This is a genomic window from Streptomyces sp. NPDC031340 (assembly GCF_055569945.1).
In genome coordinates, this window is record NZ_JBVIIE010000063.1 from 1 (window position 1) to 52,402 (window position 52,402).

Sequence of the window (52,402 nt, forward strand, 5' to 3'; positions counted from 1 at the left end):
GGCGGAGGGAGGGGGGCGGGAGAGGCAGGACAGTGGTGGTGGCTGGTTGTTTTGCGGGGGGGGCGGGGGGGGGGGGGGGGTGGGGTGGGGGGGGGGGGGTCGCCCCCCCCCCCCCCCCCCCACCTGTTCTGCCGCCGGTTCAGACGGTCAGACCGGTTCCGGTGTCACCGGAACCACCGCTCAGTTGACGTCGGTGTGGCAGAACCAGATGGTGCTGCTCTGCCCGATGGCGCCGTCGAGCTCCTCCGAGTCGGGCTGGGGGGTGAGGATCTGGAGGTCGAGGATCGGGTTCATGGAATTCTCCTTGTGATGTGAGCGAACAGGTGACTGAAGCCGTCCGGGACAGCCCGGCACCTCGGGGCTATGGCCACTTGCCCGGTGCCGGTGCGGCGCGTTTTCGGCGGTCCGTCTCGCCGGTGTTCCGCAGCGGGGTGTCCGCGGTCATGGTCGGTCCTCTCGTTCTCAGGGGCAGGGAATCAGGGGCAGGACGGGCAGGCGGCCGGCGACGGTGTGCAGAGCGTGGAGGACGCCCGCCGTACCGGTGGCCAGGTCCATGGAAAGGCGCATGTTCTGGGCGCCGAAGGTGGCGATGCCGCCTTCGTGGGGCAGCGCATGCCAGGCGAGGTCGCGGATGTGGCCGGTGAGAGCGGCCGCCAGCCCGGGATCACGCTCGACGGCGCGGTTGTGGGCGAGGGCGGCGGCGAGGCCGGCCCGTCCGGCGAGGAGACCGCTGTAGACGGTGAAGTGCAGGTCCAGGGCGGTGTGCAGAGTCTTCAGGGTGTCGGCGAGTGCTTCCTCGGGACGGTGTCGCAGGTAAGCGGCCAGGGCGACGGCGATGCCCGCGCTGCCGGCCCCCAGGGTGGGCAGCGGTCGTGGTCCGTCGCTCGGCGTGGGCGTCGTGGCGGTGCCGTGGAGGCGGTCCAGGTCGAGGTGGACCGCCCGGCGCGCCAGGTCCAGGTACCGGCTCTCGCCGGTGTCCTCGTGGAGGCCGAGGAGCAGCAGGGCCGGTCCGCTCCACCCGCGCATGAGTCCGGTGCGGCCGGCCGGGGCGTTCCTGGCCCCGCCCAGTCGTGCGGCGAGGCGCTCGCCGGCCTCCAGGGCGTGCGTGTGCAGGCCGGGCATGTCGAGGGCCCGTGCGAGGTGGCGGAGGCTCAGTCCGATGCCCGCCAGCCCGTCGTACAGCCCGGACGGTGTCGCGTCGGTGGTGAGGCCGACGGCCCGGTTCACCATGTCGAGAGCCTGGTCGGGGCGGCCCAGCAGGCTCAGGGTGTGGGCGGCGCCGTGCAGGCCGTCGTACAGGCCCGGACGGGGCTCCGCGGCACGGTGGGCGGCCTGCCACAGCCACTCGTGGTGTTCGGGGTCGGTCTCGTGTCCGGTGGCGGTCAGGGCGTACAGGACACCCGCGGCTCCGTGGGCGAGGGTGTGGCCGCCGTCGTGCAGGGCGGTGGGCTCGCCGGGGAAGAGCCGGTCGGTGCGTTCGGGGGTGGCACTTGCCCGGATCGCGGCGACCAGGGCCTGCTCCAGCTCGCGGGCGGACGGCGAGCCGGGGTCGTCCGCGGCGGCGGCGAACAGGTCGGCCGCCGTCCGGTCGGTGCGGGCCGTGACACCGGGAGGGGTCAGTGCGCGACGCACGCGGTCGGTCCACCCGGCCGGAAGCGGGAAGAGCGACGCCGCCGCATCGGCGAGCCGGCCGGCCCGGGCCGGGTCGAGGTCGAGCGTCGTGGTCAGCGGCAGGAACAGCGCCAGCCGCAGGCTGTCCAGCGCGTAGCGATCGCGGTCGAACCCGGTGGCGTGTGCGGCGACGAAGCCGGGGGTGGCGATGCTGGGGTCCGGGTCCTCGGTGCCGGGCCGATAGGCGATCTCGAAGTCGATGAGCGCGACGCGCCCGTCGGGACGGATCATCACGTTGCTGGGGCTCAGGTCGCCGAAGACGGTTCCGGTGGCGTGGACGTCCTCCAGAATGCGCTCGAGCTGGTCGAGGATGTCCAGCACGGTGTCCGTGTACTCCTGGCGCCGCCGTGCGTCGTGGCCCGGCACGGTCAGCGGGTTGGCGGCGGCCGTGAACTGCTGGAGGGTGCGGCCCTCGATGTACTCCTGCACCAGGAAGTGGTGCTCCCAGGCGGTGAACGTCCCCAGCAGCGCGGGGACGCCGTCCAGATGGGCGAGGCGGCGCAGCGTCGCGGCCTCCCGGTGCAGCCGGGTCACCGCGTCGTCGCCCGCGCCGTCCAGGCCCGCCAGGGGACGGGCCTCCCGCAGTACCACCCGGTGTCCCGTGGCGTTGTCGGTGGCGAGGTAGATGCCGCCCCCGTTGGAGTAGTGCAAGGCCTTCTCCATGGTGTAGGGGAAGGCGGGTTCGTCCCCGGTCGCACGGCCGGCGGCGATCTGCTCGGCGATGAAGCCGGGTACCGGCGCCCAGTCGGGAATCCGGAAGACCGGGGTGCGCTCGTCGGGGACGAGCACCCCGTCGGGGCGGGCGACGGCCGCCGTCCGCTCGCCGCTCGCGGACAGGCACTCGCGGCGGGCGAAGCCCCCGTAGCGCAGGTGGAGCGGCCCCTGCCGCCACCTCAGGTCGCTGAGGATGTACGGGCCGCGGTACGCGCCGAGGACGGGATCCAGCTCGTCGAGGACGCCCTTGAGGGCGGCGTCGTCGACCGGGTAGAGCGTGATCAGCTTGCCGCTGCTGCCGCGGGGCGCGTACTTGCCGTTCGTGGACTGGTGGGCCCGCGAGTGCGGCAGGAACTTGAAGGTCAGGGAACGGGAAATGCAGTAGTCCCACACCGTGTCGATGATCTCGGCCGCGTCGGTGGCGGTGGCCGACACGTGGATCTTCCAGCCCTGGTCGGGGAGCCGGGCGTCCTCGGGGCTGAGGTACACCCAGTTGGCGTTCTCGACGCGGCGCCAGCCGGCCGGCACGGGACGCTCGGCGGCCGGGAACGGCGTGCCGGCCCGGGAGCTGCGCGGGTGGTCGTAGAACGGCACGCCCGCTCGGCAATAGGCGAGATGGTTGGCCTTCTCCACGCTTTCCTCTCCTTCACGGGCGTGCGGACGATGTGAATCGGATCACCCCGCTTCGGGGGTCGGCCCTGCGGGCACAGGAGCCGCCACGGCCGCCGTTCCGGACGACGCCGGGCATCCGCGGGGGCCGGCCTCTTGTGGGGGCGGAACAAGTTGATCAGTCGGGCGTCATGCGGCACCAGGCAGTTCTTCCAGCAGGATTACGGCCCGTCATACTTCTGCCGGAAGATCGCCTCCGTGCCCGGACCAGGCTGAACAGGAGGCGTGCGAGAGGGGCCCGGGCCGGGCTGAGCGGCGTGCAGGCGCCATGGACCCGGGCCGGGCTGAACAAGGGGAATACGACATGGGCCCGGACCAGGCCGAGCAGGGGGAACACCACATGGGCGGGGAAGCCGCCGTACCGGTCGCCGAGGGGTTCGGGCCGCTGCTGGTGGCCCTGCGCATGCGTGCCGGAATGAGCCAGGAGCGGCTGTCCCACGCCGCGGGGGTGAGCGTGCGCGCCCTGGCGGATCTGGAGCGCGGCCGCTCCCGGGGACCGCAGCGGCGTACCGTGCAGGCCCTCGCCGCGGGACTGGGCCTGGACGAGGACACCGCCGCCGAGCTGGAACGGGCGGCCCGCCTGGGGCGGCCCCGCCCGCGGTCGGCTGCCGGGCCGCGGACCCACAACGTCCTCGCCCTGCCGCGTGACATCAACGACTTCGTCGCTCGTGGGCCGGCCCTGGCCCGGTTACTCACCCTGGTGGAGGGCGCCGCTCCCGCCTCTTCCCCGGTCAGCGTGGTGTCGGGTCAGCCGGGCCTGGGAAAGACCACTTTCGCCGTGCACGCCGCGCACCGCCTCGCGTCGCACTTCCCGGACGGGCAGCTGGCTGTCGACCTGCATGGGATGGACCCGGAACCGACCACCCCGCGCGACGCCCTCGGCTCCCTGCTGCGGGCGGTCGGCGTCAACGAGCGCGCGATCCCGGCCTCCACGGAGGACCGGTCGGGACTCCTGCGGTCCGTGGTCCGCGACCGGCGGTTGCTGCTGGTGCTGGACAACGCGGCGAGCGAGGACCAGGTCCGCCCCCTGCTGCCCGGCGCCGGGCGCTGCCTGACCGTCGTCACCAGCCGTCACGCCCTGGCCGGTCTCGAAGCGGTCCACCGGATCGACCTCGCACTGCTGCGGCAGGAGGAGGCAGTCGAGTTGCTGAGCCGCATCGTCGGCCCGGAGCGGGTGAGGCAGGAGGGCCGGGCGGCCCGCGATCTGGTGGAACTGTGCGGCTTCCTGCCGCTGGCCGTACGGATCGCCGGGCAGCGTCTGGCCAGCCGGCCGCACGAGCGCATCAGCAAGCTGGCCGCCCAACTGGCCCGGGAGGAACGGCGTCTGGACACCCTCCAGGTCGGGGATCTCCAGGTGCGGGCGGCTTTCGCCCTGTCCTACCGGCAGCTGTCACCGGGCGCCAGGACGGTCCTGCGCCGGGCCTCCCTGGCCGCCGGAGGCGAGTTCGGCCCCGAGACCGCCGCCCTGCTGGCCGACCTGCCGGTCGGCTCAGTGGCCCAGTACGCCGAAGAGCTGGTCGACGCCGGCCTGCTCCAGCCCGACGCCACGGCCGAGCGTTACCGCTTCCACGACCTCGTCAAGCTCTTCGCCGCCGAACAGCTGGCCGCCGAGGACGGCGCCGTGGCGTCCCGGGCCGCACTGGACCGCACGGCTCTGTGGATGCTGCGCCGGGCTGCCGCCGCCGCGCTGCGCTTCGATGCCGACCGCCACCAGGACGCCCTGGACGACGATCCCGATCCCGCCGGTGCGCCCGCCGACCGTGACGAGGCCCGCGCATGGCTGGAGGCCGAGCGGGCCCAGTGGCTCGCGGCCCTGCACCAGGCGCAGGCCTCGGGGCACCACCGGCAGGTGATCGACACGGCCGGAGCGATGCACTGGTTCTCCGACCTGAACCAGCACTGGGAGCTGTGGGTCGAGGTGTTCCGGTGCGGGGTCCGCGCGGCTCGCGCGCTGCGCAGCCGGCAGGACGAGGCCGTCCAGCTCAACTTCCTGGCGTGGGCGTACGGCAACTGCGTCCACGATCCCCATGCCTCGCTCGCCGCCGCCGACGCCGCCCTGGCGGCGGCGCGTGAGACCGGGGACCGGCTGCAGACGGGGTGGGCGCTGGGCTACGGGGCATCGGCGCTGCGTCGCACCGGCCGAGTCGAGGAAGCGATAGCCAGGCTGCGCGAATCGGCCGCCTGCCTCGCCGACGAGACCTCCGCACAGGGGCGTCTGGCCGAGCTCTCCACCCTGAACATGCTGGGCACTCACCTGCGGCAGTCGGGCGGTGCCGAGGAGGCCCTGAACATCCACCGGCTCAGCGAGGCGATCTGTCAGGCAGAGGTGACCGGGGCGCCTGCCGAGCTGATCACCGCCTACCTCGCGGCGGCCCGTCATCACCTCGGCAACGACCTCGCGGCGCTGGGACGCTGGGCGGAGGCCGAACTGCCGCTCCGCCAGGCGCTGGCGACGTTCGAGGCCGTCGACATGGCCGCCTGGGCCGAACCCACCCGCCTCGACCTCGGCATCGTCCTGCGCCGGCTGGGCCGCCACGACGAGGCCCGTCGGACCCTGCTCGCGGCCCACGACGCGCTCCGCGAACTGAACAGCCCCCGCCAGGCGGAAGCCGCGGCCGAACTCCGCGAACTCCGGACGTAGGCACGGTAGGAGAGCGGCCGACGGCGTACATCACACCGCGGATCCCGTGACGGCGTTCACGGACAGGTCTCAGGGCGGCCCGGGAGATCCGACGGCCGGTGGCGGCACCGACGAGGACATCACCGTTCTCCGCACCCGACGGGTGCCTGCCGCCACTCCGACCGGAGACCCGGTTGTGCGCACCGGCATCGGCCCCGGTCAGCTCCGAGACGCCAGGGACTCGGGCGGATTGCGCAGACCCTCGGCCGCGTCCGCGACCCGCTGGATGAGCTCGAAGAAGACGCCCTGCTCGGCGGCGGACAGCGGCGCCAGGAAGACCTGGTTCATCCGGGCGGTGCGCACGGTCAGCTTGCGGTGGGTGCGCAGCCCCTCGTCCGTGAGACGCAGCAGGTAGCGGCGGCCGTCCTGCGGGTCACGCTCCTTGTCGAGCAGTCCGCGGCGGCCGAGCCGGCTGATCACCTCGGCGATCGTGGACCGGTCGAGCCCCACGCGCTCCCCCACCGTCCGCTGGTCGAGGCCCGGCTCGGCGACGAGCGCGTTGAGGACCGCGAACTGCGGGGAGGTGATCTCCTCCGAGACCATCGTGTTCCACAGCAGGTAGTGGGCCTGCTGCAGCCGCCGGGCCAGGTGCCCGGGATGGGTGGTGAGGTCCACCGCCGCCATGCGCGCTCCCGTGGTCGATGCGTCGATGCACGCTCGAATTCGTTGGTGCACTGAACGATACCCGGTGCGGCGCGGACTGTCCGCCCCGACCCCCGCACCGCTGACCGCACTGTTTCCGGGGTCTTGACGTCGCCGCCGGAGCGATGGCAGCGTGAAAGGAACCTTCACGGAATTACTCAGTGCCCTGATTATTTTATGACCGGGCACGTCGTCGTCGCCCGCCCCGCCGCCGTCGCCCGCAACGCCAAGGAAGCCGCTGATCCCATGACACTGACCCAGCACGACATCGACCTGGAGATCGCCGCCGAGCACGACGCGTACGAGAAGCGCGTGGCCGGCGGCGCCCCCGTGGAGCACCACCCGCGCCGCGACTACGCCCCGTACCGCTCCTCCGTGCTGCGCCACCCCAAGCAGCCGCCGATCGCCATCGACGTCTCCAAGGACCCGGAGCTGGTGGAGCTGTCCTCGCCCGCCTTCGGCGAGCGCGACCTCACCGGCATCGACAACGACCTCACCCGCCAGCACACCGGCGAGCCGGTCGGCGAGCGCATCACCGTCTCCGGCCGGCTGCTGGACCGCGCCGGCCGCCCGGTGCGCGGCCAGCTCATCGAGATCTGGCAGGCCAACTCGGCGGGCCGCTACGCCCACCAGCGCGAGCAGCACGACGCCCCGCTGGACCCGAACTTCAGCGGGGTCGGCCGCACGCTCACCGACGACGACGGCTTCTACCGTTTCACCACGATCCAGCCCGGGCCCTACCCCTGGCGCAACCACGTCAACGCCTGGCGGCCGGCCCACATCCACTTCTCGCTGTTCGGCTCGGCGTTCACGCAGCGGCTCGTGACGCAGATGTACTTCCCGAACGACCCGCTCTTCCGCTACGACCCGATCCTGCAGTCGGTCACCGACGACGCCGCGCGGCAGCGGCTGATCGCGACGTACGACCACAGCCTGTCCGTCCCCGAGTTCTCGCTCGGCTACCACTGGGACATCGTGCTGGACGGCCCGAACGCCACCTGGATCGAAGAAGGACGCTGACCCGAGATGACGAAGATCGACACCAGCAGCCCGGAGAACGTGCTGCCCACCCCCTCGCACACGGTCGGCCCCTTCTACGGGTTCGCGCTGCCCTTCCGCGGCGGCGAGGACATCGCGCCCCAGGGGCACCCGGACACCGTCACCGTGCACGGCTACGTGTACGACGGCGAGGGCAGGGGACTGCCGGACGCCCTGGTGGAGCTGTGGGGCCCCGACACCCGGGGCAACCTGCCGACGGCCGACGGCTCGATGCGGCGGGACCCGGCCACCGGCGAACATCTGGGCCGCAACGGCGTGGAGTTCACCGGGTTCGGACGCATCCAGACCGATGCCGACGGCCACTGGTACGCGCGGACGCTGCGGCCCGGGGCGCGCGGGGACAACGCCCCGTACGTGAGCGTGTGCGTGTTCGCGCGGGGCCTGCTCGTGCACCTGTTCACGCGGATCTACCTGCCGGGCGACGAGGCGGCGCTGGCGGCCGACCCGCTGCTGTCCCGGCTGGACACCGGCCGCCGCGACACGCTGATCGCGCGGGACGAGGGCAACGGCACCTACCGTTTCGACATCCGCCTTCAGGGCGAAGGCGAGACGGTCTTCCTGGAGTTCCAGTGACATCTGCCGGCTTTGACGGCCTGCTCGCCCCGGGGTGGGCAGGCTCCCCCGCCGCGTCCGCGACCGGCGACGCCGCGTTCCTGCGGGCGCTGCTCGACGCGGAGGCGGCGCTGACCCGCGCGCAGGCGGCCCTCGGCCTCGTCCCGGCCGAGGCGGCGGCCGCGGTGACCCGGGCCGCCGACCCGGCCCGCTTCGACGCGGCCGGCCTCGCCGAACGCGCCCGGGCCGGCGGCAACCCGGTCATCCCCCTGGTCGCCGACCTGACGCGGGCGGCCGGCGAGGAGTACGGCCCCTACGTGCACCGGGGCGCCACCAGCCAGGACATCATGGACACGGCGACGATGCTGGTCGCCGTGCGCGCCCTGGACCCGGTCCTCGCCGACCTCGGCCGCACCGAGCGGGCGCTGGCCCGGCTGGCCGCCGCCCACCGCGACACCGCGATGCCGGGGCGCACGCTCACCCAGCACGCCGTACCGACCACGTTCGGGCTGAAGGCGGCCGGGTGGCGGTCGCTGGTGCTGGACGCGCGCGACCGTGTCGCGGCCGTGCGCGGCTCGCTGCCCGCGCAACTCGGCGGCGCGGCGGGGACCCTGGCGGCGTTCACCGCGTACGGGGCCGCCGACCCCACCGAGCTGCCCGCCGCCTACGCCCGTGAACTCGGCCTTCAGGCACCGCTGTTGCCCTGGCACACGCTGCGCACCCCGGTCGCCGACCTGGCCGGGTGCCTGGCCTTCACGGCCGGCGCGCTGGGCAAGGCCGCCGCCGACGTGCTGACCCTCGCGCGCACCGAGATCGCCGAGGTCGCCGAGGGCAGCGGCGGCGGTTCGTCCGCCATGCCGCACAAGGCGAACCCGGTGCGCGCCACGCTGGTGGCGGCCGCGGCCCGACGCGCCCCGCTCCTCGCGGCCACTCTGTACGGCTCGCTGGTCGCCGAGGACGAGCGGCCCGCCGGGGCGTGGCACGCCGAGTGGGAGCCGCTCAGGGACCTGCTCCGGCTGGTCGGCGGGGCCGCCCGCGACGCCGCCGAACTGGCCGAGGGGCTGCGGGTGCACCCGGACGCGATGCGCGAGCACCTGGATCTCACCCACGGGCTGATCGTCTCCGAGCGGCTGTCGGCCGAGCTGGCCGGCCTGCTGGGCCGGGCCCGCGCCAAGGCCCTGCTCACCGAACTGGCCCGGCGCACCTACGCCGAAGGCCGACCGCTGGCCGAACTCCTGGCCGAACAGCCGGACCTGAAGGGCGTCGACCTGGGCGACGCGACCGACCCCACCCGCTACACCGGCTCCGCCGGAACCCTCACCGACCGTGCGCTGGAGCGACGTTGACCGACAAACTCCTCAACCACCGTGCCGAGGGGCCCGCTTCCGCTCCCCCGCTGCTGCTGGGGCCCTCGCTGGGCACCTCCTGCGCCCTGTGGGACAAGGTGGCGCCCGAGCTGTCCGTCACCCACCGGGTGATCCGCTGGGACCTGCCGGGACACGGCGGCTCGGCGGCCGATCTCATCGGGCCCGGCGCCACCGTCGCGGACCTCGCGGACCTCGTCCTGGCGCTCGCCGACGCGCTCGGCGTCGAGCGGTTCGCCTACGCGGGCGTGTCGCTGGGCGGCGCGGTCGGTCTGCACCTCGCAGTGCACCACCCCGACCGGGTGTCCTCGCTGGCCGTCATCTGCTCCTCGGCCCACTTCAACGGCGCGGGGCCCTGGCGGGAGCGGGCCGAACGGGTCCGCCGGGAGGGCATGGACTGGCTGCTGGAGAGCGCCGACGCCCGCTGGTTCACGCCCGGGTTCACCGTGCCGGAGCTGGTGCGCGACCACCGGAACACCGATCCGGAGGCGTACGCCGCCTGCTGCGACGCGCTGGCCTCCTACGACCTGCGCGACAAGCTGGCCCAGATCTCCGCGCCCACGCTGCTGGTGGCCGGCCGGGAGGACCCGGCGACGCCGCCGGCCCACCTGCGGGAGATCGCGGACGCGGTGCCGGGCGCCGCGCTGGTGGAGCTGCCGGGCGCCTCCCACCTGGCGCCCGCCGAACGCCCGGAGGCCGTGCTCACGGCCCTGCGGACGCACTTCGACGGGGACGCCGAGCGGGGCATGGAGGTGCGGCGCCAGGTGCTCGGCGACGCCCACGTGGACCGGGCGCAGGCCCGGCAGACCCCGTTCACCGCGCGCTTCCAGGACTTCATCTCCCGCTACGCCTGGGGCGAGATCTGGACCGACCCGACGCTCAGCCGCCGCGAGCGCAGCATGATCACCCTCACGGCGCTGGTCGCCCACGGCCATTACGACGAGCTGGCCATGCATGTGCGGGCGGCGCGGCGCAACGGGCTGACGCCGGAGGAGATCGGTGCGGTGCTGCTGCAGACGGCCGTCTACTGCGGGGTCCCGACGGCGAACTCGGCCTTCGCGACGGCCCAGCGCGTGCTCGCCGAGGAGGACGCCGGGGAGGACGGAGCGCCGCAGGACGAAGGGTGACCCCACCGGTCGCGGGTTCGGCGGCACCTCGCCGGCCTCGGCGCCGCGCGCCTGCGGTGGGGCAGGACCACCCTCGCTGACCTCGCCTCGCTGCGGCAGGTTCGGAAGCCCGGGGCGCGCGTCGCGGACGCGCACCCCGGGCTCGGCGTGCCGGTCGACAACGCGGACGTCGGATCCGGTCCGCGGGGCTCCGAGCAGGAGCTGAGCGCGGACGGGCACAAACCGCGCCTGGCGGTCGACTACTCGACTGTGGTGGTGCTCGGCCGGGCATGAGCCCGCTCGAAACCGACGATGTCGAGTTCACCTGCGGCTGCGACGGCGTCTCGGCCTGCTGCCGCGGCAAGTCGTGCTCACCGCCCGCGCGTTCACCGTCGCCAGGGAGCCGTCGGGCACCGCGCGCGGCGGGCGGCCCGTCGCCTACCGGGATGCCCGGGCGGTCTTCAGCGCCTCCCGCGCCCTGGCCGCCAGGCCGTCCGCGCCGCAGGAACGGGCCAGCGCCAGGCCCCGGTCGAGTTCGGCGGCCGACCGGGCGGCGATGCCGTGCTCGATCCGGGCCGCGGCGTGCTCGTACTGGCAGGGCGAGGCCTCCAGGTAGGCGACGGCCTGCGCGGCCAGCCGCACCGCGCGCTGGCCGGTCTCCAGCTCGGCGGCGCAGCGCAGGGCCTCTCCGATGGCGGTGTCGGTGCCGAAGCGCTCGGCCCGCCCGCGGGCGTCGGCGACGAGCCGCCCGGCCCGTGCCGGGTCATCGGCGGCGAGGGCGCGGGCGAGGTCGAGGGCCCAGGGGACGGCCACCGGGTTGTGGTGGCCGCGCGCGGCGGCCGCCTTCTCGGCCTCCTCCAGCTCGCCCACGCCGTCCTTGACGCGGCCGACGGCCAGCAGCAGCCGGCCGCGCACCGACCGCGCGTCGGGCAGCCCGACGGTGGACGGGTAGGGCGGCGCGAAACCGTGCCGCTCGGCGACCGTCCAGGCCTCGTCGACGTGGCCGCGGGCGAGCAGCACGTCGACCAGGTTGCAGGTCGCGTTCCAGTACAGGGGCAGGCCGCGGCCGACGCGTTCAGCCAGCCGCAGCGACTCGCGCAGGGACGCCTCGGCCTCGCGGAGCCGGCCGCGCCTGCGGTGCGCGAGTCCGAGGTGGGCGTGGGCGAGGGCCAGGTGGCCGCCGCTCCAGCCGGCCGACTCGTAGGCGCGTACGGCTTCGTTGCAGAGGCTCTCGGCGCGGTCGAGGCGGTCGGTGCAGGCGTAGCAGCCGGCGAGCATCAGCAGCGGCTCGACGCCCCACTCGGTGTCGGTCCAGCCGAGTCCCGGGGCGAGGCGGCCGTTGACCAGGGAGCGGTCGCACAGGCCGACGACCTCCTCGGCGCTCTCGCCCTGGAGCAGGACGTCGAAGCCGCGCAGCATCAGCACGGCGCGTTCGGAGTTGTTGCGTCCGGCGCAGCTCCGGGCGAGCGCGGCGAGGCGCTCGGAGTGGCCGGGCGGGCCCGCCTCGCCCGCGTGCAGGCCCTCCCACATGTACCGCACGGCCTGCAGCCGGGTCCTGGCGGGGCCCTCCCGGTGCCGGGCGGCCTCGGCCTCGACGGTGCGGACGGCCTCGTCCAGCTGGCCGTTGTGGAGCAGGGCCTGGGAGAGCCGGCAGACGGCGTCGACGCGCGCGTCGCCCGCCAGGCCCGGCAGGGCGAGCGCGGACCGCAGGTGCTCGACGGTCCTGGCGGGCGCGGTCAGCAGGGTGGCGCAGCCGAGCTCGTAGAGCACGCGCGCGTGGACGTCGGGGGTGGGCGGCTCCCGCAGGGCGCGCTCGAGGCAGCGGCGGGCGGCGTCGGGGGCGCCGACGGCGAGGTGTTCGTGAGCGGCCTCGCGCAACTGCTCGACGAGTTCCTGGTCGTCGTCCGGATGCACCTGGAGGAGGTGGCGGGAGGCCGCGGCGGGGCCCAGCCCGGAGTCGGTGACGACCTGGGCCGCGATGCCGTGCATGGCGGTGCGCAGGGCGTCGGGGATGGAGTGGTAGACGGCGCTCGCGATCAGCGGGTGGACGAACTCCAGTTCGCCGTCGTCGGCCTGCGGATCGGCGGGGTCGGTCTCGGTCAGGATGCGGGCGCCGCGCAGCAGTTCGGCGCAGCGCAGCGCGTCCTCGCGGCTCAGGGTGGCGAGGCGCGCGACCAGGTCGACGGAGATGCCGGTGCCGAGGATCGCGGCCGCCCAGGCGAACCGGGTGGCGTCGATGCCGAGTCCTTCGAGGCGGGCGACGAGGCCGCCGCCGCGCGAGGAGCGGTTCAGGGCGCGCAGTTCGGCCGCCGCGTTCTCGGTCGGCTGCAGTTCGCTGTCCTGCACCTTGGCGAGGAGTTCGACGGTCTCGTACGGGTTGCCGCCGGTGACCGCCCACACCTCGCGGCAGAACGGGTCGTCGGCGTGGCTGCCGAGGGTGGCGCGGGTGAGGCCCGCGGTGGCGTCCGGGGTGAGCGCGCTGAGGGTGGTGACGGGGTGGTCCGCGGCGGCGGCGACGGCGTCGAGGTGGCGGGCGCTCGCGCCGCCGCTCTCGCCGGGGCGGCGGGCGACGACGACCAGCACGGACAGGTCGTCGAGGCGTTCGGTGAACGCGGCGAGCCAGCGCAGCGTCTCCTCGTCGGCCCAGTGCGCGTCGTCGATCAGCAGCACGAGCGGCCAGTGGCGCCGGGCGAGCCGGCGCACCGCGGTGACCAGGCCGTCGCACACGCCCTGCGGGTCGGCGTGGTGCTCGCCGGGTTCCGCCATCCCGAGCGCGGGGCCGGCGACGTCGTACCAGTCGCCGAGGTATTCGCGGGCCTCCTCGGGCATCAGGGACACCAGCGCGGGCTGCAGCAACTGCCGTACGACGTTGTAGGGGACGGATCTGAGGGTCTCACCGCCGCGGGCCGCCCACACGGTGCAGCGACGCTGTTCGGCGATGCGCCGGACCTCGGCCAGCAGGGCGGTCTTGCCCAGGCCCGCCTCGCCCCTGATCACCAGGAGGCTGCCCGCGGACGACTTGTCGGCGCAGAGGGTGTCGATCGCCCGCGTGACGGCGGCGACCTCCTCTTCGCGCTCCCACAGGGAAGCCGAGGCGGCCTCTGTGGGCCGGCCCTCCGTCATCCCGCTACCTCCCCGAGTCGCCCGGACGACGTACTGAACTCGAGAGTAGCCGTCCGCATGCCGAAGCGGAGAGCGGTCCGGCCGGATGTTGCCAGGACGGCCCACGAGAGGTATGGGCGGGCGACGTTCGACGCCCAACGGCCTTTGCGCGCAATTTCCCTGACGGACACTCACCCATTGCCCGGACCGGACGGCGTCGCACGCGGCCGGGGCGGGCCGCGGCCCCGGACGCCCGGCCGGACGGGCCTCGGGCCGACCACCGCGCCGTTCGGGAGGCCGCCTCCGAGCCGTCCCTGGGCCCGCCTCCGCGGCGTCCGCGGCGGTGTGTGTCCGTGTGGCCGGAACATGCCCCTGGGGCAAGGCCCGACGCCCTCGCCGACGCCCTCGCCGGCGCCACGCGCGTGCCGGAGCCGTCCGGAGGGCGGTCCTCTCATCCCGCTTTCACCGAGGCCTCATACGGTGGGGGCATGACGCAGGTGACTCCTCCCGGGTGGTACCCCGATCCCGGGCAGACAAGTGAGGGTCCCGCCACCGAGCGCTGGTGGGACGGCAAGGCGTGGACGGACCGGACCCGCCCCGCGGGCACGGCCGCCGCATGGGGTCCCCCGGCGCAGGATCCCGCGAGCGGGGCACATCCGGCCACTCACCCGACCTATCCGGGATATCCCGGCCACTCCGGATATCCCGACCAACCCGGATATCCCGGATATGCCGGCTACCCGGGCCAGCCGGGCTATCCGCCCCACCCTCCGGCCGCCCCGCGGCGCGGCGCGCGCACGGGCATAGCCGTCGCGGTGGCCGTGGTGGTCCTCGCGAGCATCGGCGTGGGCGTGTACGCGCTCTCCGACGGCGGCGGCTCCGGCGGCACCAGCGCGGGCGCGCCCCAGGGGCCGGGTGGCCAGGGCGGTCCCGGCGGCCAGGAGGGCCCCGGCGGCCCGTTCGGCGGCCCCGGCGGCTCGGGAGGTTCCGGCGGGTCCGGCGGGTCCGATGGGTCCGATGGGTCCGGCGGGTCCGAGTCGCCCGGCCCCGGCCGGTCCGAGGCGCCGAAGATCGAGAGCGGGTCGGTGACCGACGCGATCAGCGGCATCAGCATCCCGATACCGGACGGCTGGTACGGCCAGGAGATCACCGCGGGCGCCCAGGTGACGTCCAACGACTCCTACAAGTGTCCCGGCGACGCCTCCGCGACCTGCACCAAGGGCGGTGCGTACTCGGCGCCGGCCCAGTTGCTCGGCACCGCGGGCAGCACGGCCGAGGCGGTCGCCAAGGCGGACATCAAGACGAACGCCGAGGAGTCCTACGGCGGCAAGAGCTACGGCTCGATCACCTCGCACGACGTGCTGGCGTCCAAGGCGGTCACCGTGGCCGGGCAGAAGGGCTATCTGGTCCGCTGGAAGGCGGTCACCAGCAAGGGCGCCGACGGCTACGTCGAGTCGCTCGCGTTCCCGTCGCCGGCGGACGCCTCCCGGATCGTCGTGGTCCGGTTCGGCCTGGACGTCGGCGAGAAGCAGTCCGTGATCGACGACATCACCAAGGGCATCGAGGTGTCGACGGGCAGCGGCAACGGCCAGAACGTCTGAACCACGCGGATCGGCCGGATCGATCGGCCGGGTGGGGCGCCTCTCCGCTCAAGAGGAACCCCACCCGGCCGGGGGGTGCGCGCCGCCCCCGTCCCCACGGTGCGGCGCGAGCAGGTCACCGTCCTGTCATCCCACGGACGGCGGCCTGGGTCTCAGGTCAGTCCCAGCGCCGGCAGCACGGCGGCCTCCACGAACCGGACCAGGTAGTCGGGGTCGGCGTACTTCCCCTCCAGGACCGGGCGGACGCGCAGGACGCCGAAGATCTGGGCCGGCACGAACTTCAGCGCCGGGTGGTCGGCGGCGATCTCGCCCCGGTCGACGCCCCGCCGCAGGATCTCCTTGAGCGCGGTGATCTCCGGGTCGACCAGCGCCTCGCGCAGCGCCTGCTGCAACTCCCGGTCCTGGGTGACGGCGTGGCCGAGCGCCTGGAGCAGCCGGGTGTCCTTGCCCGACCAGTCCCCCGCGGCCCGCGCGGCCCGCCGCAGGTCCTCGGCGAGCGAGCCGGAGTCGATGCCGGCGAACCGCACCTGACGGGACGCGCGCAGCGCCGCCGCCACGAACTGCGGCTTCGTCTTCCACTGCCGGTAGAGCGTGGACTTGCTGCAGCGGGTGCTGGCGGCGATGCCCTCCATGGTCACGGCGTCGTACCCGCACTCGCGGATCTGCTCGAGGACGGCGTCGTAGAACTCCCGCTCACGCTCCGGCGTGATCTTGGAGCGGCGCGAGGCGGTGACCGACTCCGGTCCCTCCGCGGCCTGCGACGTCATCTCTCTTCTCCTCGCTCGTTCCCGGCGGCGGGGAATACCGCGGTCCGGTGTGGCGTATGTCTATCGATACGCCAGTGTACCGGTACCGCCGCGTATCGGTACACTCGCGTATCGGTACACCAACGTATCGGTACACTGTCGTATCGGAACGTGGGCGTCCCGATGACGCACTGATGAGTTTCGGCCATGCGCCGAGTCTCCTCCCGCAAGCAGCACACACACCACGTCAGCGAAGGGGCCGGGGGATGGATGCGCGCACCGAGCCTGCACAGGCCGGGCCGGCGGCCATGACGCGCCCGCCGCTCGTCCGCGAGATCCTGCTCGTCGCAGGACTCTTCCTCGTCTACAAGGCCGGCCGGCAACTGGTGGCCGGCCACACCGCCGAGGCCTACCGCGACGCGGACCGCGTGTGGAACCTGGAGCGGGCCGTCCACCTGCCCGGCGAGGGCGCCGTCCAGTCCCTGCTGCTGCACGGTCACGGCCTCCCCCAGATCGCGAACACCTATTACGCGACCGTCCACTTCCCCGCCACCGCGGCCTTCCTGGTCTGGCTCTACCTGCGGCGTCCCGCGCACTACGTCTGGGCCCGGCGCGTCCTGGCCGCGGTCACCGCGGCGGCCCTGGTGCTGCACCTCGGGTTCCCGCTCGCGCCGCCGCGCATGGTCGCGGCGACCGGCCTGGTCGACACCGCGCACGTGTACGGCCCCTCGGTGTACGGGCCGCCGCGCACCGACCACCTGTCGAACCAGTTCGCGGCGATGCCGTCGCTGCACTTCGGCTGGGCCCTGATGGTGGCGGTCGGCCTGATCATGGTGACCCGGTCGCGCCTGCGCTGGCTGTGGCTGCTGCATCCGCTGCTGACGCTGCTGGTGATCGTCGGCACGGCTAACCACTACTGGCTGGACGCGCTGGCGGCGACGGCGCTGCTCGGCGTCGCCCTCGCGGCGATCCGTCCGCCGCACCGCACGGCGACGACCGCCGCACCGGACGGCGACGGGCGCGCGCTGCCCGTACCGGCCCAGGCGCCCGCCGCCGAAGACGCCGGACGCGCCGAGGACACCGCCGAACACGCCAGGGACACCAAGGCCGCCCGGGATGCCCGGGACGCCGAGGACGACGCCCTGGTCGGAGCGGGCCGATGAACGCCACCGTGCTCGCCCTCACGCTGTCGCTGATATCCGCCGTCGCCTACGCCTCCGCCGCGGTGGCCCAGGAACGGCTGGCCTCCCGCCGCTCCGGGAAGGGTGCCCCGCGGCTTCTGTGCTCGGGCGCCTGGTGGTGCTCGGTCGCGCTCAACGGGGGCGGCGCGCTGCTGCACGTCGTCGCCCTGCGGTACGGCCCGCTGACCGTGGTGCAGCCGCTCGGTGCGCTCACCCTGGTCGCGGCGGTGCCCCTCGGTGCGCGGATCGCCGGGCGGCGGGTCAGCGCGGCGGAGTGGCGGGGCACCGTCCTCACGCTGGCCGGGCTCGGCGCGATCCTCGTCGTGGCGTCCGGGCCCGCGCCCGACGACGTGCTGAGCGTGCCGGAGGCGCTGGCGGTGGCGGGGACGACGGCGGCGCTGATAGGGCTGCTGGCCCGGCCCGGCGCCCGGCCCGGCCTGCGGCACGCGACCGCGTCCGGCTTCGCCTCCGGGGTGGCCTCGGCGCTCACCCAGACCGTGACGGTCGCCGCGACCGGCGGATCCGGCGCGCTGCCGGTCTGGCAGGCGGTCGGGGTGGCGCTGCTGGTGGCGGCGTTCGCGACGGGCGGGCTGCTGCTGTCGCAGACCGCCTACCGGGGCGGCCTCGGCGCCCCGCTCGCCGTGGTGACGCTGGCCAACCCGCTGGCCGCCGCGGTGATAGGACTCCTCCTGCTCGGCGAACGGCTGCAGGCCGGCCCGGCGGGCGTACTCCTCGCGCTGGCGGGAGCGGGCCTGGCGTCCTGGGGCGTGGTGCTGCTGAGCCGGGCGACGCCCGAGGTCGGTGACGACCACCCGGTCGCCGCGGTGCTCGCACTCCAGCCGGAGACCGCCTCGGCGGAACCGGCGCTGGTCCCCCGGCAGCCGGAACGAGGACACCTCACGCCCCTGTGACGCCCTCGGCCGGAAAGCCCCCGCTCCCCGCCCTCGTCGGGCCGCAGGCCATGGCCCCGTACCTACCGCCCTCGGCCTGCCCCCGCAGGACCACAGCGGACGCGGCCCCCAGTCACGACGACCGCACCGGGACCGGGAACCGCCGCGGACCGGAGACCGAAGATCGGGGACCGTCCCGGTGAACCGGCGCCGCGGTGCCCGGCGGGCGGGGCCGGGCACCGTACGTCGTCACGGCCGGGCTCAGCCGAAACCGCGCGAGTCCTGCTTGAGCGCCGTGTCGACGGTGAGCGCCGTCGCGACGACGAGGCTCAGCAGCGGCTCGGGCAGCTGGTAGTGGATCTGCAGGACGTAGTTGTCCGCGGTCGTGAACATCGTCTTGGCGAGGCCCTCCCAGGTCTTCGTGATCCGGGCGACCTCGTTGTCGGCGTGGTCGACGATCGCGAAGTTCCAGGCGCGCCAGTTCTCCGCCTTGATCGCGCCGACCGTCTGGCCGTTCACGTTCATGGCGAAGTTGATCTTGCCGATCATGTTCTGCTGGACGATCTCACCGACCGGCGAGCCGTCCGGACGGGACACGATCACCCGCGACTTGAGGAACTTCGCGGGCCGGGTCAGCAGCAGCTGCGGCTGCCCGTAGGCGTCGCGGATCTCGAGCTTGTGGGTCATGAACTGGTCAAGGCTGGAGACGAAGCGCAGCACCTTCTTCAGCGCGCTCTGCCCCACCTGGGTGACCGAGCCGATCTGGTTGCCGTTCTGATCCATGACCTTGTACTCGTTGGTCAGCTCGATCAGCTTGGCCTTCTGGTTGACCACCAGGACCGGCTCGGTGAACAGGGTGCCGCCGCCGGGGCCGCCCGCGGCGACTCCGGCCTGCTGCTGCACCTGGCGCTGGACGCGCGGATCGGGGCCCGCGGCCTGCTGCGGCATCTGCGGGGGCGCCTGTTGCGGCATCTGCGGGGGCACCTGCGGTGCGGCCGGGGCCTGTTGGGCGCCCTGGCCCGGGCTGGTGTGCTGGGTCCACTGGGCGCCGTCCCAGTAACGGAGCGTCTGGGGCGCTCCGTGCGGATCCGGATACCAGCCTGCAGGAGTGTTCGAATGCGTGGTCACCGGGGCACACTATCCCGTCCCTACCGGCGCCTGCCCAGCCCCGGCAGCACCTCGTGGCCGACGGCGCGCGGGCCGGGGAGTATGCCGTTACAACGGATGTGTCCGCACAGTCGACCGCGGCGGGAGGAGGTCCGGTGCCGCCTGCCGAGCCCGAGCCGTCGCCGCGCGGTCACCGGCTCCTCCCGCACACCGGCGATCTGCGCGTGGAGGCGTGGGCGCCGACCCGCGAGGAGTGCATCGCCGAGGCGGTGCGCGGCATGGTGGGCAGCTTCGCCGACCTGCCCGCCGCGGTCCCCGGCGTCGTCCGGGAGTGCGCGGTGCCGGCCGAGGACGACGCGCATCTGCTGGCCGCCGTGCTCGAAGAGGTCGTCTACCGCATGGACGCGGCGGGCGAGCTTCCCTCGGGGGTCACCGTCGTACCGGCCCGGGACGGGGTGCGCATGCGTTTCACGATGATCGACAGCCGGGCGGCCGAGCAGACCGGGGCCGTGCCCAAGGCGGTCGCCCTGCACGGGCTGTCGCTGGCCCAGGGGTCGCACGGGTGGGCCTGCCGTGTGACGTTGGATGTGTGACGCCCGTCCCGGTGTCCGGCGCCGGGGCGAAACGCCGACGAACGGCAGCGACATGGACATCGAACTGACGGCGGAGGGCCCCTGGCGGTTCCGGATCGAACGGACCGGTGCCATGCGGGTCCCCGGCGTGGTCTGCGCCCCGCGCGAGCTGCTGCCCGCCGAGCCCCATGACCAGGCGTTGCGGCAGGTGGCCGACGTGGCCACGCTCCCCGGCATCGTGCGTGCCTCGTACGCCATGCCCGACATCCACTGGGGCTACGGCTTCCCGATCGGCGGTGTGGCCGCCACCGACATCTCCTCCGGCGGCGTCGTCTCGCCCGGCGGAGTGGGCTTCGACATCTCCTGCGGGGTGCGCCTGCTCGCCGCGGGCGTGAGCCGGTCCGCCCTGCTGCCCCGGCTGCCCGACCTGATGGACCGGCTGGACCCGATCGTCCCGCGCGGCCTCGGCCGCGGGGGCCTGTGGCAGCCGGCCGACCGGGCCCAGCTGCACGGGATCCTGCGCGGCGGCGCCCGGTACGCGGTCGAGCGGGGCCACGGCGTGCCACGCGACCTGGAGCGGTGCGAGGACCGCGGCGCCGTGGACGACGCCGACGTCACCCAGGTGAGCGAGCGCGCCCTGGAGCGCGGCGCCGGGCAGGTCGGCAGCCTGGGCTCGGCCAACCACTTCCTGGAGATCCAGACCGTGGACACGGTGTACGACGAGGCGTGCGCGCGGGCGTTCGACCTGCGCCCGGGCCAGGTGTACGTGATGATCCACTGCGGCTCGCGCGGACTGGGCCACCAGATCTGCGCCGACCACGTACGGACGATGGACGCGGTGATGCGCCGCTACGGCATCGAGGTGCCCGATCCGCAGCTGGCCTGCGCGCCCGTGGACTCCCCCGAGGGCCGCGCCTACCTGGGCGCGATGGCCGCGGCCGCCAACTACGCCCGCGCCAACCGGCACCTGCTCGCCGACGCCGCCCGCGAGGTCTTCCGCGAGGTCACCGGCGAGGGCCTGGACCTGATCTACGACGTCTCGCACAACCTGGCCAAGCTGGAGGCGCACCCGGCCGACGGGAGGCGGCGGCTGCTGTGCGTGCACCGCAAGGGCGCCACCCGCGCCCTGCCGCCGGGCCACCCCGGCCTGCCGGAGGCCCTGCGTCCCTACGGCCAGCCGGTGTTCGTGCCCGGCACGATGGGCACCGCCTCGTACGTCATGACCGGCGTCGCCAGCAACGACGCGTTCGACTCCTGCTGCCACGGCGCGGGCCGCCTGTGGAGCCGGCACCGCGCGGTGCGCGAGGTCACCGTCCGGCAGTTGCGCGGCGAGCTGGCCGGTGCGGGGGTGGCGATCCGCCCGGCCTCCTGGCGCAGCGTCGCCGAGGAGGCGCCCGAGGCGTACAAGGACGTCGACGCGGTGGTCCGGGCGGGCGAGCACAACGGCCTGGGCCGGCTGGTCGCGCGCCTGGTGCCGCTGGGGGTGCTCAAGGGCTGAGGCCCTGGCCACGGGAGCGGCAGCCGACGGTCGCGGTCGCGTCGTACGACGGTCCGGACGTAGGCGGGCGCGGGGGCCGGAGCGGGAGGGCCGGGCCCGGGCGCGGCAGGGTGTGCCCGCGTAGGCTGAGAAGTGGGCGTGCCGGTCCCGGGCGCCGACGGTGGCCCCGGAGAAATGGGGTGAGCCGTTCGACACCCCTGACACGCGCTCTCCCCGGTGCCGACTGCGTCGGGGAGACGGACAACAGGCGGAGGGAGCACCCCATGCGCGCACGCGTCGGAGACTGGATCGTGGTGGAGTCCCTGCATCTGGGCGGGCAGCGCCGCCGGGGACAGATCGTGCGTCTCGAGCACCCGGACGGCACCCCGCCGTACGTCGTGCGCTGGACGGACGACGGCCGGGAGACCGTCTTCTTCCCCGGCCCCGAGGCCCACCTGGAATTCGTGGGCGAACACGCACACGGGCACGTTTCGCACGAAGCCTGACTCGTGCACCGGACCGGCCGGCACAGCGGGGACCTCGGCGTTCCGCCGAGCGACGCTGCGGCTGCCGACCGGTTCGCTCCGCCCTAGCATGGAGCCCATAGGGCAGGGAGAGCGGCGACGGCCGCCGCGCGGGCCCCGTGCCGCGCATCCGCGGATCCGCGGCGCCGCCGGACAGAGGCCGCCACCACCCCCCGCCACTTCTGAACGAGCCGACTGCCGCCCGCGCCGACCGCCGCCCGCGCGAGGGCGCCCCCACGCGGAGGCGTCGCCGTCCCGCCCGGCGCACGGCAGCCATGGACAGACCGGAAGGGAAGACCATGCCCGCCACTCACCATCCCGACTTCGAGCACGCCATCCACACCGCGAACATCTGGCTGAAAGCGGTGTCGGAAGCTCTGGGAACCGACGACCGCCACCTCGCCCACCGGGTCCTGCGCACCTGGCTGCACACGCTGCGCGACCGGGTCACCGTGGACGTCGCCGCCCACTTCGCCGCCCAGCTCCCGGAACTGCTGCGGGGCGCCTACTACGACGGCTGGGACCCCAGCGTCGTGCCGATCAAGTACGACCGCGAGGGCTACGTCAACCGCTTCGTCCAGGAGGCCAAGGTCGCCGCCGAGGACGTGCCCCGGATCGTTCCCGCGGTCACGGCGGTCGTGCGGGGGCACGTCTCCACCGGGCACCTGGAGGCGGTCCTGGAACAACTCCCGCACGACATCCGCGCGCTCTTCCTCCAGCCCGCGGGCTGACCACGGACGCGTCAGGACCCGCCCGGGCAGGACGGCCGCCCGGTCCTGCCGGCGCGGTGTCCGAGTCGCCCGGCGCGGAGGAGGCGCGCAGCATGGAGGGTGACCCGACTGCCGTCGTTTCGCGGAGGTGAACCGCGATGACTCTGCCCGTACACCACCGGCACGGCCGGCTCCTGGAAAGCCCCTTCCCCGCCATCGGCTGGGGTGAGCCGATCGCCGCCGAGTTCGGTGACCTCTTCGAGCGGATGAACCGCTTCCTGGAGGCCACCGGCGCCGCCCCCGCCGCCACGGCCTTCTCCCCGCTGGCCGACCTGCGAGAGACGGACGACGCCTACCTGGTCGAGGCGGAACTGCCCGGCGTCAAGCGTGAGGACATCGACGTCGAGATCAGCGAGCGGGAACTGTGCATCGCCGGCGAGTACAAGGAGCAGGAGCGTGAAGGTGTGCTGCGGCGCAGCACCCGGCGCACGGGACGCTTCGAGTACCGGGCTCTGCTGCCGGCCGACGTCAAGGAGGAGGAGGTCACCGCGACGCTGGCCGACGGGGTGCTGACGGTCACCGTCCCCAAGTCCCAGGGGACCAGGTCCAAGCACATCGAGATCACCCAGGCCTGAGGCACACACCGGCGCCTGCGGTCGCGGACGGGTCACCCCGCCCGCGACCGCAGGCGTTCACCTGACGGGCGACGATGTTCCCCGCGCACGTGACGTGCTGGACGGGGCACCCGGCAGAGTTCAGGCCGTCGCGTGGGTGACCGGGACCATGTGGTCGGCGAACCAGTCGCGGGCCAACTCGGTGACCTTCTCCAGGGCTCCGGGTTCCTCGAAGAGGTGAGTGGCGCCGGGGACGACCGCGAGCCGGTTCTCGCAGTGCAGCCGGGACTGCGCGTCGCGGTTGAGGTCGAGGACCAGTTCGTCGTGGCCTCCGACGATCAGCAGCGTGGGCGCCGTCACCGCCGGGAGCCGCGGCCCGGCCAGGTCGGGCCTGCCGCCCCGGGAGACGACCGCCGCGATCCGCGCCCCGGGATCACCGGCCGCCCACAGCGCGGCGGCGGCGCCGGTGCTGGCCCCGAAGTACCCGACGGCCAGCCCCTCGCACCCGGGCTGCCCGCGCAGCCAGCCGGTGGCGTCCGCCAGACGCTGCGCCAGCAGGCCGGTGTCGAAGACGTTGGCCCGGTTGATCTCCTCCTCCTCGGTGAGCAGGTCGAACAGCAGGGTGCCAAGCCCGGCCCGGTTCAGCCCGGCCGCGACGAACCGGTTGCGCGGGCTGTGCCGGCTGCTGCCGCTGCCGTGCGCGAACAGCACCACCCCGCTCGCGCCGCCGGGCACCGTCAGCTGCCCGCGCAGCACCACCCCGCCGGCCTGGACGTCCGCCTCCCGGTCCTCCGGCACGGCGTGATGCGGCTCGGTGTGGCGGGTGCTCACCGGGTGGGCGGCCGCCTCTTCCAGACAGGCGACGACCTCGTCGTCGTCGGTCTGCGAGAAGTCGGCGTAGAACTCGCCGATCGCGAAGAAGCTCCTGGGGGTGTACGGGCACACCAGCTCGTCGGCGTCCGCGCCCAGCCGGGCGGTCCAGTCGTGCGGCGCCACGGGGACCGCCAGCACGATCCGTGCGGCCCCGCGGGCGCGGGCGATCTGGCAGGCCGCGCGCGCCGTCGACCCGGTGGCGACCCCGTCGTCGACCACCACCACCGTGCGGCCCCGGAGGTCGGCCGGCGACCCTCCGCCCCGGTAGTGCCGGGCGCGGCTCTGCAGCACCTCACGCTCATGGGCCTCGACCCGGGCCAGCTCCTCATGAGTGACCCTCCCCATGCGCACCACGTCATCGTTGATCACGCGTACGCCGCCCTCGCCGATGGCTCCCATTCCCAGCTCCGGCTGGAACGGCACGCCCAGCTTCCGCACCAGGCACACGTCCAGCGGCGCGCCGAGCGCCGCGGCCACCTCCGCGGCGACCGGAACACCGCCCCGGGGCAGGCCCAGCACCACCACCCCAGCGCCCTTCAGGTGGGCCAGCCGGGCGGCCAGGCGCCGGCCGGCGTCACGACGATCCAGATAGAACACGATGCGACCTCCTTGTCCCCCCGGAGGAACACGGCGGGCGACGGCCTGCACGCCGCACTTCCATCCTCACCCCGGCGCAGAACGGATGCGCACCCGAGTCAGACCGCGCCCTACCCGGCGTGGTGCGGCACGACGACGACCGGGCAGGTCGCACGGCGCATCAGCGACCGGCTGACCGAGCCGAGCAGCAGTCCGGAGAATCCGCCGAGCCCGCGGCTGCCCACGACCAGTTGCACGGCCCCCTGGGCCGCGTCGCCGAGCACACCCGCCGGGTGGCCGCGGACCACCTCGTGCCGGAGCTCGACCTCGGGATACTTCTCCCGCCAGCCCGCCGTCGACTCCGCCAGCACCCGCCGCACCTCGTCCTCCGCGTCCTCCAGAGCCAGATCGCGCAGATACTGCGGCTCCCAGGCGGAGACGGCGATCAGCCGGGCACCGCGGAAGGCGGCCTCCTCGAAGGCGAACCGCACCGCCTCCCTCGACACGCCCGAAGTGTCCACACCCAGCACGATCCGCGGCGGAGCGTCGGGTACGGACTCCGGCCCGCCCACCACGACGACCGGGCACGCCGCCTGCGCGACCAGCGACGGTCCCAGCGAGTCGCGGCCGACCAGTTCCCGTACGACGCCATGGTGCCGCGCGCCGATCACCACCATGGCGCTTGTCGGCGCGAGGGCTCGCAGGCCGTCCGCCGCGGAGCCGTCGGCCGGCTCGCACACCACGGTGAGTCCCGGATGCCGCCCGACGGCGGCCTCCCGCGCCTCCGCCAGCAGCGCCGGGTACCCGGCACGCGCCGCCGCCGGATCGCCGGACGCCCGTACCGGACCGGACTCGGCGCGGTCGCCTTCCGGACCGGACTCGGCGCGGTCGCCCTCCGGACCGGGCTCGGCGTGGCCGTCCTCCGGACCGGACGCCGGACCGGACTCGGCGCGGTCGCCCTCCGGACCGGACGCCGGACCGGGCTCGGCGTGGCCGTCCTCCGGACCGGACGCCGGACCGGGCTCGGCGTGGCCGTCCTCCGGGTCGGCTTCGTCGGCGGCGAGCACCACGTGCAGCGGCAGGCCGCGCAGTGCCGCCTCGTCCGCCGCCCAGGCCAGCACCGGCCCGGCGCCGGACGTGGCGTCCACCCCGACGACGACCGCCCCCCGCGCATGCGATGTGCTCATGTTGTGCGTTCCTGTCAGCGCGATGCACCGCCGTCGTTCGGGTCCACTGGACGAGCTCGGAACCGGGAACGATCATCCCCGGCGACGAGCCATGCTACGGCTCAGGCGGGGAAGCCGTACCGGCCGCGCAGGCGGACGAAGCGGGCGGGCGTGAGGACCCGCCGGCGTTCCAGGCCCTTCGCGGTGCGCTCGAAGGCCACCACCCGGTCCCGGCCGCCCGGCCCGATGGGCTGTACGAGGCGGCCGCCGACGCGCAGTTGCCCGGCCAGCGGTGCGGCGACCTCGGGGAAGGCCGCGGACACGATGATCGCGTCGTACGGGGCGCGCTCCGGCACGCCGCCGCTGCCGTCCCCGACGCGCAGTTCGACGTTCCGGATGCCCTGCCGGGCGAGGTTGGAGCCGGCCTGCTGTGAGAGGTCCGGCCACAGTTCGACGCTGACGACGTCGGCGGCCAGCCGGGCCAGCAGCGCGGTCTGGAAGCCCAGGCCGGTGCCGATCTCGAGGACGTGCTCGTCCCCGTTCAGCTCGAGGCCTTCGATCATGGTCGCGGACAGCGAGGGCTGCGTGGTCACCTGTGCGTGCCCGATCGGGACGGGCGCGTCCGCGTAGGCCTGCGCACGGTGGCCGGCGGGCACGAACGCCGCTCGGGGCGTCTCCCGTACGGCCTGCAGCAGGCGTTCGTCGGTGATGCCGACCGCTCGGACGGCCCTCACGAGATCCTCGGGTGGAGGGGCGGTTTCCGTCATGGTCCCTGCTTTCCGTGCGATGGCCGGTGCCGATGGCCTGCCACCGCGGCCGCACGTCCCCCCGTCGGCGCCCGGCGGTGTGACCACCGGATCCAGGTACCCCGCACAGCCCGTTCGACCTCCCGGGCCGTCCCGGACCGCGGGCGCCGGCCGGGGACGGCGAGGTCACCGGCCACCGCGCCGCCCGGGGGCGTTCATCAGCCAGTTCACCGTACGGCTGACGTCCGAGAGTGAGACGATCCCGACGAGCCGGCCGTCCTCCACCACCAGGACCCGGTTCTCGGCGCCCCGTTCCATTCGGGGCAGCAGGTCCGCCAGTGGGCTGTCCGGTCCGGTCACGAGGGTCCGCGCCAGCGGCACCATCACCTCGCGTACCGGCACGGCGGCGGCTCCGGCCTGCGCCGTCTTCCGGGCCCCGTCGAGGGTCACCAGCCCGACCGGGGCCCCGCCGTCGGTCACCGGGAACGCCGAGTGCCGGTAGCGGTAGTGCACGTCGGCGAGGAAGTCCGCGACCGTGGTGTCCGCGGAGACCGTCACGGGTTCGGGGGTCATGACGTCCCGCACCGGGACGCCGGCCAGCAGGCCGCGCAGCTGGGCCTGCCGTCCCTCGGCGGTCGCCGTGGCGATGAGGAACCAGCCGATCAGCGCCAGCCACAGGCCGCCGAACACCCCCCGCGCCATGAACACGATCAGCCCGAACACGACGAGCAGCCATCCGAACCCCCTGCCCGCCGCGGTCGCGCCGGCCGTCGCCCGCAGCCGGTCTCCCGTGCGCCACCACAGGAACGCGCGCAGCAGCCGGCCGCCGTCGAGCGGGGCGGCGGGCACCGCGTTGAAGACGGCGAGGAGCACGTTGATGCCCGCCAGCCAGGCCGCCATCTCCACCACGATCCCGGACACCGGCGTCAGGCCGAGCAGCCAGGCCGCGAGCGTGAAGAACCCTCCCAGCAGGAGGCTGACCAGCGGGCCTACGCCGGCGATCCGCAGCTCCGCGCCCGGAGTGGACGCCTCGGTCCTGAGCCGGGCCACCCCGCCCAGCAGCCACAGCACGATGTCGTCCACCTCGACCCCGTTGCGCCGGGCCACGACGGCGTGCGCCACCTCGTGCGCGAGCAGGGAGGCGAAGAAGACCACGGCGGTGCACAGGCCCGCCACCCAGTACACCACCCAGGAACGCCCCGGATACACCACCGGAAGACGGCCCTGCGCCAGACCGAGCGCGACGATGCCGAAGATACCGAGGACGCTCCAGTGCACCCCGACGCGTACCCCGGCGATCCGTCCCAGAACGAACGTCGCCCGCACCCTTCCAGTACACCCGCGGGCCGACCGCTTCGCGCGCCGGGCGTGGCCACCCGGGGCGGGCTCCCGCGCCGACTGGCGGCCCGGACGGGCCGCTTCCTAGACTTGACACGTGGTCCGGCCCAACGAGGAGGTCGAGGCGCTCCTTCAGGAGTACGCGGACCTCATCGCCATCACCGGAGGCGACCCGTTCAAGGCGCGCGCCTACGAGAAGGCCGCCCGCGCGATCGGCGGCCATCCCGCCGACGTCTCCCACCTCGACGTCGCGGGCCTGAAGGAAATCCCGGGCGTGGGCAGGTCGATCGCGGAGAAGGTCGCCGAGTACCTCCGCACCGGCCGCGTCACGGTCGTCGAGGAGACGCGGGCCCGGATCCCCGCGGGGGTGCGGCAGCTCATCACCATCCCCACCCTCGGTCCGAAGAAGGCGCTGGCGCTCTACCAGGATCTGCACATCTCGTCGGTGGGCGAGCTGGCCGACGCCGTGAAGGCCGAGAAGCTGCGCGACCTGAAGGGCTTCGGGGAGAAGACCGAGGAGAACATCCTGCACGGCATCGCCCTCATGCGGCAGGCGGGAGAGCGGATCCCGCTGGGCACCGCCATGGAGTCCGCCGAAGAGATCGTCGCCGAACTCTCCCGGGTCACCGGCTGCAAGGACTGCGCCTACGCCGGATCGCTGCGCCGGATGAAGGAGACCGTCGGCGACATCGACATCCTGGTCGCCGCCGGCCGGTCGGCCCCCTTCATGGACGCCCTGACCGAACTGCCCTCCACCGCCGAGGTCATCGCGCACGGCGAGAAGAAGACCTCGATCCGCACCGTCCTGGGCGTCCAGGTCGACCTGCGGGTGGTACGACCGGACGCGTGGGGCGCCGGTCTGCAGTACTTCACCGGCTCCAAGGGCCACAACATCCGCACCCGCACGATCGCCGTCCACCTGGGGCTGAAGCTCTCCGAGTACGGCCTGTTCGAGACCGACGGCGGAAAGCGGGTCGCCTCCCGCTCCGAGGACGAGGTGTACGCCCGGCTCGGCCTGCCGTGGATCCCGCCCACGCTGCGCGAGGACCGGGGGGAGATCGAAGCCGGGCTGCGCGGCGAACTCCCCCAGGTGGTGACGGAGGCCGACATCAGGGGTGACCTGCACACCCACACCGACCTCACCGACGGTCTCGCCTCCCTGGAGGACATGGTGGCCGCGGCCGCCGCGCGGGGCTACGCGTACTACGCGGTCACCGACCACGCGCCGGACCTGTACATGCAGCGCATGACCGACGAGAAGATCCTCGCCCAGCGCGAGCGGTTGCGCTCCCTGGACGGCGGACACCACGGCATGCGGCTGCTGCACGGCACCGAACTCAACATCGGCCCGGAAGGAGACGTCGACTGGCCCGACGAGTTCCTCCGCGGCTTCGACATCCGCGTGGCCTCGGTGCACTCCCACTTCAACCTCGGCCGCACGGCGATGACCCGGCGGCTCGTACGCGCCTGCGAGAACCCGTACGTCAACGTCATCGGCCACCCCACCACCCGCCTGATCGGCAAACGGCCGGGCATCGACGCCGACCTCGACGAGGTGTTCGCCGCCTGCGCCCGCACCGGCACGGCCCTGGAGATCAACGCGCAGCCCGACCGGCTCGACCTCGGCGACGAGGACATCCTCCGGGCCAGGGACCACGGGGCGAAGTTCGCCGTCGACACCGACGCCCACTCGATCCCCCAGCTCGGCTGCCTCCGCTACGGCGTCGGCACCGCGCAGCGCGGATGGCTCACCCCCGACGACGTGATCAACACGTGGCCGCTGCGGCGCCTGCGCCGGTTCCTGCGCAAGGACCGGGACTGAGTCGGGGGTGCGGACCCTCCCCCGGGTCCGCATGCGCCGCGGAAGGGATTGGGGTACTCCTCGAAGGAGAGAACGGAGGCCGCCGCCATGCGAGCAGTCGTCACCGTGGGCCTCGACGGCTCACCCGAGAGCCTTGCCGCGGCCCGCTGGGCCGCCGACGAGGCCGCGAAGCGGGGGCTCACCCTGCGCCTGTTGCACGCGTGGCCGCTGCTGGTGCCGGAGCCGACCGAGGTGCCCTCGGAGGTCGACCAGAACTACTGGGCCCGGCGTCTCGTGCACACCGTGCGGGCGGAACTCCAGATGCGCCACCCGGGCCTGACCATCGTCGCGGACCTGGTCCCCGACGACGCGCAGAGCGCCCTGCTCCGGGCGGCGGCGGAGTCCGAGATGCTGGTGCTCGCTTCCCGGGGTCTGGCGCCCGTCGAGAGCTACTTCCTCGGCGACGTCAGCATGCCCGTGGTGGCCCGGGCCGAGCGACCGGTCGTGATGGTCCGCGCCGACACCCCGGAAGGAGAGCCGCGGCCGACGCCCACGAGCCGCGTGGTGGTGGCCCTCAAGCTGCACGGGTCCTCCGACGACCTGCTCGACTTCGCCTTCCACACGGCTGCCGCCAGGGGCGTTCCGCTCCAGGCCGTGCACGGCCGGAGCGTGCCGCTGCACGCACGCGTGCCCTGGGGCGTGGACCACGACATCAGCGAGGAGATCACCCGGGAGGCGCAGCAGCAGCTGAGCAAGGCGCTGCGCCCCTGGCGTGAGAAGTACCCGCAGGTGGAAGTGGACGACAGCGTCCGTCTCGCGAGCCCGCCCAAGGCCGTCGTGCGGGCCGCCGAGGGAGCCGCGCTGCTGGTCGTCGGCCGGCGCAGGCACCGTCCCGGCCTGGTGCCCCACCTGGGTCCGGTGACGCAGGCCGCCCTGCACCACGGGCGCTGCTCCGTCGCCGTCGTCCCGCACGACTGAGCCGGGCATCCACCGCCAGGACCGAGCCTGGCCCCCGCCCCGGCGGTCCCGGCGGTCCCCCTACGGCTCTCCGCGCCACATCCTGGAGTCGCCGCCCAGCCACTCGACGAGTTCCTCGTCGTCGATTCCCCGGCGCGATTCCCTGAAGCCGGCCCGGCGCAGGAACTCCAGGACGTCGAGCAGGTGGTAGGCGGTGCCGGCCGGCTCACCGTGGATCGTCACCAGCCTCCCGCCGCCGGGTCCCGGCGGATGCACAACCACAGGCGCGTGTTCGGACACCGTTCCAGCCTGAACCCGGCCGTGCCGGGCCGCAATTCGGTCCGCGCGGCGGCCCCGTGGGGCAGTCCGCGGCCCGGCCGCGCGTGTCGCGGCGGCCGGGTTGTGACGCTGTACTGGTAGGAGAGCGCTGCCGAGCGAGGGGAGCAGCCATGCCGTCGTCCGACGTTTCCCGTCCCGCGAAGCCGGCGACGGTCTTCGACCGCGACGCCGAGTGGAACGCGCTCGTCGCGTTCGCCTGCGACGAGCGGCCCGGAGCCGGTCTGGGCGTGGTGTCGGGACGGCTGCGGCAGGGCAAGACGTACCTCCTGGAGGCACTCGCCGGAGCGCTGGGCGGGTTCTGTTTCGGCGCTCAGCAGGCTGCCCGAGCGGAGTCCCTGCGCCGTCTCGGCGACGAACTCGCCCGGCACACGGGCGCCGGGCCGGCCCGGGCGACCGGCTGGGAGGGCGCCGTCGAAGCGGTGCTCGCGCTGGGCGACCGGGGGCCGGTGCCGGTCGTGCTCGACGAGTTCCCCGAGCTGGTACGGCAGAGCCCGGAACTGCCGTCCGTCATCCACACCGCCTACCGGCGGCTGCGCGACACGGGGCGGGACAACCGCACGCGGCTGCTGCTGAGCGGCAGTTCCCTGCCCGTGATGCACCGGCTGTTCGGCACGGCCTCACCGCTGCGCGGACTGGCCGATCTCGAACTCACCGTGCGTCCGCTGGACTTCCGGCAGGCCGCGCGGTTCTGGGGCCTCGACCATCCCCGTCTCGCGCTGCTGGTGCACGCCGTGGTCGGCGGCACCCCCGCCTACCGGCGCTACGCCGGCGACGACGCCCCCGGCGGGCCGGACGACTTCGACGCCTGGGTGTGCCGGACGGTCCTCAATCCCGGCACTCCGCTGTTCCTGGAGGCGCACCACCTGATGCAGGAGGAGACCGACCACTGGGACCGGGCGCTGTGCCACTCCGCGCTCGCCGCCATCGCCTCGGGCTGCCACACCCAGGGCGAGATCTCGGAATGCCTCGGCACCCCGCTCACCGACGCGTCGCACTGCCTCACGCTCCTGCGGTCGAGCGGTCTGCTGTACGGCGAGCCCGACGCCTTCCGGCCGAACCTGGTCCGGCTGCGCATCACGGAGCCGCTGCTCGCCTTCGAACACGGGTCCGTCTGGCCGCACCGTCAGGCGCTGGAACAGCAGGACGCCGGCGAGGTCTGGCGGCGCGCGCGTCCCGTCTTCGACTCCGCCGTGGCTGGACCCCATTTCGCGCGGGTCTGCCGGGACTGGGCGCTGGACTTCGCCGACCCGGCCGTCTTCGGCGGGCACCCCGCGAGCGCCGCCCACGGCTCGCTGCCGGACCCGGCACCCGGGGCCGGCCGGGACGTGGAGGCGGAGGTCGTCGTACGCGGCCGGGCCGACGGCCGCCTCGCTCCCCTGCTGTCGGTGGGCCTGGCGCGCTGGGACGAGGTCATGGACACACCCCACCTGGAACACCTGCGGCACCTCCTCGGTCTGCTCGCCGCCCGCGGCGAGGACGTCACCCGCACCCGGCCCGCCTGCTACAGCGGCGTCGGCTTCAGCCCCGCGCTCCGCGCCGCCGAAGCCGAGGGACAGGTGGTCCTCGTCGACCCCGACCGGCTGTACCGGGGGCGGTAGCGTGGCACCCGACCTGAGCCCCGGCGCTGCTCCCGGGACTCCGCCGCTGCCCCGTGCCGAGGTGTGCGAGACCCACACCGCGGTCCTGTTCTTCGTCGGGGACCGCGCCTACAAGGTCAAGAAGCCGGTCGACCTGGAGTTCCTGGACTTCTCCACGGTGGCCGCCCGGCGGGCCGGCTGCGAGCGGGAGGTCGCCCTCAACCGCCGCTTCGCCCCGGACGTCTATCTCGGCGTGGGCGAGTTCCGCGGCCCGGACACGGACGCGCCCGAGCCGGTCGTGGTGATGCGCCGCATGCCCGCACGGCGGCGCCTGTCCCGGCTGGTGCGGGAGGGCGCGCCCGTCGACGACGCGCTGCGGGCCGTCGCCCGGCTGCTCGCCACCCGTCACGCGAACGCGCCCCGCAGGCCCGAGGTGGACCGGCAGGGGACGCGTGACGCCCTGTCGGCGCGCTGGGAGGCGAGCTTCGCGCAGGTACGCGCGCTGTCCGGGGACGGCACCGCGCCCGACGGCGTGGCGGAGACCGAACGGCTGGTGCGCCGCTACCTCGTCGGCCGCGAGCGGCTGTTCGACGCGCGTATCGAGCAGGGCCGGGTCGTCGACGGCCACGGAGACCTGCTGGCGGAGGACGTCTTCTGCCTCGACGACGGCCCCCGCGTCCTCGACTGCCTGGAGTTCGACGACACCCTCCGTTACGTCGACGGCCTCGACGACGCCGCCTTCCTGGCCATGGACCTGGAACAGCTCGGCGCCGCGGACGCCGCCGCGTTCTTCCTCGCCGCGTACGGCGAGTACTCGGGAGACCCGGCGCCGCCGTCGCTGCGGCACCACTACGTCGCCTACCGCGCCTTCGTCCGCGCCAAGGTTTCGCTGATCCAGGCCCGCCAGGGGGCGCCCGGCGCGGAGCCGGCGGCGCACCGGCTGATCGCGGCCACCCTGCGCCATCTGCGCGCCTCCGTCGTCGGCGTGACCCTGGTCGGCGGGCTCCCGGGCAGCGGGAAGTCCACGCTGTCCGGCGCGCTCGCCGACCGGCTCGGCGTCACCCTGCTCAGCAGCGACCGCCTCCGCAAGGAGCTGGCCGGCATCCCGGTGGAACAGTCCGCGGCGGCCGCCTACGGCGAGGGCCTGTACACCCCCGAGTGGACCGCCAGGACGTACGCGGCCCTGCTCGACCGCGCGGCGGCCCTGCTGTCCCGCGGCGAGTCCGTCGTGCTGGACGCCACCTGGCACGACGAGGGACAGCGCGAAGCCGCCCTGCGCATGGCCGAACGCGCCCACGCCGACCTGGTGGCCCTGCACTGCCAGGTGCCGGACGCGACGTCGGCGGCCCGGCTGGCCACCCGCACGTCCGGGGCGTCCGACGCCGACGCCGGCGTGGCCGGCGCGATGGCGGCCGCGGAACAGCCGTGGCCGAAGGCCGTCACGGTCGACACGAGCAGCTCCCTGGAGGCCGCGGTCGCCCAGGCGCTGGCAGCCGTCCGCCCGCACGACGCCGACCGGACCCCGGTCTTCCGCGCCCCCTCCGCTCAGCCCGGCTGAGCCGCCGCCGGGCGGGCGGGCGGTCAGGGGATCGCCGTGCCGCGCCGCGCCCGTCGGGGCGGGAGCCCGGGCAGCGTCGTCTCCGGGGCGGGCGACCGGGTGCCCGAGGGTTCGCCCCGCGCCGGACGGCCGGCGAGGGCCGTGACGATGCCGGCCGCCGTCAGCACCCCGGCCAGCCGTCCGTCCTCCGCCAGCACCGGGAGGGCGTCGGCTTCGGCGCAGCTCATGACGTCGGCCGCGTGGCGCACCGTCTGCCCCGCGTGCACGAGCGCCGGTCTGTGGCGGGGCAGGAGTTCGTCGACGCGCCGGCCGGACAGCGACGCGGCCGGCGCCGCGCAGGCGACCGCCACGTCGGCCCGGTCCAGCAGGCCGGTGCAGCGGCCGTCCGGCCGTACGACCGGGAGGTGACGGGCGCCGGACCGCTCCAGCAACTCCCAGGCGACGAGGACGGTTTCGTCGACGGCGACGGTGACCCCGGCGGGACGCATCACCTCGGCGACCGGCCGGGCCAGGACCTCCCGCTCGTCGGGGGCCTCCCGTGGCTGCTGTTCCATGGTCGCCTCCTTCCCCGGTGTGCGGGTGGCCGAGTACCCGCCGGGCGCGGCACGGACCGCCTGCGGCCGGGGCGGGAACGGTTTCCTTCCCCCGGTGAGTCCGGCCCCGACCGTGGACACGCCGGCCGAAGTTCCAGGTCAGTGGTCCCCTGCCGGATGTTCACCGCGCGCGGAAAAGGCGAGGCTGGAATACGATGATGTTTTAGCGCTGCCTTCTGATGAAGGAGTGCTTCTCGGTGAGGTAGGTGTCCGACGATGGCCCTGATCTCTTCATTCATCGCAGCCACGGACGGCCCGACACGCTCTGTGCGTGCGGCGGCGAGTTACCTTTACGGGCTGCTCACCCCCGGGCACGCGGAACCCGACGGCGGACGTGAGACCGGCGAGGTCGTCGTACCGGTGCGGACGACGTCGTTCGTGCGAGGACGTGCCGCGGGTCTGGGCCCGGTGACGGTGGCGTACGAGCGGCAGGGGACCGGGGAGCCGCTGGTCCTGCTGCACGGCGTCGGTCATCACCGCCGGGCCTGGGACGCCGTCGTGCCGCTGCTGGCCGAGCGGCACGAGACGATCGCCATCGACCTGCCCGGGTTCGGGGAGTCCCCCGACCTGGATCCGGCCGTGCCGCGTGATCTGCGGACCGCGGTGGGGTGGCTGGGCACCGTGCTCGCCGAGCTGGGCGTGGAGCGGCCGCACGTGGTCGGGCACTCGCTGGGCGGGCTGATCGCGCTGCGGCTGGGCCAGGCCGGACTGGCGCGCAGCGTGACGGCCCTGGCGCCGGCCGGGTTCTGGACCGACGCGGAACGGCGGCGGACGTACGCCCTGCTCGCCGCGGCCCGGCACAGCGTGCGGCTGCTGCCGGACATGGCCATGGTCCGCCTGGCGCACACGGCGGCCGCCCGGGCGGCGCTGGCCGGCACGGTCTACGGCCGGCCGGAGAGCTGCCTGCCCGAGACGCTGGTCGCCGATCTGCGGGCGCTGCGGGACGCCACCGCCTTCAACGCGACCCTGCGGGCCGGCCGGGCCCCGGGCCTGTTCACCGGGGACGTCCCCGGCCTGCCGGTCACCGTCGCCTGGGGCGCCTGCGACCGGATCCTGCCGCCGCGGCAGGCCGCCCGCGTGCTGGCCATGATCCCGGAGGCCCGGCTGGTGGCACTGCCCGAGTGCGGCCACATCCCGATGAACGACGCGCCGGACCTGGTCGCCCGCGTGATCCTCGAGGCGACCCTGTCGGCCGCCGCCGGGGAACTGTGACGATCGCCCCGGCGGCCACCCGTTCGGCTCAGCGGAGAGCCCGGCGCGGTGCGCCCGCTTCCCGGCCGAGCAGCCGTTCGAGCACGTCGTCCGCCGGGCAGCGGCCGCGGCGGACGTAACGGTCCGTGTAGGCGGCGACGGCGTCCACGACGTCGCCGCTCGCGCCGAGTCGGGGCAGGGCTTCCAGCGCCGCGGCGAAACAGGTCACGGCGGCGCGCTTCAGCTCCGGGTCGGACAGCCCGCGGCGCGCCGCGTCCGTCCACAGCGGATTGTGCGGGGCGGGGTCCCCGGTGGCCCGCCCGGCCAGCGGTTCCACGGCCCGGTGCGCGACCGCGGCGGCGCGTGGATCGTCGAACAGGGCCGTGGTGACCGCGAGCGGCACGATCCACCCGTCGTCCCCGGGCTGCGCGTCGATCATGCGCAGTTCCAGGTGCCCGCGTGGCCTGACGGGCGGGAACAGCGTGGTGATGTGGTAGTCGAGGTCCGCGCGGGTGGGCGGGCGCATGGTGTCCGAGCGGGTCCAGTCGCGGAAGCTCACCCCGTCCGGCACGTCCCACGGGCCGTCGTCCCGCCGTACGCACATCAGCGGCGCGTCGAGGACCCGGCGGACCCACGCGCGGCGCGGGTCGTGGGACAGGGAGGGCCCGCCGGACCGGCCCGGGTCGAGTTCCGTCCACATCAGCTGCCGGGTCGACAGCCAGCCGGTGGCCCGGCCCTCGGACATGGGCGAGTTCGCGAACGCGGCGACCAGCACCGCGCCCAGCCGATGCGCCAGCCACCAGCGGCGGGTGAGTCCCATGACGCCGGGCCCCTCGACCCCGGCGTCGAGGCACACCTGGACCGAGGCGGACGCGCACATCAGGGTCCGTCCGGCGGGCCCCGTGCGGCCGAGGCTGACCTCCATGGCGTCGTACCGCGGTTCCCGCAGGAACCGGCGGGGCGGGCGCCAGGGGTCGATGCCCATGCCGGTCAGGGTCAGCCCGTGCTCGCGCAGCAGGGCGCGCACGGCCCGCAGATCGGCGGAGACCTCCGAGACGCACCGCGTCAGCGACGGGGCCGGCCGGGAGCTCAGCTCCAGCTGGCCACCCGGTTCGACCGTCAGCGCGGAGGTCAGCGGCAGGGTGCGCAGTACGGCGTAGACCGCTTCCAGCCGCCCGGCGTCGACGCCCCGGTACGGGGCACGCTCGTCGTGGACGAGCCATTCCACCTCCACCCCGACGGTGCGGGGCGGCCCGGTCTTGAAGCAGACCCCGGCGACCAGGGCCTCCGCTTCGTGTTCGGTGACGGCGGGTGAACCGTCAGCGCCGTCCTCCGGTGCGAAAGACATCCGGGAGCCTCCTGGGTCGCCGCGGGCAAGCGGGGGACGAACCGGCATCCGGTTCGCGTACGGATGTGCCTGCCCCAGGGTCCGCCGTCCCGCCCTGTCATGACAAGGGCGCACTTTCCCGGCCGCTCGTACGGCATCAGGCGAGGGCGGCGCGGGACGGCGGCGGCCCGCTCAGGCGGTGACGATGTCCTGCTCCACCGGCGTCAGGGGGGCGGCGATGGTGCCGATCGTGTCCGCGTCCACCCCCGCCTCGGCCGGCGAGTCGCCCGGATGCGTCACGACACGGCCGAAGGCGGCGCGCCGTTCACACCCGGCTTCCCGACGCGGTGTCCGCCGACATGCGCTGGGCCAGGTAGATCGGCACCGCGGACGCCAGCACCAGCACGGCGGCCACCACGTTCACCACCGGCGCCTGCTGCGGCCGGGTCATGTTGTCGAAGATCCAGATCGGCAGGGTCTGGACGCCGGGGCCGGCGGTGAAGGTGGTCACCACGATCTCGTCGAAGGAGAGCGCGAAGGCGAGCAGTCCGCCCGCGAACAGCGCCGAGCGCACCAGCGGGAAGGTGACGTCGGCGAAGGCGCGGAAGGTGTCGGCGCCGAGGTCCATCGCGGCCTCCTCGTAGGAGCCGGCGGTGCGGCGCAGCCGGGCGACGACGTTGTTGAAGACGACGACGATGCAGAAGGTGGCGTGTCCGACCACGACGGTGAACAGACCGAGGCCCACCCCCAGCGGCTCGAGCACCGTGCTGAACGCCGAGTTGAGGGCGATGCCGGTGACGATGCCGGGCAGCGCGATCGGCAGCACGACCACGAACGAGAGAGTGTCCCGGCCGAAGAAGCGGTGCCGGGCGACGGCGAAGGCGATCAGCGTGCCGAGGACCAGGGCGATCACCGTGGCGCCCAGGCCTGCCTTCACCGAGGTCCACAGCGCCTCCCGGGCACCGGAGTTGTCCCAGGCGACCGACCACCAGTGCAGGGTGAGTCCCGGCGGCGGCCAGCTCGCGCTGCGGTCCGGGTTGAGGGAGTTGACGAGGACCAGCAGCAGCGGCACGTAGATCACCGCGAAGCCGAGCCCCGCGGCGACCCGCAGGGCGATCCGCGCGGAGCGGGAGAGTTGCACGGCGGGCTCCTAGAGACTGCTCAGGGCGCCGGTGCGGCGCATCGCCAGCAGGTACAGGACGATGACGACGACGGGGACCGTGCCGAGGGCGGCGGCCATGGGCAGGTTGAGTTCGATGTTGGAGTAGACGAGGTTGCCGATCAGCTGGGTCTTGCCGCCGACGATCTGCACGGTGATGTAGTCGCCGAGGCTGAGCGAGAAGGTGAAGATCGACCCGGCGGCCACCGACGGCAGCACCATCGGCAGCACCACCGACCGGAAGGTCCGCCCGGCCCGCGCGCCCAGGTCGGCGGACGCGTCGAGGAGGTTGGCGGGCAGTTGCTCCAGCGCGGTGTGGATCGGCAGCACCATGTACGGCAGCCACAGGTACGTCAGCGTCATGACCGCCGCCGGCAGCCCGTAACCCGGCCCGCTCAGCCCGAACGGCTTCAGCATCCAGTCGGCCAGCCCGCCCTGGGACAGGATCAGCCGCCAGGCGTACACCTTGACCAGGTAACTCGCCCACAGGGGGGTGAGGATGGCGACCACGAGCAGCGGACGCCACCGGGGGCGGGCGATGCGTGCGGTGTAGAAGGCGAGCGGGAAGGCGATCACCGCGCACAGGGCGGTGACGGCGACGGCGACGCCGACGCTGCGCACCACGACCTGCCGGTAGACGGGGGTGGTGAACAGCGCCCGGAAGTTGTCGGTCGACCAGACCTTCACCACCTCGCTGGTGAAGGAGTCCGTCGTCCAGAAGGCGGACACGAACAGCACGGCCAGCGACCCGAGGTAGAGCACCGCGAGCCACAGCAGCGGAGCGGTCAGCAGCAGGGACAGCCGCAGCCGGGGCCGGCGGTGCAGGGTCCCGGCGAGCCGCCGGACGGTTCCCCGTCCGGCGGCGTGCGCCTCTACGGTCATGACGTCAGCCCTTGATCTCGGTCCAGGCCTGCACCCACTTGGCGTACGGCACGCACTTCACGTCGGTGCGGCCGTCCAGGCACTGCTCGATGGGCGTGTTCCAGAACGCGATCTTCTTCCAGTAGGCCTCGTCGGCGGCGTGGTAGGTGTCGCAGAAGGTCTTGTCGCTGGTCTGCTCGCACGCCTTGGCGTTGGCGGGCGCCTCGCCGAAGTACTCGGCGACCTGGGCGTTGACCTTGGGCGAGATGATCCAGTCCAGCCACTTGTAGGCGCAGTTGGGGTGCTTGGCCTTGGCGGCGACCATCCAGGTGTCGGACCAGCCGGTCGAACCCTCCTGCGGCACCAGGGCCTTGACCTTGGCGCCCTCGTCGGCGGCGAGGCTGGCGATGACCTGCCAGGTGGTGCCGACCACGGAGTCACCGCTCTTGAAGGCGGAGACCTCCTTGAGGTAGTCGCTCCAGTACTCGCCGATGTTCGCGTTCTGCTTCTTCAGCAGGCTCACCGCGGCGTCGAACTGCTTCTGGTCCAGCGCGTACGGGTCCTTGATCTTCAACTCGGGCTTGGTGGCCTTGAGGTACAGCGCCGCGTCGGCGATGTAGATCGGCGAGTCGTAGGCGGTGACGTGGCCCTTGTACTTCGCCGCGTCGTCGAACACCGCGGACCAGGAGGTCGGCGCGGGGCTGACCTTCTGCGTGTTGTACATCAGCAGGTTGGCGCCGCGGCCGTGCGGGATGCCGTACATCCGGCCCTTGACCGAGTTCCAGTTGCCGTTCTTCAGGCCGCTGAAGACGTCCTTGTAGTTCGGTACGAGCTCGGTGTTGACGGGGGCCGCGTCCCCGGAGGCGATCAGGCGCAGGGAGGCGTCGCCGGAGGCGGAGACGGCGTCGTACTCGCCGGTCTTCATCAGCTTGACCATCTCGTCGGAGCTGGCCGCGACCTTGGACTGGACCTGGCAGCCGGTCTGCTTCTCGAAGTCGCTGACCCAGTCGACCTTCGGGTCGTTGGATCCGTCCTCGACGTAGCCGGCCCAGGCGATCAGGTTGACCTGGCCCTCGGTCTTGCCGAGCTTCGACGGTGCCTTCAGGTCGGGCGGGTTGAGCCCGCCGGCCGAGGAACCGCCGGAGCCGGAGGAGCCGCAGGCGGTGACGGCGAGCAGCAGCGCGGCGGCGCCCGCTGCTCGGAGGGTTGGGGTGAGGCGCACGACGTACTCCATGGGGTGAGGGTTCAGTCGGGGACGTGGACGGTGTGGCGGCGGTGCCACTGGAGGCGGACCCGGGTGCCGCGGTAGGCGGCGACGTCCTCGGCGGAGGTCTCGAGGTTCTGCTGGAGCGCGGTGAGGCGTCCGCCGCCGTCCAGGTCGACGAGGAAGCGGGTGGCGTCCCCGAGGTAGACGACCTCGGCGACGGTGCCGGTGGCGCCGGCCGTCTCCGGCTCGTCGGCCTCGGCGGACTCCTTCAGCACGCGGATCTTCTCCGGGCGGATGATGTAGGTGCCGGGGGCGCCGACGACGCGCTGGGCGGACTCGCCCGCCAGGAGGTTGGAGGTGCCGACGAAGGAGGCGACGAAGGCCGTCGCGGGGCGTTCGTATATCTCGGCGGGGGCGCCGACCTGTTCGATGCGGCCCTGGTGGAAGACGGCGATGCGGTCGCTCATCGTCAGCGCCTCCTCCTGGTCGTGGGTGACGAAGACGAAGGTGATGCCGACCTCGCGCTGCAGCGCCTTGAGCTCCACCTGCATCTGCTCGCGCAGCTTGAGGTCGAGGGCGCCGAGGGGTTCGTCGAGCAGCAGGACGCTGGGGCGGCCGACGAGGGCGCGGGCGAGGGCGACGCGCTGGCGCTGGCCGCCGGAGAGCTGGGCGGGCCGGCGCCGGCCGAAGCCGTCCAGCCGTACCTCGGCGAGGGCCTTGCGGGCGCGCACCAGCCGTTCCGCCTTGGGCACCTTGCGGATCTTCAGGCCGTAGGCGACGTTCTGCTCCACGGTCATGTGCGGGAACAGGGCGTAGTCCTGGAAGACGGTGTGCACGTCCCGCTCGAAGGGCGCGAGTCGGGTGACGTCCTTGCCCGCGAGCTCGATCCGGCCTCCGGTGGGCGTCTCGAATCCGGCGATCATGCGCAGCACCGTGGTCTTGCCGGAGCCGGAGGGTCCGAGCATCGAGAAGAACTCCCCGTCCCGGATCTCCAGGTCGACCCCGGCCACGGCGGTCGTCTCCCCGAACGACTTCCGCAGATCCTGTAGCCGGATCGCACGTCCCTCCATGAGCGGGAACCTTTCTGGCGTTCTGGTGCGTTGACCTATTGACGTGAAACATATGAAGTCATAGTTCAAACCTCAAGGCCCCCTTAGGGTAAAGCTTGAGTCAACGCACAAGGTGGTGGCCGTGAAGCAATCGATCGACGGCGGCGCCCGCAGAGCCGTCTTCGCGCCGGTCGAGGGCCGGGCGCGCGTCGAGGCCGTGGTCCAGCGCCTCGGCGACGCCATAGAACTCGGCCTGCTCGCCGACGGTGAGCAGCTGCCCGGCGAGAGCGAGCTGGCCGGGCAGCTCGGCGTGTCCACGGTGACGCTGCGCGAGGCGTTGATGGCGCTGCGCCAGCAGGGTCTGGTCACCACCCGCCGCGGTCGCGGCGGCGGCAGTTTCGTCTCCCTGCCCGAACTCCCCGGCGAGGAGCGCCTCAAGGTCCGGCTGCGCGGCTGGAGCACCGAGGAGCTGCGCGACCTGGGCGACCACTGGGCGGCCCTGTCGGGCGCCGCGGCCCGCCTCGCCGCGCAGCGCACGGACGCCGACGACCTGGCCCAACTCCGCCGCAGCGTCGACGAGCTGGCTCGGGCCGGGGACGCGGCGGCACGCAGCCGGCTGTACGGCCGTTTCCACGTGGAACTGGCGGCGGCCGCGCAGTCGGCCCGGCTCACCCGGGAGCAGGTGGCCCTCCAGACCGACGTCGGGGCGCTGCTGTGCCTTGTGCTCGGGGACGACGAATATGGTGAAGAAGTCGCAGACCGTCACCGGTCCGTAATCTCGGCCGTGCAAGATGGGGCGCACGAATCGGCCAGGGAGCTGGCCGAGCGGTGCGTCCAGGAGTCGACGGCGAGACTCATCGCCCTGCGCCTGTCCCTCTAGCCGCGCACCGCGCCCGGTCCCCGTCCGCTGGAGGGCGCCATGATCACCAGCCCTGGCCTCGTGGGAGCGCCGGCCGCGACGCTCGACGCGTCCACCGCGACAGAGGTGGCGGCGCGGGTCGGCGGCGCGCTGGAGGCGGTCTTCGACGCGGTCGCCGAGACCCGCGCCGACGCGACGGCACTGCTGGCCCGGGTGGCCGCCGGGCGCCGCCGTCCCGCGACCGCCGACCTCGCCGCGCTCCGCCCCGGCCTGCACCTGCGGCTGACCCGGCAGGAACTGGTCTCCGGCGCGGGCTTCGTGGCCGCGCCCGGTCTGCTCGGCGACGTGCCGGCCTGGCTGGAGTGGTGGCAGACCACCGCCGACGGCCAGGTACGTCCCCTGCTGCTCGACCTGGACCCCGACCGGTCGGCGTACTCGGACTACACGCACTGGGACTGGTTCGCCCTGCCCCGCGACACCGGCCGCCGCGCGGTGGCGGGCCCCTACGTCGACTACCTCTGCTCCGACGAGTACAGCCTCACGCTGTCCGCGCCGGTCGAGGTGGACGGCCGGTTCGTGGGCGTGGCCGCGGCCGACGTGTACCTGCGCCACTTCGAGGCGGCCGTGCTGCCCCTGCTGCGCCGGCTGCCCGGACCCGCGTACCTGGTGAACGCCCGCGGCCGGGTCGCCGCGTCCGCGGACCCGGCGCACCTGGCCGGCTCCCTCGTCAAGGGACCGGACTTCGCCGCCGTCCTGGAGCACCCGCGCCCCGCGCGCTTCGCCGGGCTGCGGCTCGTCCCGTGCCGGGGCGTCCCACTCGTCCTGGTGACCGCGGCACACCGGCCGTCGTGACGGCGGCCGGTACGCCATGGCCGGACACGACGGTGGCCGGAGCGCCGCAGTCGGGGACGACGGTGGCCGGAGCGCCACGGCCGGACACGATGGCGCCCGGTGACGCGGCGGGCATGGCCGTGGCCGGTGATACGGCCGGCCATCGCGGTGTGCGGCGACGCGGGCGGCGTGACGGTGGGCGAAGCGCCACCGCCGGACACGACGGGGCCCGGTGAGGCGGCCGCGTACAACGGCGCTCGGTCGACGCGGCCGGGCATGGCGGTGCCCGGCGTCGGGGCCGCCGCGCCGACAAGGCGCCGTCGGCGACCTGAACGCCGACGGTGCCCCGTCAGACCTCGGGGGCCGGCACCACCCTCAGGTGGGCGGCCGTGGGGCGCGCCGAGCGGCCCCGGGACCGGTCGCGCCGCGCCTCCCGCAGCACCAGCGTCAGCCGGGTGTACCCCATCTCTTCCAGCGTCCGCGTCGTCTCATCCATTACTCGGCAGTCCGTGGCGCCCCAGCGCGGATCGGGGTGCGTCACGGGCCGTACGGCGCCGTCGTGCCGGACGGCCCGCTCGCCGACCGCGCGGATCCAGTGCGGCAGCCCTTGCCGGTAGGCGGCCTCCATGAGGGGGTCCTGCGCGATCTCCCGCCGGATGGCCTGCAGCCCGTGGTCATGGCCGTGGCGCTCCACGGCGTCCGCGAAGTGCGCCAGCATGGGCAGGCACCAGCTCGACTCGTGCTCACCGAGGACGGTGCCCGCGTCCGGGTGGAACAGCACGAAGCGGAGGAAGTTGTCACCGGGCATGGCCGTCGGGTGCGGGGACACCTCACGGAAAAGTGACGCGAAAGCACTGTTGGACAGAACGACGTCCCAGCGGTGGTCGAGCACGACGGACGGGTGGGGGACGGCCTCCAGGAGGACGGCGCAGTCCTGCAGATAGGCCTGGGCCTCGAGACTCACGGGGACGGGCCGCGGTGCCGACCGCTGCCCTCCTGCCTGAAATGCCATCGGGAGGTCACCCCTCTTGCCTATGCGGCCTTCACGCGGCGCCTTGATCCTGGGGCCACGACCGGAGCCGTGTCAACTATCGTGGCATTCCACGCCCGTTGACCGCTCGTTGACGGCTGAAATTGGCCACAGTTGTGGCGAGACCTGGATGCGGGTTCGAACGACCGGTAATCTCCCTCGGGTTCACGGCAACCGTTTGTGAGAAGCCTGTGAGAAACGTAGGAGATCGGTCGGTGACGGATGGCTTCGAAAGTCCGGGCACCGCGGCGACCGCTGCGCTGCCGGCCGTCGTCGCTCGCGTCACCGCGCTCGCCGACCGGCTCGGTGTGCCCCACGCGCAGGTCTTCGACACCGCCCGCCTGTCCGCCGCCTCCGGCGTGCCCGAGCCGGTCGTCAAGGCCCTGCTCGGCGGCCGCCCCGCGGGCGAACCGGACGTGCAGGCCCGCTTCCTGCAGCGCCTGGACCTGCTGCGCCGCACCCGCCTGAAGCCCAACGGCCGCAAGTACACGCAGCAGGAGATCGCCGACGGCGCCGGCATGTCCCGCCAGCAGGCGGGCGCCCTCATCAATGGCGACCGGCGTCCCACCATGGAGCACTGCGACGCCATCCAGCGCTTCTTCCGCGTGCACGCCGGCTTCCTGACCGCCGAGGACCCCGAGGCCCTCTCGGGCGCCCTGCAACACACCGAGCAGGAACTGCTGCAGAAGCTCGCCGAACGGGAGGCGGCCGCGGCCGCCGAGGACCCCTTGGAGCGCCTGCTGCAGGACCACGGCGTCCGCGGGATCGCCTGGCGGGCCGCGCAGCTGCCCACCGACCAGCACCGGGACAAGGTCGCGGAGTGGCTGGACATGCTCCTGGAGAGCGTCAAACGGCCCGAGTCGTGAGCCGGGGGATAACTGTGGGCATCGGCAAGGAAATGCGCCGCCTGTGCGGCGAACTGGTCGCGGAGCTCAACATCCCCGCGCCGGCGCACCCCGCGGACCTGTACGGCGCCCTCTGTCACGCCATGAGCCGGCGCCGCGGCCGCCCCGTCCACTTCCGCACGGCCGCCTTTCCCACCGGCACCGCCAGCGGCCTGTGGCTGGACATGGCCGACCAGGACCTCGTGGTCATCGAGGAACGCACCGCCCCCGACCACCAGTTGGTCATCCTCGGCCACGAACTGTGGCACATGAAGGCCGGTCACTGCGGCCACCACGTCGAAGGCGCCAAGGTCGCCGCCCGCCTCCTCGACGACGAAGCCGACCTCCAGGCCACGGTCCGCAAGGTGGCCGCCCGCAGCCGCTTCGACCTGGCCGACGAGAAGGAGGCCGAAGCCTTCGGCCTGCTCCTGGCCAGCAGATGCCGTACCTGGCTCGCCGGTTCGTCGCTGCGGGCGCCGGTGCAGCGCGACCACCTCGCGGGCCGGATCGAGGCGTCCCTGGGCTACCTCGGCCCCCAGTCCTGATCCGCGCCGAGCGGGCGGGCCGCGCCGGTGGCCCGGGCCGATTGTCAGTGGTGGGCGGCAAGCTGGAGTCGCACGCCCCTTGTCGCGGGGCGTGCACGACCGACGACGCCGACAGGAAGAGCCGACCGATGCCCACAGCCCTTCTGACCGACCGCGAACGCACCGCCGTCCAGGCCTATCTCCGGCTGCTGCACACGGTACGGGCCTCCTTCGACGGCCCACCCGGTTCCCACCGGCCACCCCTCGTCCCGCCGTCGGTGCTCGCCGAGGCCGAACAGGCGCTCGCGCGGGCGGGCCTGACGGGCAACGAGGAGGCGTTCTTCCGCCTGCTGCGCGGCTGGTGCCCGGAGCCGTGAGCGCGGACGCCGACGGTGGCCCTGGCTGTGGCGGAGGCGGTGGCGATGGCGGTCAGACCGGGTGCGGAACCGTCACCGATGTCGCCACCAGTCCGTCCCGGACGGTCCAGCGGCCCTCGAAGTGGCCGACCCGCCCGCCGCCGACCAGTGGGCCGGGGACGAGGAGCGCGGCACGGAATCCGCCGCTGAACCGGTCGCCGGGGTCGGTGCGCACCTCGATGTCGGCCCCGGAGAAGTCCAGCCACTGCCCGGTGAGCGGGAACCACGCCTTGTAGACGGACTCCTTGGCGCTGAACAGGAGCCGGTCCCAGTGCACGTCGGGGCGTTCGGCGGTCAGGCGGCGCAGCCGGGCCGCCTCGGCGGGCAGGGCCACGGCGTCCAGGACGCCCTCCGGGAGCGGGCCGTGCGGTTCGGCGTCGATGCCGAGGGAGGCCAGGTCGCCCGCGCGGACCAGGGCGGCGGCGCAGTAGCCGGCGCAGTGGGTCATGCTGCCGGCCACGCCGGAGGGCCAGACCGGGGCGCCGCGTTCGCCGGGCAGCAGGGGCTGCGGCGGCACGCCGAGCTTCTCCATGGCCCGGCGGGCGCAGGAGCGCACCAGGGCGAACTCGCGGCGGCGCTTGTCGACGGCCTTCGCCACCACCGCCGCCTCCTCCGGGTACAGCGGCGCGGGCTCGCTCCCGTCGTCGCCGTGCGCCTCCACGACGACCACCGTGTCCGGCAGCAGTTCCTCGATCACCCGGCTTCGACCTCCTTCGGCAGGATGCGGCGCAGCCGCCCCGGCGGCTGCTGCCGCTTGCGCCACTCACGCGGGTAGCCGACGGACACCTCCTCGAAGCGGACGTCTTCGTGCCAGGTGGTCCGCGGGATGTGGAGGTGGCCGTAGACCATGGTCTCGACGCGGAACCGGCGGTGCCAGTCCGCGGTCGCCGCGGTGCCGCACCACATGGCGAATTCGGGGTGCCACAGGATCTCGGTGGGGTGCCGGTGCAGCGGATAGTGGTTGACGAGGACGGTGGGCAGGTCCTCGGGCAGCGCGGCGAGCCGGCGTTCGGTCTCGGCGACCCGGGCCCGGCACCAGGCCTCACGGCTCGGGTAGGGGTCGGGGTGCAGCAGGTACTCGTCGTTGCACACGATGCCGGTGCCGTGCGCGTACTCCAGCCCCTGCGCCTTGGTGACGCACCCGGCGGGCAGCCACGAGTAGTCGTACAGCAGGAACAGCGGTGCGACGGCCACCGGGCCGCCGGGACCCTCCCAGACGGGGTAGGGGTCCTCGGGGGTGACGACCCCGAGTTCGCGGCACAGGGTGACCAGGTGCTCGTAGCGGGCGACTCCGCGCGCGGTGACGGGGTCCTTCGGGTGGGTCCACAGCTCGTGGTTGCCGGGCACCCAGAGGACCTTGGCGAAGCGGCTCGCGAGCGTCTTCAGGGCCCAGCGGATGTCGGAGACGATCTCGGAGACGTCGCCGGCGACGAGCAGCCAGTCCTCGTCCGACCCGGGGCGCATCTGCTCGACCAGGGCACGGTTCTCGGCGTAGCCGATGTGCAGGTCGCTGATGGCCAGCAGTTGTCCGGCACCACCGGCCGTCGACGTCACCTGTCGCCCCCTCCGCTCTCGCCCGGGCGCCCACGAACGGATCTGCCCGAGGGCCGCACGCCTCGGCGCGGGCGGCCGCCACCACGACAACACATTCGCGGCTGCCGGACAAGGTGCCTCGACAGGTCACGGGGGCGTGTCCCGCAGCGCCCGGACCTGCCCGGGACCCGGCCCGGGAATCCGTAACACGCGCGTTGCACGCGGGAGCCCCGCGAAGCCGTATGATCGCCCCAACACCACCGCCCTTCCCCTTCTTTCAAGGGCGGTTCGGTGACCCTCCAACCACCCTGCCCGGGCACGGGCCCGCTTCGCCCTGCCCGTTTACCGTGAAAGGCGGCCTGCATGGTCTCTCGCGTACGCGTCTGGCTCAACCGCACGTACGCGGAGAACGTGTTCTTCATGGATCAGCTGCGGAGAAATCCCAGCGACCGCGCGGTCGAGATCCATGCGACGCACGGGGACGCGGACTCCCCCGTGCTGGCCGCCGCCGACACCGCCGAGCTGGAGCCGGAGGGCCTGTCCCCGGCCGCCTACGTCGAGTACGCACTCGCCCAGTGCCGGCGTCGCGGCATCGACGTGTTCGTGCCCCGGCTGAACCAGGCGGCGATCGTCGCGCACCGCGCCGAGTTCGAGGCCGTCGGCACGGCGCTGCTGGCGCCGCCGCCCCAGGCGGTGGCCGTCTTCGAGGACAAGGTGATCGCCTACGAGGCGGTCCAGGCGATCGGCGTGCCCGTGCCGCAGTGGTGGCGGGTGCGCACGGCGGACGAACTCGTCGCGGCGGTCGACGAGTTGGAGGCGGGCGGCCACAAGGCTTGCTTCAAGCCGGCGTCCGGCGCGGGCGGGGTCGGCTTCCGCGTCGTCACCCGCTCCCCCTTCGCACTGTCGCAGCTGAACGGCTTCCCGAGCCCCTACGTGCCGCTCGACCTGGTCGTCGGTGCGCTGGAGCGGGCCGAGGAGCCGGTGGACTGGCTGGTGATGCCGCGCCTGGAGCAGCCGGAGGTGTCGGTGGACTGCCTCACCGGCCCCGACAACCGGGTCCGGCTGGCGGTGGGCCGCACGAAGAACGGCCGGCGGCGCGGGTTCACGCTGCACGAGCAGTGGCTGGAGCCGGCGCGACGCATCGCCGAGGGCTTCGGGCTGCACTACCTGTCGAACATCCAGTTCCGGATGTACGGCGACCGGCCGGTGCTGATGGACGTCAACACCCGCCCGGCCGGCGGCCTGCACCAGCTGTCGCTGTGCGGCGTCAACGCCCCCTGGGCGGCTGTGCAGTTGGCGCTCGGCGAGGACCCGGGCGAGATGGCGCCGCCGTTCCTGGGCCAGGACTACACGGTGGTGTCGGCGCCGCGCCCGCTGCGCGCGGTGTCGCTCCCGCAGCAGCGCACGGAGGACACGGAGCCGCTGCTGCCCGCCGCCCCGGTCGCGGCGGTGGACACGGCGGCCGCCCCGGGCCCCGCGGCCACGGCGGAAGCGGTCGTGACGGAGACCGGCAGCCGGGCCACCGCGCCGGCCTAGCCCGTCGTCCGGATCAGGTCGGCTGTGAGGCAGAGCGCCTCGTGGCCGACCCGCGGACGCGTCGACAGGCACGGAGGTCTCCGGGCGACGGTCGACGGTAATTGGGATGCCCCGGAACCGAGGCCGGGCTAGGGTCTCGGGCATGTTCTTCCTCCTTCAGATGTACGGCTGACACGGTCGGGCAGCGCCCCTCCGCTCCCCCGCAGGCCCCTGTGCGCGCCCCTGTCCGAGGCTCTCGGAGAGCCCGGCGCGCGGGCTTGCCGTGTCCCTTTCGCCGTAGACCCGAAGTGAGTGATGATCCATGTCCCGTCGCCGTGCCCACATCGCGATGGTCGGCATTCCCGCCGTCAGCCACGTCCTGCCCAGCCTCGACATCATCCGCGAGCTGGTCGCCCGCGGCCACCGTGTGACCTACGCCAATGACCCGGCGGTGGCCGACCTGATCACGGCCACCGGTGCCGAACTTGTCAGTTGCGCCTCCATGTTGCCGGTCGCCGAGCACAACTGGCCCGAGGACCCCGTCGCCGCGATGGACCTCTTCCTCGACAACGCCGTCCGAGCACTGCCCCAGTTGCGCGCCGCCTACGACCAGGACCCGGCGGACCTGTACCTGTACGACATCGGCGCCTACGCCGCGCGCGCCCTCGCCGAATCGCAGGGCCGGCCGCTCATGCAGCTGTCGCCGACGTTCGTGGCCTGGGACGGCTACGAGCAGGACGTCGCGGTCCACCTGCGGCAACTGCCGGGCGCCGACGCCTACCGGGCGAAGTTCGCACGGTGGCTCACCGGCTGCGGGGCGTCCACCACCGACGTGGACGCCTTCTCCGGCCGGCCGGCGCGGGCCCTCGCCCTGATCACCCGGGCGATGCAGCCGCACGCCGAGCGGGTCGACACCGACACGGTGACCTTCGTCGGCCCCTGCTTCGACCCGGGCGCGGACGCGGACGGCTGGACCCGTCCGGCGTACACCGAGAACGTGCTGCTGATCTCCCTCGGCTCGGCGTACACCCGCCGACCGCAGTTCTACCGCCAGTGCCTGGCGGCCTACGGCGGGCTGCCCGGCTGGCACGTCGTGCTGCAGATCGGCAAGTACACCGACCCGCGGGATCTCGGCGACATCCCGCCCAACGTCGAGGTGCACTCCTGGGTCCCGCAGCGGGCGATCCTGGAGCACGCGGACGCCTTCGTCACCCACGCCGGTATGGGCGGCTGCGGCGAAGGAGTGCTCGCCGGCGTGCCGATGATCGCAGTGCCGCAGGCCGTCGACCAGTTCATGAACGCCGACCGGCTCGTGGAGCTGGGCGTGGCCCGCCGGGTCGACACCGCGGACGCCACCGCCGAGACCCTGCGGGCGGCCCTGCACGAACTGGTCACCGACCCGGAGGTCGCCCGCCGCTCGGCGTCGCTGAGCGCCGGCGCCCGCGCCGAGGGCGGCACCGCACGCGCCGCCGACCTCATCGAGGACATGCTGGCAGGACGTCGTCCGGGCAATTGAGCGTACCGGTCTGGACCAATCATGGCGCAGCATCTTGACACCGTGATTGGTCCATACCAACTTTGGTTGCGCAGCTTCGCACTTCCGTGCACCCCAGCACTTCCGTGCATCCCAGCACCTCCGTGCACTCCCGCACACCCGTGCACTCCCGAACAACCCCCACTCCTCAGGGAGATCGCGTGCGCAACACACTCGGACGTCACAGACGTCGGCTTCTCGCCCTGCTCGGCTCCGCGGCGCTGGCGCTCGCCGGCGCCATCGCGCTGCCCGGCACGGCCCAAGCGGCCAACATCCTCACCAACCCCGGCTTCGAGTCGGGCGGACTCTCCCCCTGGACCTGCACCGGCAACCTCGGTTCGGTCGTCTCCTCCCCCGTGCACAGCGGCTCCAAAGCCCTTCAGGGCGCGGTGAGTTCGAGCGACAACGCGCAGTGCAGCCAGACCGTCGCGGTCCAGCCGAACACGACGTACAGCCTCAGCGGCTGGGTGCGCGGCTCCTACGTCTACCTCGGCGTGAACGGCGGCGCCTCCACCTGGACGACCTCGCCTTCGACGTACAGCCAGCTGTCGGTGTCCTTCACCACCGGCGCCTCGCAGACGAGCGCCACCATCTACGTCCACGGCTGGTACGCCCAGGGCACTTACTACGCCGACGACATCAGCCTCGACGGCCCCGGCGGCGGCAGTTCCGACACCCAGGCGCCGACCGCGCCCACGGGGCTGACCTCCACGGGCAAGACGTCGTCCAGCGTGTCGCTGTCGTGGAACGCCTCGACGGACAACGTCGGCGTCACGGCGTACGACGTCTACAGCGGCTCCAACAACGTGCTCAGCGTCTCCGGCACCAGTGCCACCGTCAGCGGGCTGTCGCCGAGCACCGCCTACACCTTCACGGTGAAGGCCCGGGACGCGGCCGGGAACACCTCCGGGGCGTCCGACTCCGTGTCCGTGACGACCGACGCGGGCACCGGCACCGGCACCGCCTTCAAGCAGGCCGCGCCCTACCTCTACGAGGGCTGGGGCGATCCGCCGAGCCCGAGCACGGTGATGAGCGCGACCGGCGTGAAGTGGTTCACGATGGCGTTCGTGCTGGACTCCGGCGGCTGCACCCCCTCCTGGGACGGCAGCCGGCCGCTGGCCGGAGGCGTCGACCAGAGCGCCGTCAACGCCATCCGCTCCGCGGGCGGCGACATCGTCCCGTCGTTCGGCGGCTGGCAGGGCAGCAAGCTCGGCGCCAACTGCTCCTCCGCGAGCGCGCTCGCCGGGGCCCTGCAGAAGGTGATCGACGCCTACTCGCTGAAGGCGATCGACATGGACATCGAGAACACGGACGAGTTCGAGAACGAGGCCGTCCAGGCGAAGATCCTGACCGCGCTGAAGACCGTCAAGGCCAACAACCCCGGTCTGAAGACGATCGTCACGTTCGGCACGTCGACCACCGGCCCGACGTACTACGGCAACCGGCTCATCGAGCAGGCGCAGTCGCTCGGCGCGAACATCGACGTCTTCACCATCATGCCGTTCGACTTCGGCGGCGGCTCCGACATGTACGGCAACACGGTCGGCGCGGCCGAGGGCCTGAAGGCGAAGCTGAAGTCGACCTTCGGCTGGGACGACGCCACCGCCTACTCGCACATCGGCATCTCCGGCATGAACGGCCTGTCCGACCAGCAGGAGAACACCACTCCGGCGATCTGGACGCAAGTACGGGACTGGGCCAACAGCCACCACATCGCGCGGCTCGCGTTCTGGTCGGTCAACCGTGACCGGCCGTGCCCGGGCGGCGGCGTGGTGAGCAACTGCTCCGGCATCAGCCAGGGCACCTGGCAGTTCACCTCGATCACGGCCGGCTTCACCGGCTGAGCACCGCCGGCCCGTGGAAGCGCCGGCGCCGGGGGGGGGGGCGGGGGGGGGGGGGGGGGGAGGGAGGGGGGGGGGATCTCTGGGGGCTCGTGAGGAGGGGGGGGGGGGAGGCGGGGGAGGGGGGGGGAGAGGG

General features: G+C 73.7%; 46 protein-coding genes. 27 read left to right on the forward strand and 19 right to left on the reverse strand.

Annotated elements, in window-relative coordinates:
• Positions 1 to 462: 462 nt before the first annotated feature.
• Positions 463 to 3,018, reverse strand: coding sequence for a class III lanthionine synthetase LanKC (gene lanKC / locus ACZ5GT_RS34190; RefSeq protein ID WP_469034190.1), 2,556 nt, complete (start codon positions 3,016 to 3,018; stop codon positions 463 to 465).
• A 340-nt stretch (positions 3,019 to 3,358) separates the two neighbouring features.
• On the opposite strand from lanKC, the gene ACZ5GT_RS34195 reads away from it, so the two are divergent.
• Positions 3,359 to 5,695 (forward strand): ATP-binding protein, encoded by a 2,337-nt coding sequence (locus tag ACZ5GT_RS34195; protein ID WP_469034193.1) that lies wholly within the window; start codon positions 3,359 to 3,361, stop codon positions 5,693 to 5,695.
• A gap of 198 nt (positions 5,696 to 5,893) precedes the next feature.
• On the opposite strand, the gene ACZ5GT_RS34200 is transcribed toward ACZ5GT_RS34195, so the two are convergent.
• Positions 5,894 to 6,358, reverse strand: a complete 465-nt coding sequence (locus ACZ5GT_RS34200; protein ID WP_469034196.1) for a MarR family winged helix-turn-helix transcriptional regulator — start codon at positions 6,356 to 6,358, stop codon at positions 5,894 to 5,896.
• Positions 6,359 to 6,622: 264 nt separating this feature from the next.
• Here ACZ5GT_RS34200 and pcaH point away from each other — a divergent pair, with 264 nt between their 5' ends.
• The 5 genes from pcaH (at position 6,623) to ACZ5GT_RS34225 (ending at position 10,751) form a co-directional block, all read left to right on the forward strand.
• Entirely contained in the window at positions 6,623 to 7,396 is a 774-nt protein-coding gene (pcaH, locus tag ACZ5GT_RS34205) for a protocatechuate 3,4-dioxygenase subunit beta (RefSeq protein WP_469034290.1), read from the forward strand.
• A 6-nt stretch (positions 7,397 to 7,402) separates the two neighbouring features.
• Positions 7,403 to 8,008, forward strand: a complete 606-nt coding sequence (pcaG, locus tag ACZ5GT_RS34210) for a protocatechuate 3,4-dioxygenase subunit alpha (RefSeq protein WP_469034198.1) — start codon at positions 7,403 to 7,405, stop codon at positions 8,006 to 8,008.
• On the forward strand, positions 8,005 to 9,333 hold the full coding sequence (pcaB, locus tag ACZ5GT_RS34215; RefSeq protein ID WP_469034199.1) for a 3-carboxy-cis,cis-muconate cycloisomerase: 1,329 nt from the start codon (positions 8,005 to 8,007) through the stop codon (positions 9,331 to 9,333). The genes pcaG and pcaB overlap by 4 nt, the downstream gene beginning before the upstream one ends.
• A complete protein-coding gene (gene pcaDC / locus ACZ5GT_RS34220) occupies positions 9,330 to 10,478 on the forward strand; it encodes a bifunctional 3-oxoadipate enol-lactonase/4-carboxymuconolactone decarboxylase PcaDC (protein ID WP_469034201.1) in 1,149 nt (382 codons plus the stop codon). Before pcaB ends, pcaDC begins: the two co-directional genes overlap by 4 nt.
• A 147-nt stretch (positions 10,479 to 10,625) precedes the next feature.
• Positions 10,626 to 10,751 carry a hypothetical protein gene (locus ACZ5GT_RS34225; protein WP_469034202.1) on the forward strand — a complete coding sequence of 42 codons (126 nt, stop codon included), beginning with the start codon at positions 10,626 to 10,628 and terminating at the stop codon, positions 10,749 to 10,751.
• 144 nt (positions 10,752 to 10,895) lie between these two features.
• Here the strand turns inward: ACZ5GT_RS34225 and ACZ5GT_RS34230 are convergent, their stop codons facing one another.
• Positions 10,896 to 13,580, reverse strand: coding sequence for an ATP-binding protein (locus tag ACZ5GT_RS34230; RefSeq protein ID WP_469034204.1), 2,685 nt, complete (start codon positions 13,578 to 13,580; stop codon positions 10,896 to 10,898).
• 467 nt (positions 13,581 to 14,047) lie between these two features.
• On the opposite strand from ACZ5GT_RS34230, the gene ACZ5GT_RS34235 reads away from it, so the two are divergent.
• The gene (locus ACZ5GT_RS34235) at positions 14,048 to 15,160 is read left to right on the forward strand and encodes a DUF2510 domain-containing protein (protein ID WP_469034205.1); all 1,113 of its coding nucleotides are present in this window, start codon (positions 14,048 to 14,050) and stop codon (positions 15,158 to 15,160) included.
• A 152-nt stretch (positions 15,161 to 15,312) separates the two neighbouring features.
• Here the strand turns inward: ACZ5GT_RS34235 and ACZ5GT_RS34240 are convergent, their stop codons facing one another.
• Complete coding sequence (locus ACZ5GT_RS34240; RefSeq protein WP_469034207.1) at positions 15,313 to 15,927, reverse strand: TetR/AcrR family transcriptional regulator; 615 nt, start codon at positions 15,925 to 15,927, stop codon at positions 15,313 to 15,315.
• Positions 15,928 to 16,172: 245 nt separating this feature from the next.
• Between ACZ5GT_RS34240 and ACZ5GT_RS34245 the strand changes: the two genes are divergently transcribed.
• The gene (locus ACZ5GT_RS34245; RefSeq protein WP_469034209.1) at positions 16,173 to 17,069 is read left to right on the forward strand and encodes a phosphatase PAP2 family protein; all 897 of its coding nucleotides are present in this window, start codon (positions 16,173 to 16,175) and stop codon (positions 17,067 to 17,069) included.
• Positions 17,066 to 17,998: a DMT family transporter gene (locus tag ACZ5GT_RS34250; protein ID WP_469034211.1), complete on the forward strand. Its 933-nt coding sequence runs from the start codon at positions 17,066 to 17,068 to the stop codon at positions 17,996 to 17,998. The genes ACZ5GT_RS34245 and ACZ5GT_RS34250 overlap by 4 nt, the downstream gene beginning before the upstream one ends.
• A gap of 240 nt (positions 17,999 to 18,238) precedes the next feature.
• On the opposite strand, the gene ACZ5GT_RS34255 is transcribed toward ACZ5GT_RS34250, so the two are convergent.
• Positions 18,239 to 19,105: an LURP-one-related family protein gene (locus ACZ5GT_RS34255; protein ID WP_469034213.1), complete on the reverse strand. Its 867-nt coding sequence runs from the start codon at positions 19,103 to 19,105 to the stop codon at positions 18,239 to 18,241.
• Between the two features lie 134 nt (positions 19,106 to 19,239).
• On the opposite strand from ACZ5GT_RS34255, the gene ACZ5GT_RS34260 reads away from it, so the two are divergent.
• From ACZ5GT_RS34260 to ACZ5GT_RS34280, 5 genes are all read left to right on the forward strand, one after another.
• A complete protein-coding gene (locus tag ACZ5GT_RS34260) occupies positions 19,240 to 19,677 on the forward strand; it encodes an archease (RefSeq protein WP_469034215.1) in 438 nt (145 codons plus the stop codon).
• Between the two features lie 52 nt (positions 19,678 to 19,729).
• Positions 19,730 to 21,154: an RtcB family protein gene (locus tag ACZ5GT_RS34265; RefSeq protein ID WP_469034217.1), complete on the forward strand. Its 1,425-nt coding sequence runs from the start codon at positions 19,730 to 19,732 to the stop codon at positions 21,152 to 21,154.
• 263 nt (positions 21,155 to 21,417) lie between these two features.
• Positions 21,418 to 21,639, forward strand: coding sequence for a DUF1918 domain-containing protein (locus tag ACZ5GT_RS34270; protein WP_469034219.1), 222 nt, complete (start codon positions 21,418 to 21,420; stop codon positions 21,637 to 21,639).
• A gap of 317 nt (positions 21,640 to 21,956) precedes the next feature.
• On the forward strand, positions 21,957 to 22,388 hold the full coding sequence (locus ACZ5GT_RS34275) for a DUF2267 domain-containing protein (protein WP_469034222.1): 432 nt from the start codon (positions 21,957 to 21,959) through the stop codon (positions 22,386 to 22,388).
• A gap of 137 nt (positions 22,389 to 22,525) precedes the next feature.
• Positions 22,526 to 23,002, forward strand: a complete 477-nt coding sequence (locus tag ACZ5GT_RS34280) for an Hsp20/alpha crystallin family protein (protein WP_469034224.1) — start codon at positions 22,526 to 22,528, stop codon at positions 23,000 to 23,002.
• A 120-nt stretch (positions 23,003 to 23,122) separates the two neighbouring features.
• Here the strand turns inward: ACZ5GT_RS34280 and ACZ5GT_RS34285 are convergent, their stop codons facing one another.
• The 4 genes from ACZ5GT_RS34285 to ACZ5GT_RS34300 form a co-directional block, all read right to left on the reverse strand.
• The gene (locus ACZ5GT_RS34285) at positions 23,123 to 24,451 is read right to left on the reverse strand and encodes a phosphoribosyltransferase family protein (RefSeq protein ID WP_469034226.1); all 1,329 of its coding nucleotides are present in this window, start codon (positions 24,449 to 24,451) and stop codon (positions 23,123 to 23,125) included.
• A gap of 110 nt (positions 24,452 to 24,561) precedes the next feature.
• Positions 24,562 to 25,617 (reverse strand): universal stress protein, encoded by a 1,056-nt coding sequence (locus tag ACZ5GT_RS34290; protein WP_469034228.1) that lies wholly within the window; start codon positions 25,615 to 25,617, stop codon positions 24,562 to 24,564.
• Positions 25,618 to 25,718: 101 nt separating this feature from the next.
• Positions 25,719 to 26,330 (reverse strand): protein-L-isoaspartate(D-aspartate) O-methyltransferase, encoded by a 612-nt coding sequence (locus ACZ5GT_RS34295; protein ID WP_469034230.1) that lies wholly within the window; start codon positions 26,328 to 26,330, stop codon positions 25,719 to 25,721.
• A 198-nt stretch (positions 26,331 to 26,528) separates the two neighbouring features.
• Entirely contained in the window at positions 26,529 to 27,668 is a 1,140-nt protein-coding gene (locus tag ACZ5GT_RS34300) for a site-2 protease family protein (protein ID WP_469034232.1), read from the reverse strand.
• A gap of 109 nt (positions 27,669 to 27,777) precedes the next feature.
• On the opposite strand from ACZ5GT_RS34300, the gene polX reads away from it, so the two are divergent.
• Together polX and ACZ5GT_RS34310 are read left to right on the forward strand one after the other, a co-directional pair.
• Entirely contained in the window at positions 27,778 to 29,502 is a 1,725-nt protein-coding gene (polX, locus tag ACZ5GT_RS34305) for a DNA polymerase/3'-5' exonuclease PolX (protein ID WP_469034234.1), read from the forward strand.
• A gap of 87 nt (positions 29,503 to 29,589) precedes the next feature.
• A complete protein-coding gene (locus tag ACZ5GT_RS34310) occupies positions 29,590 to 30,459 on the forward strand; it encodes a universal stress protein (protein WP_469034236.1) in 870 nt (289 codons plus the stop codon).
• Between the two features lie 60 nt (positions 30,460 to 30,519).
• Here ACZ5GT_RS34310 and ACZ5GT_RS34315 read toward each other — a convergent pair whose 3' ends face one another.
• Positions 30,520 to 30,681 carry a hypothetical protein gene (locus ACZ5GT_RS34315; protein WP_469034239.1) on the reverse strand — a complete coding sequence of 54 codons (162 nt, stop codon included), beginning with the start codon at positions 30,679 to 30,681 and terminating at the stop codon, positions 30,520 to 30,522.
• Positions 30,682 to 30,887: 206 nt separating this feature from the next.
• Here ACZ5GT_RS34315 and ACZ5GT_RS34320 point away from each other — a divergent pair, with 206 nt between their 5' ends.
• Together ACZ5GT_RS34320 and ACZ5GT_RS34325 are read left to right on the forward strand one after the other, a co-directional pair.
• Positions 30,888 to 32,375, forward strand: coding sequence for an AAA family ATPase (locus tag ACZ5GT_RS34320; protein WP_469034242.1), 1,488 nt, complete (start codon positions 30,888 to 30,890; stop codon positions 32,373 to 32,375).
• A 61-nt stretch (positions 32,376 to 32,436) separates the two neighbouring features.
• On the forward strand, positions 32,437 to 33,912 hold the full coding sequence (locus ACZ5GT_RS34325; protein WP_469034293.1) for a bifunctional aminoglycoside phosphotransferase/ATP-binding protein: 1,476 nt from the start codon (positions 32,437 to 32,439) through the stop codon (positions 33,910 to 33,912).
• A 23-nt stretch (positions 33,913 to 33,935) separates the two neighbouring features.
• Here the strand turns inward: ACZ5GT_RS34325 and ACZ5GT_RS34330 are convergent, their stop codons facing one another.
• Entirely contained in the window at positions 33,936 to 34,466 is a 531-nt protein-coding gene (locus tag ACZ5GT_RS34330; RefSeq protein WP_469034245.1) for a CBS domain-containing protein, read from the reverse strand.
• 417 nt (positions 34,467 to 34,883) lie between these two features.
• Between ACZ5GT_RS34330 and ACZ5GT_RS34335 the strand changes: the two genes are divergently transcribed.
• Positions 34,884 to 35,717: an alpha/beta fold hydrolase gene (locus ACZ5GT_RS34335; protein WP_469034248.1), complete on the forward strand. Its 834-nt coding sequence runs from the start codon at positions 34,884 to 34,886 to the stop codon at positions 35,715 to 35,717.
• Positions 35,718 to 35,745: 28 nt separating this feature from the next.
• Here ACZ5GT_RS34335 and egtA read toward each other — a convergent pair whose 3' ends face one another.
• The 5 genes from egtA to ACZ5GT_RS34360 all read right to left on the reverse strand — a co-directional run bounded on the left by egtA (position 35,746) and on the right by ACZ5GT_RS34360 (position 41,320).
• Entirely contained in the window at positions 35,746 to 37,044 is a 1,299-nt protein-coding gene (egtA, locus tag ACZ5GT_RS34340; protein ID WP_469034250.1) for an ergothioneine biosynthesis glutamate--cysteine ligase EgtA, read from the reverse strand.
• 304 nt (positions 37,045 to 37,348) lie between these two features.
• Positions 37,349 to 38,164 (reverse strand): ABC transporter permease, encoded by an 816-nt coding sequence (locus ACZ5GT_RS34345; protein WP_469034252.1) that lies wholly within the window; start codon positions 38,162 to 38,164, stop codon positions 37,349 to 37,351.
• 9 nt (positions 38,165 to 38,173) lie between these two features.
• Positions 38,174 to 39,064: an ABC transporter permease gene (locus tag ACZ5GT_RS34350; protein WP_469034255.1), complete on the reverse strand. Its 891-nt coding sequence runs from the start codon at positions 39,062 to 39,064 to the stop codon at positions 38,174 to 38,176.
• Between the two features lie 4 nt (positions 39,065 to 39,068).
• Complete coding sequence (locus ACZ5GT_RS34355; RefSeq protein WP_469034258.1) at positions 39,069 to 40,277, reverse strand: ABC transporter substrate-binding protein; 1,209 nt, start codon at positions 40,275 to 40,277, stop codon at positions 39,069 to 39,071.
• A gap of 11 nt (positions 40,278 to 40,288) precedes the next feature.
• Positions 40,289 to 41,320 (reverse strand): ABC transporter ATP-binding protein, encoded by a 1,032-nt coding sequence (locus tag ACZ5GT_RS34360; protein ID WP_469034261.1) that lies wholly within the window; start codon positions 41,318 to 41,320, stop codon positions 40,289 to 40,291.
• Positions 41,321 to 41,432: 112 nt separating this feature from the next.
• Between ACZ5GT_RS34360 and ACZ5GT_RS34365 the strand changes: the two genes are divergently transcribed.
• Positions 41,433 to 42,179: a FadR/GntR family transcriptional regulator gene (locus ACZ5GT_RS34365; protein WP_469034263.1), complete on the forward strand. Its 747-nt coding sequence runs from the start codon at positions 41,433 to 41,435 to the stop codon at positions 42,177 to 42,179.
• A 39-nt stretch (positions 42,180 to 42,218) separates the two neighbouring features.
• Positions 42,219 to 43,010 carry a cache domain-containing protein gene (locus ACZ5GT_RS34370; protein WP_469034266.1) on the forward strand — a complete coding sequence of 264 codons (792 nt, stop codon included), beginning with the start codon at positions 42,219 to 42,221 and terminating at the stop codon, positions 43,008 to 43,010.
• Between the two features lie 328 nt (positions 43,011 to 43,338).
• On the opposite strand, the gene ACZ5GT_RS34375 is transcribed toward ACZ5GT_RS34370, so the two are convergent.
• Positions 43,339 to 44,001 carry an MmyB family transcriptional regulator gene (locus ACZ5GT_RS34375; RefSeq protein WP_469034270.1) on the reverse strand — a complete coding sequence of 221 codons (663 nt, stop codon included), beginning with the start codon at positions 43,999 to 44,001 and terminating at the stop codon, positions 43,339 to 43,341.
• 233 nt (positions 44,002 to 44,234) lie between these two features.
• Between ACZ5GT_RS34375 and ACZ5GT_RS34380 the strand changes: the two genes are divergently transcribed.
• From ACZ5GT_RS34380 to ACZ5GT_RS34390, 3 genes are all read left to right on the forward strand, one after another.
• Positions 44,235 to 44,885, forward strand: a complete 651-nt coding sequence (locus ACZ5GT_RS34380) for a helix-turn-helix domain-containing protein (protein ID WP_469034273.1) — start codon at positions 44,235 to 44,237, stop codon at positions 44,883 to 44,885.
• 32 nt (positions 44,886 to 44,917) lie between these two features.
• Positions 44,918 to 45,448: a toxin-antitoxin system, toxin component gene (locus tag ACZ5GT_RS34385; protein WP_469034296.1), complete on the forward strand. Its 531-nt coding sequence runs from the start codon at positions 44,918 to 44,920 to the stop codon at positions 45,446 to 45,448.
• A gap of 128 nt (positions 45,449 to 45,576) precedes the next feature.
• Positions 45,577 to 45,804 (forward strand): hypothetical protein, encoded by a 228-nt coding sequence (locus tag ACZ5GT_RS34390; RefSeq protein WP_469034275.1) that lies wholly within the window; start codon positions 45,577 to 45,579, stop codon positions 45,802 to 45,804.
• Positions 45,805 to 45,856: 52 nt separating this feature from the next.
• Here ACZ5GT_RS34390 and ACZ5GT_RS34395 read toward each other — a convergent pair whose 3' ends face one another.
• A complete protein-coding gene (locus ACZ5GT_RS34395) occupies positions 45,857 to 46,540 on the reverse strand; it encodes a 4'-phosphopantetheinyl transferase family protein (RefSeq protein WP_469034278.1) in 684 nt (227 codons plus the stop codon).
• Positions 46,537 to 47,397: a metallophosphoesterase family protein gene (locus ACZ5GT_RS34400; protein ID WP_469034280.1), complete on the reverse strand. Its 861-nt coding sequence runs from the start codon at positions 47,395 to 47,397 to the stop codon at positions 46,537 to 46,539. Before ACZ5GT_RS34400 ends, ACZ5GT_RS34395 begins: the two co-directional genes overlap by 4 nt.
• A gap of 342 nt (positions 47,398 to 47,739) precedes the next feature.
• On the opposite strand from ACZ5GT_RS34400, the gene ACZ5GT_RS34405 reads away from it, so the two are divergent.
• The 3 genes from ACZ5GT_RS34405 to ACZ5GT_RS34415 all read left to right on the forward strand — a co-directional run bounded on the left by ACZ5GT_RS34405 (position 47,740) and on the right by ACZ5GT_RS34415 (position 52,269).
• Positions 47,740 to 48,912, forward strand: a complete 1,173-nt coding sequence (locus ACZ5GT_RS34405) for an ATP-grasp domain-containing protein (RefSeq protein ID WP_469034282.1) — start codon at positions 47,740 to 47,742, stop codon at positions 48,910 to 48,912.
• 301 nt (positions 48,913 to 49,213) lie between these two features.
• Positions 49,214 to 50,407, forward strand: coding sequence for a macrolide family glycosyltransferase (locus ACZ5GT_RS34410; RefSeq protein ID WP_469034284.1), 1,194 nt, complete (start codon positions 49,214 to 49,216; stop codon positions 50,405 to 50,407).
• A gap of 179 nt (positions 50,408 to 50,586) precedes the next feature.
• Entirely contained in the window at positions 50,587 to 52,269 is a 1,683-nt protein-coding gene (locus ACZ5GT_RS34415) for a carbohydrate binding domain-containing protein (protein WP_469034286.1), read from the forward strand.
• The last annotated feature ends 133 nt before the right edge of the window (positions 52,270 to 52,402 follow it).

What these genes read in the sequence shown, in the direction of transcription:
- ACZ5GT_RS34195 (WP_469034193.1), top strand. Translation starts at nt 3,359, where the DNA reads ATGGGCCCGGACCAGGCCGAGCAGGGGGAACACCACATGGGCGGGGAA.
- ACZ5GT_RS34200 (WP_469034196.1), bottom strand. Translation starts at nt 6,358, where the DNA reads ATGGCGGCGGTGGACCTCACCACCCATCCCGGGCACCTGGCCCGGCGG.
- pcaH (WP_469034290.1), top strand. Translation starts at nt 6,623, where the DNA reads ATGACACTGACCCAGCACGACATCGACCTGGAGATCGCCGCCGAGCAC.
- pcaG (WP_469034198.1), top strand. Translation starts at nt 7,403, where the DNA reads ATGACGAAGATCGACACCAGCAGCCCGGAGAACGTGCTGCCCACCCCC.
- ACZ5GT_RS34230 (WP_469034204.1), bottom strand. Translation starts at nt 13,580, where the DNA reads ATGACGGAGGGCCGGCCCACAGAGGCCGCCTCGGCTTCCCTGTGGGAG.
- ACZ5GT_RS34235 (WP_469034205.1), top strand. Translation starts at nt 14,048, where the DNA reads ATGACGCAGGTGACTCCTCCCGGGTGGTACCCCGATCCCGGGCAGACA.
- ACZ5GT_RS34240 (WP_469034207.1), bottom strand. Translation starts at nt 15,927, where the DNA reads ATGACGTCGCAGGCCGCGGAGGGACCGGAGTCGGTCACCGCCTCGCGC.
- ACZ5GT_RS34245 (WP_469034209.1), top strand. Translation starts at nt 16,173, where the DNA reads ATGGATGCGCGCACCGAGCCTGCACAGGCCGGGCCGGCGGCCATGACG.
- ACZ5GT_RS34250 (WP_469034211.1), top strand. Translation starts at nt 17,066, where the DNA reads ATGAACGCCACCGTGCTCGCCCTCACGCTGTCGCTGATATCCGCCGTC.
- ACZ5GT_RS34265 (WP_469034217.1), top strand. Translation starts at nt 19,730, where the DNA reads ATGGACATCGAACTGACGGCGGAGGGCCCCTGGCGGTTCCGGATCGAA.
- ACZ5GT_RS34270 (WP_469034219.1), top strand. Translation starts at nt 21,418, where the DNA reads ATGCGCGCACGCGTCGGAGACTGGATCGTGGTGGAGTCCCTGCATCTG.
- ACZ5GT_RS34275 (WP_469034222.1), top strand. Translation starts at nt 21,957, where the DNA reads ATGCCCGCCACTCACCATCCCGACTTCGAGCACGCCATCCACACCGCG.
- ACZ5GT_RS34280 (WP_469034224.1), top strand. Translation starts at nt 22,526, where the DNA reads ATGACTCTGCCCGTACACCACCGGCACGGCCGGCTCCTGGAAAGCCCC.
- ACZ5GT_RS34290 (WP_469034228.1), bottom strand. Translation starts at nt 25,617, where the DNA reads ATGAGCACATCGCATGCGCGGGGGGCGGTCGTCGTCGGGGTGGACGCC.
- ACZ5GT_RS34310 (WP_469034236.1), top strand. Translation starts at nt 29,590, where the DNA reads ATGCGAGCAGTCGTCACCGTGGGCCTCGACGGCTCACCCGAGAGCCTT.
- ACZ5GT_RS34320 (WP_469034242.1), top strand. Translation starts at nt 30,888, where the DNA reads ATGCCGTCGTCCGACGTTTCCCGTCCCGCGAAGCCGGCGACGGTCTTC.
- ACZ5GT_RS34330 (WP_469034245.1), bottom strand. Translation starts at nt 34,466, where the DNA reads ATGGAACAGCAGCCACGGGAGGCCCCCGACGAGCGGGAGGTCCTGGCC.
- egtA (WP_469034250.1), bottom strand. Translation starts at nt 37,044, where the DNA reads ATGTCTTTCGCACCGGAGGACGGCGCTGACGGTTCACCCGCCGTCACC.
- ACZ5GT_RS34350 (WP_469034255.1), bottom strand. Translation starts at nt 39,064, where the DNA reads ATGACCGTAGAGGCGCACGCCGCCGGACGGGGAACCGTCCGGCGGCTC.
- ACZ5GT_RS34355 (WP_469034258.1), bottom strand. Translation starts at nt 40,277, where the DNA reads ATGGAGTACGTCGTGCGCCTCACCCCAACCCTCCGAGCAGCGGGCGCC.
- ACZ5GT_RS34360 (WP_469034261.1), bottom strand. Translation starts at nt 41,320, where the DNA reads ATGGAGGGACGTGCGATCCGGCTACAGGATCTGCGGAAGTCGTTCGGG.
- ACZ5GT_RS34370 (WP_469034266.1), top strand. Translation starts at nt 42,219, where the DNA reads ATGATCACCAGCCCTGGCCTCGTGGGAGCGCCGGCCGCGACGCTCGAC.
- ACZ5GT_RS34375 (WP_469034270.1), bottom strand. Translation starts at nt 44,001, where the DNA reads ATGGCATTTCAGGCAGGAGGGCAGCGGTCGGCACCGCGGCCCGTCCCC.
- ACZ5GT_RS34385 (WP_469034296.1), top strand. Translation starts at nt 44,918, where the DNA reads ATGCGCCGCCTGTGCGGCGAACTGGTCGCGGAGCTCAACATCCCCGCG.
- ACZ5GT_RS34390 (WP_469034275.1), top strand. Translation starts at nt 45,577, where the DNA reads ATGCCCACAGCCCTTCTGACCGACCGCGAACGCACCGCCGTCCAGGCC.
- ACZ5GT_RS34405 (WP_469034282.1), top strand. Translation starts at nt 47,740, where the DNA reads ATGGTCTCTCGCGTACGCGTCTGGCTCAACCGCACGTACGCGGAGAAC.
- ACZ5GT_RS34410 (WP_469034284.1), top strand. Translation starts at nt 49,214, where the DNA reads ATGTCCCGTCGCCGTGCCCACATCGCGATGGTCGGCATTCCCGCCGTC.